The organism is Teichococcus vastitatis (assembly GCF_003604215.1).
In the GTDB taxonomy this organism is placed as follows: Bacteria; Pseudomonadota; Alphaproteobacteria; order Acetobacterales; family Acetobacteraceae; genus Pseudoroseomonas; species Pseudoroseomonas vastitatis.
The window spans coordinates 1-55,151 of the sequence record NZ_QXGS01000012.1 but is presented as its reverse complement, the minus strand read 5'-3'; the positions used below and the strand labels follow the sequence as shown (position 1 = coordinate 55,151).

Annotated in this window: 56 protein-coding genes (1 of these 56 running past the window's edge); 36 read left to right on the top strand and 20 right to left on the bottom strand. The window is 69.8% G+C overall.

The window, feature by feature from the left end; all coding sequences use genetic code 11:
* On the top strand, nt 1–2,487 hold the 3' portion of the coding sequence (locus D2K64_RS14905; protein WP_120009175.1) for a membrane-bound PQQ-dependent dehydrogenase, glucose/quinate/shikimate family. 99 nt of this gene lie to the left of the window's left edge; the window shows 2,487 of its 2,586 coding nt (coding positions 100–2,586); its start codon lies beyond the left edge, outside the window; its stop codon occupies nt 2,485–2,487.
* Here the strand turns inward: D2K64_RS14905 and D2K64_RS14900 are convergent.
* Together D2K64_RS14900 and D2K64_RS14895 are read right to left on the bottom strand one after the other, a co-directional pair.
* Nucleotides 2,484–3,185, bottom strand: a complete 702-nt coding sequence (locus D2K64_RS14900; RefSeq protein WP_120009174.1) for an endonuclease/exonuclease/phosphatase family protein — start codon at nt 3,183–3,185, stop codon at nt 2,484–2,486. The two genes, D2K64_RS14905 and D2K64_RS14900, sit on opposite strands and share 4 nt — an antisense overlap.
* A complete protein-coding gene (locus D2K64_RS14895) occupies nt 3,182–3,772 on the bottom strand; it encodes a hypothetical protein (RefSeq protein ID WP_120009173.1) in 591 nt (196 codons plus the stop codon). Before D2K64_RS14895 ends, D2K64_RS14900 begins: the two co-directional genes overlap by 4 nt.
* A 162-nt stretch (nt 3,773–3,934) precedes the next feature.
* Here D2K64_RS14895 and D2K64_RS14890 point away from each other — a divergent pair, with 162 nt between their 5' ends.
* Nucleotides 3,935–4,711, top strand: coding sequence for an SDR family oxidoreductase (locus D2K64_RS14890; protein WP_120009172.1), 777 nt, complete (start codon nt 3,935–3,937; stop codon nt 4,709–4,711).
* A gap of 25 nt (nt 4,712–4,736) precedes the next feature.
* On the opposite strand, the gene D2K64_RS14885 is transcribed toward D2K64_RS14890, so the two are convergent.
* The 3 genes from D2K64_RS14885 to D2K64_RS14875 form a co-directional block, all read right to left on the bottom strand.
* Complete coding sequence (locus D2K64_RS14885; protein ID WP_120009171.1) at nt 4,737–5,954, bottom strand: D-alanyl-D-alanine carboxypeptidase family protein; 1,218 nt, start codon at nt 5,952–5,954, stop codon at nt 4,737–4,739.
* Nucleotides 5,955–6,060: 106 nt separating this feature from the next.
* Nucleotides 6,061–6,402: a CcdB family protein gene (locus tag D2K64_RS14880; RefSeq protein ID WP_157985864.1), complete on the bottom strand. Its 342-nt coding sequence runs from the start codon at nt 6,400–6,402 to the stop codon at nt 6,061–6,063.
* Nucleotides 6,383–6,658, bottom strand: a complete 276-nt coding sequence (locus tag D2K64_RS14875; RefSeq protein WP_120009169.1) for a type II toxin-antitoxin system CcdA family antitoxin — start codon at nt 6,656–6,658, stop codon at nt 6,383–6,385. Before D2K64_RS14875 ends, D2K64_RS14880 begins: the two co-directional genes overlap by 20 nt.
* Nucleotides 6,659–6,883: 225 nt before the next feature.
* Here D2K64_RS14875 and mscL point away from each other — a divergent pair, with 225 nt between their 5' ends.
* The 10 genes from mscL (at nt 6,884) to D2K64_RS14835 (ending at nt 15,785) form a co-directional block, all read left to right on the top strand.
* The gene (mscL, locus tag D2K64_RS14870) at nt 6,884–7,336 is read left to right on the top strand and encodes a large-conductance mechanosensitive channel protein MscL (protein ID WP_120009168.1); all 453 of its coding nucleotides are present in this window, start codon (nt 6,884–6,886) and stop codon (nt 7,334–7,336) included.
* A gap of 26 nt (nt 7,337–7,362) precedes the next feature.
* Nucleotides 7,363–7,557, top strand: coding sequence for a hypothetical protein (locus tag D2K64_RS25525; protein WP_238384209.1), 195 nt, complete (start codon nt 7,363–7,365; stop codon nt 7,555–7,557).
* 72 nt (nt 7,558–7,629) lie between these two features.
* On the top strand, nt 7,630–7,776 hold the full coding sequence (locus D2K64_RS25520; protein WP_238384208.1) for a hypothetical protein: 147 nt from the start codon (nt 7,630–7,632) through the stop codon (nt 7,774–7,776).
* Between the two features lie 152 nt (nt 7,777–7,928).
* Entirely contained in the window at nt 7,929–8,381 is a 453-nt protein-coding gene (locus D2K64_RS25515; protein ID WP_238384207.1) for a substrate-binding periplasmic protein, read from the top strand.
* Complete coding sequence (locus D2K64_RS14860) at nt 8,378–9,118, top strand: SH3 domain-containing protein (protein ID WP_157985863.1); 741 nt, start codon at nt 8,378–8,380, stop codon at nt 9,116–9,118. Before D2K64_RS25515 ends, D2K64_RS14860 begins: the two co-directional genes overlap by 4 nt.
* 39 nt (nt 9,119–9,157) lie before the next feature.
* Nucleotides 9,158–9,616, top strand: a complete 459-nt coding sequence (locus D2K64_RS14855; RefSeq protein WP_238384206.1) for a DoxX family protein — start codon at nt 9,158–9,160, stop codon at nt 9,614–9,616.
* Nucleotides 9,617–9,790: 174 nt separating this feature from the next.
* Nucleotides 9,791–11,863, top strand: a complete 2,073-nt coding sequence (locus tag D2K64_RS14850) for a hydantoinase/oxoprolinase family protein (RefSeq protein ID WP_120009165.1) — start codon at nt 9,791–9,793, stop codon at nt 11,861–11,863.
* Entirely contained in the window at nt 11,860–13,512 is a 1,653-nt protein-coding gene (locus D2K64_RS14845) for a hydantoinase B/oxoprolinase family protein (protein WP_120009164.1), read from the top strand. Before D2K64_RS14850 ends, D2K64_RS14845 begins: the two co-directional genes overlap by 4 nt.
* 36 nt (nt 13,513–13,548) lie before the next feature.
* Complete coding sequence (locus D2K64_RS14840; RefSeq protein ID WP_120009163.1) at nt 13,549–15,078, top strand: ABC transporter substrate-binding protein; 1,530 nt, start codon at nt 13,549–13,551, stop codon at nt 15,076–15,078.
* 11 nt (nt 15,079–15,089) lie between these two features.
* On the top strand, nt 15,090–15,785 hold the full coding sequence (locus D2K64_RS14835) for an SDR family NAD(P)-dependent oxidoreductase (RefSeq protein WP_120009162.1): 696 nt from the start codon (nt 15,090–15,092) through the stop codon (nt 15,783–15,785).
* Nucleotides 15,786–15,802: 17 nt separating this feature from the next.
* On the opposite strand, the gene D2K64_RS14830 is transcribed toward D2K64_RS14835, so the two are convergent.
* The 7 genes from D2K64_RS14830 to D2K64_RS14800 form a co-directional block, all read right to left on the bottom strand.
* Nucleotides 15,803–16,441, bottom strand: a complete 639-nt coding sequence (locus D2K64_RS14830; RefSeq protein WP_157985862.1) for a YcbK family protein — start codon at nt 16,439–16,441, stop codon at nt 15,803–15,805.
* 154 nt (nt 16,442–16,595) lie between these two features.
* Complete coding sequence (locus D2K64_RS14825) at nt 16,596–17,735, bottom strand: ABC transporter substrate-binding protein (protein ID WP_120009160.1); 1,140 nt, start codon at nt 17,733–17,735, stop codon at nt 16,596–16,598.
* A gap of 116 nt (nt 17,736–17,851) precedes the next feature.
* Entirely contained in the window at nt 17,852–18,520 is a 669-nt protein-coding gene (locus tag D2K64_RS14820) for an RraA family protein (protein ID WP_120009159.1), read from the bottom strand.
* A 3-nt stretch (nt 18,521–18,523) separates the two neighbouring features.
* Nucleotides 18,524–19,309: an ABC transporter permease gene (locus D2K64_RS14815; RefSeq protein WP_120009158.1), complete on the bottom strand. Its 786-nt coding sequence runs from the start codon at nt 19,307–19,309 to the stop codon at nt 18,524–18,526.
* Nucleotides 19,306–20,142 (bottom strand): ABC transporter permease, encoded by an 837-nt coding sequence (locus tag D2K64_RS14810; RefSeq protein WP_120009157.1) that lies wholly within the window; start codon nt 20,140–20,142, stop codon nt 19,306–19,308. Before D2K64_RS14810 ends, D2K64_RS14815 begins: the two co-directional genes overlap by 4 nt.
* A complete protein-coding gene (locus tag D2K64_RS14805) occupies nt 20,139–21,269 on the bottom strand; it encodes an ABC transporter ATP-binding protein (RefSeq protein WP_238384205.1) in 1,131 nt (376 codons plus the stop codon). The genes D2K64_RS14810 and D2K64_RS14805 overlap by 4 nt, the downstream gene beginning before the upstream one ends.
* Nucleotides 21,221–22,396, bottom strand: coding sequence for an ABC transporter substrate-binding protein (locus D2K64_RS14800; RefSeq protein ID WP_238384204.1), 1,176 nt, complete (start codon nt 22,394–22,396; stop codon nt 21,221–21,223). The genes D2K64_RS14805 and D2K64_RS14800 overlap by 49 nt, the downstream gene beginning before the upstream one ends.
* Nucleotides 22,397–22,465: 69 nt before the next feature.
* Here D2K64_RS14800 and D2K64_RS14795 point away from each other — a divergent pair, with 69 nt between their 5' ends.
* On the top strand, nt 22,466–23,431 hold the full coding sequence (locus D2K64_RS14795; protein ID WP_120009155.1) for a 2-hydroxyacid dehydrogenase: 966 nt from the start codon (nt 22,466–22,468) through the stop codon (nt 23,429–23,431).
* On the opposite strand, the gene D2K64_RS14790 is transcribed toward D2K64_RS14795, so the two are convergent.
* The 5 genes from D2K64_RS14790 to D2K64_RS14765 all read right to left on the bottom strand — a co-directional run bounded on the left by D2K64_RS14790 (nt 23,388) and on the right by D2K64_RS14765 (nt 27,997).
* Nucleotides 23,388–24,164, bottom strand: coding sequence for a segregation and condensation protein A (locus D2K64_RS14790; RefSeq protein ID WP_120009154.1), 777 nt, complete (start codon nt 24,162–24,164; stop codon nt 23,388–23,390). The genes D2K64_RS14795 and D2K64_RS14790 overlap by 44 nt on opposite strands.
* A complete protein-coding gene (locus tag D2K64_RS14785; protein WP_120009153.1) occupies nt 24,161–24,718 on the bottom strand; it encodes a hypothetical protein in 558 nt (185 codons plus the stop codon). Before D2K64_RS14785 ends, D2K64_RS14790 begins: the two co-directional genes overlap by 4 nt.
* Nucleotides 24,715–25,716, bottom strand: a complete 1,002-nt coding sequence (locus D2K64_RS14780) for a site-specific integrase (RefSeq protein WP_120009206.1) — start codon at nt 25,714–25,716, stop codon at nt 24,715–24,717. The genes D2K64_RS14785 and D2K64_RS14780 overlap by 4 nt, the downstream gene beginning before the upstream one ends.
* Before the next feature lie 316 nt (nt 25,717–26,032).
* The gene (locus tag D2K64_RS14770) at nt 26,033–27,649 is read right to left on the bottom strand and encodes an ABC transporter substrate-binding protein (RefSeq protein ID WP_120009151.1); all 1,617 of its coding nucleotides are present in this window, start codon (nt 27,647–27,649) and stop codon (nt 26,033–26,035) included.
* 66 nt (nt 27,650–27,715) lie between these two features.
* Nucleotides 27,716–27,997 carry a hypothetical protein gene (locus D2K64_RS14765; protein WP_120009150.1) on the bottom strand — a complete coding sequence of 94 codons (282 nt, stop codon included), beginning with the start codon at nt 27,995–27,997 and terminating at the stop codon, nt 27,716–27,718.
* Between the two features lie 130 nt (nt 27,998–28,127).
* Here D2K64_RS14765 and D2K64_RS14760 point away from each other — a divergent pair, with 130 nt between their 5' ends.
* The 16 genes from D2K64_RS14760 (at nt 28,128) to D2K64_RS14690 (ending at nt 44,939) form a co-directional block, all read left to right on the top strand.
* Nucleotides 28,128–29,168 (top strand): branched-chain amino acid ABC transporter permease, encoded by a 1,041-nt coding sequence (locus tag D2K64_RS14760; RefSeq protein ID WP_120009149.1) that lies wholly within the window; start codon nt 28,128–28,130, stop codon nt 29,166–29,168.
* Nucleotides 29,165–31,039 (top strand): branched-chain amino acid ABC transporter ATP-binding protein/permease, encoded by a 1,875-nt coding sequence (locus D2K64_RS14755; protein ID WP_202910676.1) that lies wholly within the window; start codon nt 29,165–29,167, stop codon nt 31,037–31,039. Before D2K64_RS14760 ends, D2K64_RS14755 begins: the two co-directional genes overlap by 4 nt.
* Nucleotides 31,039–31,758, top strand: a complete 720-nt coding sequence (locus D2K64_RS14750) for an ABC transporter ATP-binding protein (protein ID WP_120009148.1) — start codon at nt 31,039–31,041, stop codon at nt 31,756–31,758. Before D2K64_RS14755 ends, D2K64_RS14750 begins: the two co-directional genes overlap by 1 nt.
* Before the next feature lie 121 nt (nt 31,759–31,879).
* The gene (locus D2K64_RS14745; RefSeq protein ID WP_120009147.1) at nt 31,880–32,821 is read left to right on the top strand and encodes a dihydrodipicolinate synthase family protein; all 942 of its coding nucleotides are present in this window, start codon (nt 31,880–31,882) and stop codon (nt 32,819–32,821) included.
* A gap of 116 nt (nt 32,822–32,937) precedes the next feature.
* Nucleotides 32,938–33,216, top strand: coding sequence for a hypothetical protein (locus D2K64_RS14740; protein WP_120009146.1), 279 nt, complete (start codon nt 32,938–32,940; stop codon nt 33,214–33,216).
* Between the two features lie 113 nt (nt 33,217–33,329).
* The gene (locus D2K64_RS14735) at nt 33,330–33,983 is read left to right on the top strand and encodes a DapH/DapD/GlmU-related protein (protein WP_120009145.1); all 654 of its coding nucleotides are present in this window, start codon (nt 33,330–33,332) and stop codon (nt 33,981–33,983) included.
* A gap of 65 nt (nt 33,984–34,048) precedes the next feature.
* Complete coding sequence (locus D2K64_RS14730; RefSeq protein WP_120009144.1) at nt 34,049–34,810, top strand: histidine phosphatase family protein; 762 nt, start codon at nt 34,049–34,051, stop codon at nt 34,808–34,810.
* Nucleotides 34,807–35,694 carry an NAD(P)H-hydrate dehydratase gene (locus tag D2K64_RS14725; RefSeq protein WP_120009143.1) on the top strand — a complete coding sequence of 296 codons (888 nt, stop codon included), beginning with the start codon at nt 34,807–34,809 and terminating at the stop codon, nt 35,692–35,694. The genes D2K64_RS14730 and D2K64_RS14725 overlap by 4 nt, the downstream gene beginning before the upstream one ends.
* A 101-nt stretch (nt 35,695–35,795) precedes the next feature.
* Entirely contained in the window at nt 35,796–36,665 is an 870-nt protein-coding gene (locus D2K64_RS14720) for a type 1 glutamine amidotransferase (protein ID WP_120009142.1), read from the top strand.
* Between the two features lie 163 nt (nt 36,666–36,828).
* Nucleotides 36,829–37,989 carry an isovaleryl-CoA dehydrogenase gene (locus D2K64_RS14715; RefSeq protein ID WP_120009141.1) on the top strand — a complete coding sequence of 387 codons (1,161 nt, stop codon included), beginning with the start codon at nt 36,829–36,831 and terminating at the stop codon, nt 37,987–37,989.
* 42 nt (nt 37,990–38,031) lie between these two features.
* A complete protein-coding gene (locus D2K64_RS14710) occupies nt 38,032–39,639 on the top strand; it encodes a carboxyl transferase domain-containing protein (protein ID WP_120009140.1) in 1,608 nt (535 codons plus the stop codon).
* Nucleotides 39,640–39,652: 13 nt separating this feature from the next.
* Nucleotides 39,653–39,808, top strand: a complete 156-nt coding sequence (locus tag D2K64_RS24440; RefSeq protein WP_157985861.1) for a hypothetical protein — start codon at nt 39,653–39,655, stop codon at nt 39,806–39,808.
* 8 nt (nt 39,809–39,816) lie between these two features.
* Complete coding sequence (locus tag D2K64_RS14705; RefSeq protein ID WP_120009139.1) at nt 39,817–41,823, top strand: acetyl/propionyl/methylcrotonyl-CoA carboxylase subunit alpha; 2,007 nt, start codon at nt 39,817–39,819, stop codon at nt 41,821–41,823.
* 503 nt (nt 41,824–42,326) lie between these two features.
* On the top strand, nt 42,327–43,169 hold the full coding sequence (locus tag D2K64_RS14700) for an ABC transporter permease (RefSeq protein ID WP_120009138.1): 843 nt from the start codon (nt 42,327–42,329) through the stop codon (nt 43,167–43,169).
* A gap of 3 nt (nt 43,170–43,172) precedes the next feature.
* Complete coding sequence (locus tag D2K64_RS14695) at nt 43,173–43,916, top strand: ABC transporter ATP-binding protein (RefSeq protein WP_120009137.1); 744 nt, start codon at nt 43,173–43,175, stop codon at nt 43,914–43,916.
* A 66-nt stretch (nt 43,917–43,982) separates the two neighbouring features.
* The gene (locus D2K64_RS14690; protein ID WP_120009136.1) at nt 43,983–44,939 is read left to right on the top strand and encodes an ABC transporter substrate-binding protein; all 957 of its coding nucleotides are present in this window, start codon (nt 43,983–43,985) and stop codon (nt 44,937–44,939) included.
* 234 nt (nt 44,940–45,173) lie between these two features.
* On the opposite strand, the gene D2K64_RS14685 is transcribed toward D2K64_RS14690, so the two are convergent.
* Entirely contained in the window at nt 45,174–46,223 is a 1,050-nt protein-coding gene (locus D2K64_RS14685; RefSeq protein ID WP_120009135.1) for a LacI family DNA-binding transcriptional regulator, read from the bottom strand.
* A gap of 163 nt (nt 46,224–46,386) precedes the next feature.
* On the opposite strand from D2K64_RS14685, the gene D2K64_RS14680 reads away from it, so the two are divergent.
* From D2K64_RS14680 to D2K64_RS14665, 4 genes are all read left to right on the top strand, one after another.
* On the top strand, nt 46,387–47,676 hold the full coding sequence (locus tag D2K64_RS14680) for an aconitase/3-isopropylmalate dehydratase large subunit family protein (protein ID WP_120009134.1): 1,290 nt from the start codon (nt 46,387–46,389) through the stop codon (nt 47,674–47,676).
* On the top strand, nt 47,673–48,206 hold the full coding sequence (locus tag D2K64_RS14675; protein ID WP_120009133.1) for a LeuD/DmdB family oxidoreductase small subunit: 534 nt from the start codon (nt 47,673–47,675) through the stop codon (nt 48,204–48,206). The genes D2K64_RS14680 and D2K64_RS14675 overlap by 4 nt, the downstream gene beginning before the upstream one ends.
* A complete protein-coding gene (locus D2K64_RS14670; protein ID WP_120009132.1) occupies nt 48,199–49,089 on the top strand; it encodes an isocitrate lyase/PEP mutase family protein in 891 nt (296 codons plus the stop codon). Before D2K64_RS14675 ends, D2K64_RS14670 begins: the two co-directional genes overlap by 8 nt.
* 66 nt (nt 49,090–49,155) lie before the next feature.
* Entirely contained in the window at nt 49,156–50,160 is a 1,005-nt protein-coding gene (locus tag D2K64_RS14665) for a Bug family tripartite tricarboxylate transporter substrate binding protein (protein ID WP_238384203.1), read from the top strand.
* A gap of 242 nt (nt 50,161–50,402) precedes the next feature.
* Here the strand turns inward: D2K64_RS14665 and D2K64_RS14660 are convergent, their stop codons facing one another.
* Nucleotides 50,403–50,969: a MarR family winged helix-turn-helix transcriptional regulator gene (locus D2K64_RS14660; protein ID WP_238384202.1), complete on the bottom strand. Its 567-nt coding sequence runs from the start codon at nt 50,967–50,969 to the stop codon at nt 50,403–50,405.
* 12 nt (nt 50,970–50,981) lie between these two features.
* Between D2K64_RS14660 and D2K64_RS14655 the strand changes: the two genes are divergently transcribed.
* On the top strand, nt 50,982–51,407 hold the full coding sequence (locus tag D2K64_RS14655; protein WP_120009131.1) for an organic hydroperoxide resistance protein: 426 nt from the start codon (nt 50,982–50,984) through the stop codon (nt 51,405–51,407).
* 132 nt (nt 51,408–51,539) lie between these two features.
* The gene (locus D2K64_RS14650) at nt 51,540–52,517 is read left to right on the top strand and encodes a S1C family serine protease (RefSeq protein WP_120009130.1); all 978 of its coding nucleotides are present in this window, start codon (nt 51,540–51,542) and stop codon (nt 52,515–52,517) included.
* A gap of 6 nt (nt 52,518–52,523) precedes the next feature.
* Here D2K64_RS14650 and D2K64_RS14645 read toward each other — a convergent pair whose 3' ends face one another.
* The gene (locus D2K64_RS14645; RefSeq protein ID WP_120009129.1) at nt 52,524–53,468 is read right to left on the bottom strand and encodes a LysR substrate-binding domain-containing protein; all 945 of its coding nucleotides are present in this window, start codon (nt 53,466–53,468) and stop codon (nt 52,524–52,526) included.
* A 118-nt stretch (nt 53,469–53,586) separates the two neighbouring features.
* Between D2K64_RS14645 and D2K64_RS14640 the strand changes: the two genes are divergently transcribed.
* Nucleotides 53,587–55,080: a catalase gene (locus D2K64_RS14640; RefSeq protein ID WP_120009128.1), complete on the top strand. Its 1,494-nt coding sequence runs from the start codon at nt 53,587–53,589 to the stop codon at nt 55,078–55,080.
* Nucleotides 55,081–55,151 lie beyond the last annotated feature (71 nt).

The following is a 55,151-nucleotide window of genomic DNA, read 5'->3' as shown; positions in this document are numbered from 1 at the left end:
GCCTGGCTGCTCGCCCTCGGCGGCTCCTGGTATTACCTGCTGGCGGGGCTGGCGATGCTGGCTACCGCCCTGCTGCTGTGGCGGCGCCATCCCGCGGCGCTCTGGCTGTTCGCGCTGCTCACCGCGGCCACCCTGGTCTGGTCGCTCTGGGAGGCCGGGCTCGACTGGTGGCCGCTGGCCGCCCGCGGCGACGTGCTGTTCGTGATCGGCGCCTTGCTGCTGACGCCTTGGGTGACGCGCAGCCTGCGCCGCCCGGGCGATGCCCGTCCGGCTGGGGCGCTGCGCGGCGGCGGGCTGGCCTTGTCGCTGGTGTTGCTGGCGGCGCTGGTGGTCGCCGGAACCGCGATGCTGCGCGATCCGCACCAGCTCGCGGGCAGCCTTCCTCCGGTGCGGGCCGCTCAGGGAGAGGCCCAAGGGAATGCATCAGGAGCCGCCCAGGGGGATGCCCGCCTGATGCAGGCGGCCGGCACCCCCGCCGTGCCACCCGGTGAGTGGCATGATTACGGCCGCACCGGCTTTGGCCAGCGCTTCTCGCCGCTGGCGCAGATCACCCCCGCCAATGCCGGCCAGCTGGAGGAAGTCTGGCGCTACAACACCGGTGATGTCCGCGGGCAGCCGGGCGATCCGGTGGAAACCACCTTCGAGGTGACGCCGCTGAAGATCGGCGACCGGCTGTACCTGTGCACGCCGCACCAGAGCGTCATTGCCCTGGATGCCGACACCGGACGCGAGGTCTGGCGCTACAACCCGCGCATCCAGAACGAGCTGGCCTTGCAGCACCTGACCTGCCGCGGCCTGTCCTATCATGACGGGGTGGGCTACGGCACCGCATCCTCGTTCCAGCCGGCCGGCACCGGTGCGCCGCAGCCGGCCCCGGCCCAGCCGCCGGCCCAGGTGCAGAGCACCGACCAGCGCTCGGCGCCGCCGCTGCGCCTGCCGGACGCGACGGAGGGCGCCCGCAGCGTCGCCGATTGCCCGCGCAAGCTGTTCATGCCCACCGCGGACGGGCGGCTGATCGCGCTGGACCCGGAAACCGGAGGCGTGTGCACCAGCTTCGGCGACAACGGGCAGATCAGCCTGTGGAACAACATGCCCAATGTGAAGGCGGGCGGATATTACTCGACCTCTCCCGTGGTGGTGACGCGGGACCGGGTGATCGTCGGCGGCACGGTGCTGGACAACGTGTCCACCGCCGAGCCCTCGGGTGTCATCCGGGCGTTCGACGTCAACACCGGGGCGCTGATGTGGAACTGGGATTCCGGCAATCCGGACCAGACCGCTCCGCTGCCGCCGGGCCAGACCTATACGCCGAACTCGCCCAACAGCTGGTCGATCTCGGCGGTGGATGAGGCGCTGGGCATGGTCTACGTGCCGCTCGGCAACCAGCCACCGGACCAGTGGGGCGCCAACCGGGCCCCCCATGTGGAGCGCTTCTCCTCCTCCGTGGTGGCGCTGGACCTCGGCACGGGGCAGGTGCGCTGGGTGTTCCAGACCGTGCATCACGACCTGTGGGATTACGACGTGCCGTCGCAGCCCAGCCTGATCGACCTGACGGTGAACAATCAGCGCGTGCCGGCCCTGGTGCAGCCCACCAAGCAGGGCGAGCTGTTCGTGCTGAACCGGGAAACCGGCCAGCCCATCCTGCCGGTGACCGAGGCGCCAGCGCCGCAGGGCGCCGTGGCGCCGGACCACACGGCACCGACGCAGCCGGTATCGCGGCTGTCCTACGACCCGCCGCCGCTGACCGGTGCGCAGATGTGGGGCGCCACCCTGTTCGACCAGCTGGCCTGCCGCATCGCGCTGAAGCGTCTGCGCTACGATGGCCGCTATACCCCGCCCTCGCTGCAAGGCTCGCTGGTCTATCCCGGCAATTTCGGCGTGTTCAACTGGGGCTCGGTGGCCGTGGACCCGCAGCGCCAGGTGGCGTTCACCACGCCGACATACTTGGCCTTCGTGTCCCGGCTGGTGCCGCGCCCCGACAACAGCAGCCTGGTGGTGCAGCAGGGTAGCCCGCCGGAAGGCAGCCTGCCGGCGCTGAACGAGAATTTCGGCGCGCCCTACGCGATCGAGCTCGGCCCATTCACCTCGGTGCTGGGGCTGCCCTGCCAGCAGCCGCCCTGGGGCTATGTGGCGGGGGCCGACCTCACCACCGGCGAGGTGGTGTGGCAGCACAAGAACGGCACCACGCGCGATGCTTCCCCCGTGCCGCTGCCGTTCCGCATGGGCGTGCCGAATCTCGGCGGGCCGATCATGACGGCGGGCGGTGTCGCCTTCCTGTCGGGCACCATCGACTATTACGTCCGTGCCTATGACGTCACGGACGGGCGTGAATTGTGGAAGGCGCGGCTGCCAGCCGGCGGACAGGCCACGCCGATGACCTATCAGGGTCAGGACGGGCGGCAATACTTGCTGGTGGTGGCGGGCGGCCACGGGTCGCTCGGCACCAAGGCGGGCGATGCGGTAATCGCCTACGCGCTGCCGCGCTAGGCGGCGGACAGGTCGAGCCGCGCCACCAGCGGCAGGTGATCAGAGGCGTGGCGGGCCGTCCTGGTGTGATGGACCGCCACCTCCCGCAGCAGGCCGGGCGGATCGACCAGGATCCGGTCCAGTGCCCAGGTTGGGCGAAAGGCCGGAAAGCTCGGCAGCGGTGGCGGCATGGCGAAGCGGCGGGCAAGAACGCCGAGCGCTGAGCCGCCTTCCCGCCGCTCGTTGAAATCGCCCAGCAGCAGGACGGGCATGGGGCGGCCATCGGCCTCGGCCGCCCGCAGCAGCAATTCGCCCTGGTGGCGCCGCGTCTGCGCGCCGAGGCTCAGATGGGCGGTGAGCACCCGCAGCGGCCCATGCCCGAAATCCAGCTCCGCCAGGATGCCGCCGCGCGGTTCCCAGCCGCCCAGCTGCAGGCCCACCGGACCGCGCAGCACCCGGACATCCGCCCGGGCCAGCAGCAGGTTGGAGCGCCAACCCTGGTGATCGGGCCGCTGCGCGATGGGCAGCAGCCGCAGCCCTGCGTCCCGCAGGATGCGCGCGGCATCCAGCATGGGCGCGCCGCGCCGCAGATAGTGCTGGGCTTCCTGCAGCACGACCAGATCGGCGCCCAGCTCGGCGATCACGGCGGCGATGCGGCCCGGGCGGAACAGCCCGGCCATGGCCCGGCCACGATGGATGTTCCAGGTGACGACCTTCACCGTGGCGCGCGGGCCACAACATCCGTCGCCGGCCAGCGCCAGCCGGCCAGCGCCGCCCCGCCCACCGCGCCGCCGGTGGTCAGCACCACATCGGTCCAGGTATCCGTCCAGTCGCCGATCAGCCCGGTTGCCGCCTCGAACAGCTCCCAGCCCGTCGCCAGCGCGAGGCCGAAGCCGGCACCGATCAGCGCCATCCGGCCCAGGCTGCGCGACCGCCCGTCCAGCTGCATCGCGGCGGCAAACACTAATCCGGCCATCACGCCGTTCACCAGATGCACCACCTCGTCATACGGACCCGGCTGGTAGAACCAGCCGAGGCCGTAGCCGGGCGTGGACAGCAGCGTCGCCAGCACGGGCGTGGCGTCCAGCCCGCGGGGCAGGGCGCGCAGGCGCCGGGGCAGCACCTCCATGCGCTCGCGCGGCGGCAGGATCAGGCCCAGGCATCCCGCCAGCGCTGCCAGCGTCCCCAGCGCAGCTCCGCCCTGCCCCAGCCATGCCAGCCAGCCGGCCATGCCGGCCAACGCCGCGAGGCACAGCCAGGTAAAGCCGTGATGGCATCCGAGGTCACGCCGGGTCAGCAAGGGCATGCGTCCGATTCCTTTTCGCGGAGGTGGAAGCCAGAGATGGACAAGCGCAACCTGCTGGCAAGAGCGCCATGCACCCTGGACGCCGCCGCGCCGGCACCATCAAATGGCTGAAACACCGATCCGGCGGCGAATGAGGCAGGCCGGGGCAGAAAAGGGACGTCCATGGACCTGCAATTGAGCGGCAAGACGGTGCTGATCACCGGCGGCTCCCGCGGCATCGGCCGCGCCTGTGCCGAGGCTTTCCTGGCGGAAGGCGCGGCGGTGGCCATCTGCGGCCGCTCGCGCGACAGCCTCGATGCCGCGCTGGCGGCGCTGCCCGGCGCCATCGGCATCCAGGCCGACCTGACCGACCCTGCCGAGGCGGCGCGCGCCGCGGCCGAGGCGGAAGCCGCGCTGGGCGGGGTGGAGGTGCTGGTCAACGCCGCCGGCGCCGCCCGCCGCACGCCGCCGGCTGAGCTGACCCCGGCCGCATGGCGCGCCGCCATGGATGCCAAGTACTTCAGCTACATCAACGTGATCGATCCGCTGGTGAAGCGCATGGCGGATCGCGGCCGGGGCGTGATCGTCAACGTCATCGGCGCCGGCGGCAAGGTCGCGGCGCCGACGCATCTGGCCGGCGGCGCGGCCAACGCGGCGCTGATGCTGGCCACCGCCGGGCTGGCCACTGCCTATGCCGGCCAGGGCCTGCGCATCCTCGGCGTCAATCCCGGCGCCACGGAAACCGACCGGGTGGCCGAAGGGCTCGCGGCGGAAGCGCGGCTCGCCGGCATCGACGCGGCGGAAGCGCGCCGGCGCAGCGTGGCCGCCATCCCGCTGGGCCGCATGGCACGGCCCGAGGAAGTCGCCGATGCCGTGCTGTTCCTGGCCTCGGCCCGGGCCAGCTACATCACCGGCGTCACGCTGGGCATGGATGGCGCGCGCTACCCCGTGGTGGTGTAGCGCCCTCTGTGACTGATGCCGCGCCTCAGCCGGATAGCCAGTGGCTGACCACCGCTGGCAGGCGCAACACCGGCCCGAGCCGGGCCACCTCGGCTCCGGCCAGCAGCGGCAGCTGCATCGGCGGCACGCCCTCGCCGCCGATCTCGATCTGACCGAGTGGCTGGCCCTTGGCCACCGGTGCCGCGACCGGTGCGGCGTAGCGCAGCTTCACCTGCAGTGTGCGGCGCCAGGATTGCGGCAGGGTCAGCACCACCTCGCGTTCGGCGACCAGCGGCACGGCCGGGCGCGCGCCCAGCCAGACGGGCGCTTCCTCGATGGCTTCGCCGGCGCGGAACAGCGACACGTTGGTGAAATTGGCGAAGCCCCATTCCAGCAGCCGCGCGCCCTCGTCGCCGCGCATCTTCATCGAGCTCATGCCATTGGCTACCAGAATCAGCCGCCGGTTGCCCCGCTTCGCCGTGCCGACCAAGCCGTAGCCCGCCGCCTCTGTGTGGCCGGTCTTCATGCCGTCGGCCCCGGACACACGGCCGAGCAGGGGGTCGCGGTTCTGCTGGCTGATGCCGTTCCATTGAAAGGAGGGAATGCCGAACAGGCCGTATTGTTCGGGAAAGTCGCTGATCAGCCGGCCCGCCAGCGTGGCGAGATCGCGGCAGGTGGTCAGGTGCTCGGGGTCCGGCCAGCCGGTCGCGTTGCGGAAGGTGCTGCTGGTCATGCCGAGGCGCTTCGCGTACTCGTTCATCAGCACGGCGAATTGTTCCTCGGTGCCGCTGATGCCCTCGGCCAACACGATGCACGCATCATTGCCGGACTGCACCACCACCCCGCGCAACAGGTCCTGCACCGTGACCTGGCTGCCCAGCGCCACGAACATCTTGGAGCCGCCCTTGCGCCAGGCGTTCTCGCTCACCGGCAGGGTCTGTTCGGGACGGAGCCTGTTCTGCTTCATCATGTCGAACACGACGTAGACGGTCATCAGCTTCGACATGGAGGAGGGACGCATCCGCTCATCCGCCCCCTTGTCGAGCAGCACCGCGCCGGTGGTGGCGTCGAGCAGGAGGACCTGCTTCGCCGGGGTATGGAGCGGCCCAACCGGGCTGCTGGCGGGGCTGTCCGGAACCAGCTCGGCGGCCCTGGCCGGCACGCGGCTGCGTGCCATGGCTGGCCCGACCAGCACGGGGCCGGCCAGGGCGGTCGAGGCCAGCAGCGCACCGGCCCCGCCCAGCAGATCACGGCGTAGCGGCATCAGGGTGTCTCCATCACCGGAAGAATGGCCCCGGATACGCTCCGCGTGTTTTCAACTCAAGCGTTTAACACCCGACCTTCATCGGAAATCCGAGCCACCGGGCGGCTCAGGCCTGGCTGAGAAACTCGTCCAGCGCACGGCCGAGCCGGGCGCGACTGTCCTCATCCGCCAGCGACGCCATCACCGGCCCCAGCCGGGCCGCCGGCACCGTGGCGAGGTTGAACACGTCCAGCACCACCGGCCGGCCCAGCACCGTGAAGCGTGGTGCCAGATGATGCTCTTCCACGGCGATGGCGCGGGCGCTGATCAGGGCCGCGACCAGCCGCGTCGGGGCATGCTCGTAGCGTCCGTTCTGCAATGCCACCACGAAAGGGATCGCGTCGCGTTGCCGGCCGGGATTGGTGAAGACGTCGAATTGCGGCACCGGGTCAGAGACCGGAGAACTCATCTGACAACAGGCCATGCCGGGCGTGGAACTCGCCGAAGGCTGCCACCACGCGATCCAGCGCCGCGTCCTCGGCGCGTCGGCGGGCCTCCTCGCGGGCGACGAATTCCTCCAGCAGCACTTCCAGCGTGCCGCTGAGATTGCCCGTGTAGCGCCGCGCCTGCTCAACCAACTCGTTGTTCAGGCTCAGGTTGATGGCCCGCTTGACCTGCGGCTTCCGCGCCGGAGCTGCGATCTGATTGGCCGTGCCGCGGCGCATGGGCGGTGTCTCCTGAGATGATCATGCGTATCGTATGCGCATGAAGGCCGCTGAACAAGCACCGCGATGATCCTGCGGGTGTGGAGCGTCGCCGCGCGAAAACGAGGACCCTCATGGCATCTTGATGATCACAGGATCATGATCGGCGCGAATGGCCGAGCTTCCCTTGGAAAGCCGTGAATCATGCACCTATGCTGAGCCGCAACATTGCTGCCGGAGTTGAGGATGTCCGCTTCGCTGAAAGACTGGACGCCAGGCTGGATCGCTCAGTTCAAAGCCTTCGTCACCCGTGGCAACGTCATCGACCTCGCAGTCGGCATCATCATCGGCGCGGCGTTCACCTCCATCGTGAATTCGCTGGTCGAGGACATCTTCAACCCGATGATCGGCCTGCTGATCGGCGGCGTGGATTTTTCCAACCTGTTCGTGGTGATCCGCGGCGAAAGGCTGCCGACGCTGGAAGCCACCAGGGCAGCCGGTAGCGTGGCGCTCGGCATTGGTTTGTTCATCAATGCCATCATCAAGTTCCTGATCGTTGCCTTCGCGGTGTTCTGGGTGGTTCGCATCCTCACCAGGATCAGCCTGCGCAAGGACGCGGAAGCGCCAAAGCCGCTGCCGACCACATCCGAGATCCTGCTGACCGAGATCCGCGACGAGCTGAAGCGCCGGCCTTCCTGAACCGGGGCCCCGGACCGGAGGCGGCCATGCCGCGCCGCGTGTTGCACCGTTCAGGGTGTGGCACTTTCCCTCTCCATCTGTTCTGCCTCCTGATCGTCCTGGCGCTGCTGCCGTGGCAGGCGCCGGCGCAGGGCAGCCCGCCGCCGGCCGGCCGTGAATGGGTGGTCGCGACGCGCAGCGCGCCGCCCTTCGCGATGAAGAATGGCAGCGGCGAATGGTAGGGCATCAGCATCGATCTCTGGCGTCGCGTCGCGGAGCAGCTCGGCCTGCGCTACAGGCCAGTGGAACGCGACATGGTGCAGTTGCTGATCGATGCCGTGGCGCGGGACAACGCCGCGACCGCATGGCTGCCGGTGCTGCACACCTTTCTGTCCTTCGGCTTCCTGCAGGGCGTCCTGGTGCTGCTGGGCAACGCCCCCGGCGTCGGCACCTTGATCTAGCTGTTCGAGCGGCATCACCACGAGGCCTATGGCGGCCCGCCGCTGCGCGGCTTCGTCGCCGGGGCTTGGTGGTTGGCGGTGGCCATGCGCGGGCCGGCGCGGCGCAGGATGGCCCCCGTTCGCTGCCCGGCCGCATCCTGGCGGTGGTGTGAATGGTGGTCTCGGTGGTGACCATCGCGGTGTTCATCGCGGGCATCGCCTCCTCCGTGACGATGCAGCGCCTGCAGGGGCTGGTGCGCAACGTGGCCGATCTGCGCAGCCTGCAGGTCGGTGCGGTGCAGGGCTCCTCGGCCATCGATTTCCTGGTGGCGCAGCGGGTCGCCCATGACACCTATTCCCGGACGGCCGAAGGCCTCCCTGCCCTGCGCCTGGGCCAGATCGGCGCTTTTGTGTATGATCGTCCCCTGCTCGGCTGGACCATCCGGCAGGAATTTGCGGAGCTTGAATTGCTGCCGATCACATTGGACAGCCAAAACTACGCCATCGCGCTGCCGCCCGGGAACAGCACGCATGTCGCGCTCGACGTGGCGCTCCTGGAAACGCTGCGGAGCGAATGGTGGCAGCAGACGCGTTTCCGCTCCCGCGGGCGCGATGCGCCGCCATGAGACGCTCAGGAACCGGCGGATGGCCGCTGGCCCCGGCTTTCGCCCTCGCATTGCTGGCCGCCGGCTGCGATGACCAGAAGAGCGGCGCGGACAACACCGTTCTCGATGCGGCCCGCACGGCCGCTGAAGCCGAGCTGCGTCGGCTCGGAGGTGAGCAGACCACCTTGCGCGGCGTGCAGCTCTACCGGCAGGCCCAGGGTGGAACGGCGGTGTGCGGCCAGGTCAACCTGCCTGAGCTCGGCGCGGCCTTCACGCTGTTCGTGTCGGTGGTCACGCCGGGAGATGGCGACAAGCCCGGTGTCGAGCAGTTTGTCGCCACCTCCGGTCCAAGCGCGTCGCGGGTCTTCGTGGAAACCGTGCTGCGCTGCTACGAGGAGGGTGGTCCGCCGCCGCAGCACCGCGCCGGCGCGCCGCCTCCCATGCCTCCGGTGCCGGATCGGCTGCCGGAGGAGAGCCGCACCCCGCCGCCGGGAATGGTACAGCCGCGCGTGGCGCCGCCACAGGCCGCCATGCCCCCGCCATCCGCCTCCGGCGATGCGCCCGCCGCGCTGCCCGGCCGCACCGTGATCATGCGGCAGAACGGCAATCTGCGCAGCCATCCGAACGGCGGAGGCGCGGTGATCCGCGTGGTTCCGGCCGGCACGCCGCTGCAGGTGTTCCTGGAAGCGCCGGGCGGCTGGCTGCAGGTCGGCGCCGGCGCCCCGGAAGGCTGGATGCACGGCAGCATGGCGCGCTGAGGCGCCGCGGTCCGCGACCGGGCAGACGGGCGGCGAGACTTGGCCGCCAAGCCGTGCGAGGATCGCGCCCGTCTTCAGCAACCGGAGCTTCGCTTGATGGATCTTTCTCCTGGCAGTCCTTGGGCTTACCGCGCCCTCGGTTTGCTGCGCATCGTCAGCGCCCTGATCTTTCTGGAACACGGCACGACGAAGCTGCTCGGCTTTCCGCCGGGCAGTTCACCGGCTGCCTTCAGCCTGTCGTGGTTCGCCGGCTTCATCGAGATCATCGGCGGCACGCTGCTGCTGCTGGGGCTGTGGGTGCGGCCGGCGGCGTTCATCACCTCCGGCACCATGGCGGTCGCCTACTGGCTCGTGCATGCGCCGCGCAGCTTTTTTCCGGTGAACAATGGCGGCGACGCGGCGATCCTCTACTGCTTCGTGTTTCTGTACTTCGTCGCCGCTGGCGGCGGCGCCTGGAGCCTGGATGAAGCGCGGGCCCGGAGGAGCGCGGCCCGCTAGGCAGCCGCGCGGCGGCAGCCGGAAATGATTGCTGCCGCAGAACGGCCCGCGCCCTGCTTGCCGGTGCTGTCCCAAATGGCGCCGGCCCGGCCGAAAAAGCCTCTTGCCCCTTTTGCCGGCACAGCCGGATACTTTGACCTCTCGGGCGTTCTTGGATGAGGGGATCAGTCGGGCATGGCGCGTTGGCGTGTGGGCGTGGATTCCGGCGGCACCTTCACCGATGTCTGCCTCTTCGATGAGGAAGACGGGCGCGTGGAGGTATGGAAGGTGTCCTCCACGCCCGATGATCCGTCGCGCGGCATCGCCCAGGGCGTCGAGGAAGGCATGCGCCGCGTGGCGCCTGACACGGGCGACCGGCCCGGTGCGCCCGTCGCGTATTTCGGCCATGGCACCACGGTTGCCACCAACGCCCTGATCCAGCATCGCGGCGTGCGCACCGGCCTCGTCACCACGGATGGCTTCCGCGACCTGCTGGAGATCGGTCGGCAGAAGCGACCCGACCTTTACGACATGCAGGCCGACAAGCCACCCGTGCTGGTGCCGCGCGAACTGCGCATGGAGGTGCCGGAACGGCTGCGGCACGATGGCGGGGTCGAGATCCCCCTGGACGAGGACCGGATGCGCGCGGCGGCGCGTGCGCTGCGCGAGGCAGGCGTCCAGGCCGTGGCGGTGTCCTTTCTGTACGGCTTTGTCCGGCCCGAGCATGAGCGGCGCGCCGTCGAGATCCTGCGCCAGGAAATGCCCGACGTCTTCATCAGCGCGGGCCATGAGATCGCCCCGGAATTCCGCGAATATGAGCGGCTCTCCACCGTGGTGCTGAACGCTTATCTCGGTCCGGTGATGCGGCGCTACATCGGGCTTCTGGCGCCGCGCCTCCGCGAACTCGGCATGATGGCAACGCCGCATCTGACGCAATCCAATGGCGGCGTGATCGGCTTTCCGACGGCCGCCGAGATGCCGGTGCGCACCGTGCTCTCGGGTCCTTCCACGGGCGTGGTCGGCGCGCAGGCGATCGGCGCGCTCGCGGGATTCGACAACATCATCACCTTCGACATGGGCGGCACCTCGACCGACGTGGCACTGCTGCAGGGAGGCGTCTGCAAGCTGACCTCGGAAGCGGTGGTGCATGGCTACCCGATCAAGGCGCCGATGCTCGACATCCATACGGTGGGCGCCGGCGGCGGCTCCATCGCCTATGTCGACGCGGGCGGGTTGCTGAAGGCCGGGCCGCGCTCCTGCGGCGCCGATCCGGGACCGGTCTGCTACAACAAGGGCAACACCGAGCCCGCGACCACCGATGCCAACGTGGTGCTGCAGACGCTGAACCCGACCCATCTGCTGGGCGGCCGCATGGAGATCCGGCAGGATCTGGCACGGGAAGCGATCGGCCGCCTGGCGCAGCAGCTCGGCCTGGGCGTCATGGAGACCGCGCAGGGCATCCTCTCGGTCGTCATTGCCAACATGGCGCGCGCCATTCGCGTCATCTCCGTGCAGCGCGGCCATGATCCGCGCGACTTCATCCTGATGGCCTTCGGCGGCGGCGGCCCGCTGCATGCCGCGCGCCTGGCCCGGGAACTGGACATCCAGCGCGTGCTGGTGCCGCGCAACCCCGGCATCCTGTGCGCCATGGGATTGTTGTTGACGGATCTGCGCGCCGACTTCGCCGCGACGCGCCTGCTGCCGGCGGTGGATGACGCGGTGCCGGAGGTGGCGGCAGCGTTCGAGGAACTCGCCGCGCGGGCCGCGGCCTGGTTCGAGGGCGAGCACATCGCGGCCGAGGCACGCCGGTTGACCCGCACCGCCGACATGCGCTACCGGGGGCAGAACTACGAACTCGCCGTGCCACTGCCGGATGGCCCCGTCACCGCCGCCACCCTGCGCGCGCTGGTCGAAGGTTTCGCCGAGGCCCACCGCCAGCGCTACGGCTTCGTGGCGGAGGGCGAGGCCGTGCAGATCGTCACCTTGCGGCTGGAAGCCACGGGCTTGGTGAAGAAGGCGACGCTGAAGGCCCATCCCGACGCGGGCCCGGACGCCGGCGCCGCCATCACCGGCCACCGCCCGGTGTGGTTCCCTGAAGCCGGCGATTTCGTGTCGACGCCGATCTACAGCCGTGACGCGCTGCAGCCCGGCAACCGCTTCGCGGGTCCCGCCATCGTGGAGCAGATGGACACCACCACCGTGGTGCCGCCCGGCATGAGCGCGGAAGTCGACCGCTACCTGAACCTGATTCTGGAGGTGACGGCATGAGGCAGGCCCCGCAGCGCGGCATGAGCATGGCGCTCGATCCCATCACCGTCGAGGTAATCGGCGCCGCCCTGTCGTCCATCGTCGAGGAAACCGGCGAGGCATTGATCCGCGCCAGCTATTCGACCAACATCAAGGAACGGCGCGATTGTTCCACCGCGCTGTTCAACACCGGGGGCGAGACGCTCTGCCAGGCGGAACACATCCCGATCCACCTGGGCAGCTTCATCGGCATCGTGCCGGAGATCATGAAGCACCACCGCGTCGAGGAGATGCGGCCAGGCGACGTGTTCGTCGGCAACGATGCCTATGCCGGAGGCGGCACCCACCTGCCGGACATCGTGCTGGCCGAGCCGATCTTCGTCGAGGGCCGCATTGTCGCCTGGACCGTGAACCTGGCGCATCATTCCGATTTCGCCGATCGTGGCCACGCGCATATCTACCAGGAAGGCCTGCGCATTCCCCCCGTCCGGCTGTATCGCGGGGGCGTCCTGCAATCCGACATCCAGAACCTGATCCTCCTGAACTGCCAGGTGCCGCATGAGCGCTTGTCGGATCTGCGGGCGCAGATGGCGGCGAATCGGGTCGGCGTGCAGCGCTTCCAGGCCTTGTGCGCGAAATACGGCACCGACACGGTGCTGGCGGCCGGCGCGGCGCTGCTCGACTATGCAGAGCGCAAGATGCGCGCGGGCATCGCCGCCATTCCCGACGGCCGCTGGTGCTTCGAGGACGTGTTCGACAGCCCGGAGATCGCCGGCACCCTACCCTTCTCGGTGGAGATCACCGTGCGAGGCGATGAGATGGCGCTGCAGTTCGACGCCCCCGATCAGGTGCGCGCCGGCATCAACATGACCTACACGGCGCTGCTGGCCACTGCGTATTATGCCGTAAAGTCGGTGGTGGACCCGTCCATCCTGCCCAATGCCGGGCTGGCGCGGCCTCTCACCGTCACCGGTCGGGAGGGCAGCATCGTCCATTGCCGCCACCCGGCGGCGGTGAATGGGCGGCTACAGGCCTGCCAGCGCGTGGCTGACATGGTGCTCGGCGCGTTGGCGCAGGCGGTGTCGGAGCGCGTCACCGCCTGCTCCAACTCCACCTGCACGGTGGCCAGTTTCATTGGCAGCCGCCGGTCGGACGGCTCGCTCTGGGTTTATCTGGAAACCATGGGTGGCGGGTCGGGCGCACGCTTCAACAAGGATGGGCTCGACGGCGTGCATGTGCACGGAACCAACACCTCGAACCTGCCGGCTGAGGCGCTGGAGATCGAATACCCGCTGACCCTGCTGCGCTACGAGCTGGTGCAGGATTCCGGCGGCGCCGGGGAACATCGCGGCGGCATGGCGCTGCGCCGGGTCTACCGGGCGGACGAGGATGTTCGCGTGCGCATCGACCTGTCGCGCCTGCATTCGCGCAGCTGGGGCCTGTTCGGCGGCCAGGGTGGCGCTCATGGCCGCGTGGAATGCGGCCCCGATGTCACCTTCGACGGACCCAATGCAGAGCTGAAGGCAGGGCAGTGGTTCGCCATCGTCAGCCCGGGCGCGGGTGGCTACGGTTCCCCGGGCCGGCGCAGTGTGGAGGCGGTGCGGCGCGACCTGATCCAGGGCAACATCAGCGCCGCGGCCGCCCGGGAGTTCTATCCGCAATCTGCCTGATGCCGTTTCGAGCAGGTGCAGCAAAGGAGAGTTCGCATGGCCATCAACGCCACCCGACGGTCCATCCTGGCCGGCGCCGCTGCCACCGGGCTGCTGCCCTTCCTCCGAGGCGCGGACGCCAGGGCGCAGCCTGCGGGCGTGCTGCGCTTCGGATTGTCCAGCTATCCGCCCAACATCCAGCCCTGGGCCAACAGCGGCACCGCCGCCGCGACGATCAAGCTGATGATCTATCGCGGCCTGATCTCCTACGGCACGGACGGGCAGCTGCATCCGGAGCTGGCGGAATCCTGGTCGCGCGAGAATGACCTGACCTGGGTGTTCCGGCTGCGCGACGCCAAATTCCAGAACGGCGACAAGGTCACCGCCGCCGATGTCAAATGGACGCTGGAGCAGGTGGCGTCGGAGAAATCCACCGCGCATCTGCGCACCGAAATCCGCAACATCGCGCGGATCGAGACGCCGGATGACCGCACCGTGCGGATGATCACCAGGGTGCCGCTGGTGACGCTGCCGAACTGGATGGCCAGCTATCACCTGCCGGTCATCTCGCGCCAATCCTCCGGCCGTGACTTCATCGGCGCCGGGCCGTTTGTGCTGAAGTCGCAGGAGCGCGGCTCCTCGCTGGAGCTAGAAGCCTTCGAAGGCTTCTACAAGCCCGGCCTGCCGAAGCTGAAGGCTATTCGCGTAGTGGCCTATGCCGATGAGAACCTGCGCGTCGCCGCGCTGCAATCCGGCGATGTGGACCTGATCGAGTACGTGCCCTGGCAATCCATGGCGGCGATCGGCGACAATCCGCAGCTGAAGCTTGATGCCGTCGACGGGCCGTTCATGTACCTGGTGTTCAACGGCAGCAAGCCGCCCTTCAACGATGCGCGGGTGCGTAAGGCGGTGGCCCATGCCGTCCGGCGCGAGGATCTGGTGAAGGCGGCCTTCTTCGGGCGCGGCTCGCCCATGGCGCATCTGCCGATCCCTGAAAACAACCCCTACTACAACCCCGATCTCAAGGATGGCTGGAACTACGATCCCGCCCTGGCGAAGAAGCTGCTGGCGGAGGCCGGGCACGGCAACGGCTTTGCCTGCAACCTGCTGTCCACGGCGCAATACGGCATGCACAAGGATTCCGCCGAGGTGGTGCAGCAGCACCTCGCCGCCATCGGCATCCAGGCGACGCTGAACCTCCCGGATTGGGCGACGCGCGTGGCCATTGGCAATCGCGGCCAATACGACCTCGCGATGATGGGCACGGCGGCGGACAGCAATGATCCCGACGGCTTGTCCAACATCCTCGATGGCAGCCTAGCGACGGCCTACATCCGCAGCTACGGCCTGCCGACGCCGCGCATCAGCGAGCTGTTCGCGGCCGGCCGCGCCGAGTTCGACGAAGCCAAGCGCAAGGCGATCTACCGCGAGCTGGAACAGGTCGCGATCGCGGAAGCGCCGATCGTCGGGCTGAGCTGGCGCAGCCAGGGCTACGCCATGCGGCAGGCGGTGAGCGGCTTCCGGAACCTTCCGGGCGCGCTGACCTTCTATTCGGGCCTCACCCTTGAAACCACCACGTTGAGCTGAGGAGGCGGGGCATGCTGCAGCCGCAGGGGCGCGTGGTGATGTTGTCCGGCGCCACGCGTGGAATAGGCCGCGCGATTCTGGGCCGGCTGCTGGACGCTGGCTGCACGGTCAGCGCCGGCGTGCGCGACCCGGCGCGGCTGCCCTCCCATCCGGCGCTGGGGCATCATGCTTACGACGCGTCCGAGCCTGGCGCGGCGGAAGCCTGGGCGGCCGCCACCCTGGCACGGCACGGGCGGATCGATGCGGTGGTCAACGCCGCCGGCATCAACACCCGCGGCACGCTGCTCGACCCGGACGAAACGGCCATGGATGCGGCCTGGACGGTGAACACCAAGGGGCCGCTGCGCGTGATCCGCGCCGCGTGGCCGCATCTGGTGGCGAGCGGCAGCGGCCGTGTCCTCAACATCGCCTCCCTGTCCGGCAAACGGGTCCGCAACGACAATCTGGCCTATGCCATGAGTAAGTTCGCGGTGATGGCGCTCACGCAGGAGGTGCGGCGGCTCGGCTTCGAGCACGGCATCCGTGCCAGCGCGCTGTGCCCTGGCTTCGTGGATACGGACATGACCGCGCATGTCAGCAACTGGCCACGCGAGAAGATGTCGCATCCAGATGACATCGCCGTGCTGGCGGAGGTGCTGCTGCACCTGCCGAACACCGCCAGCATCGCGGAGCTTCTGGTGAATTGCCGCCATGAGGACATGCTCTAGGTCATCATGGTGCCGGATCAGCGGCGGCGCATCGCCGCCCAGGCTTCGGCCATCCGGTCCACCCGCATCTGCGCGGCGGATTTGCGCGGTGCCGGCGGCGTGGCCCCCACGGCGATGGCGCGGCCCTCGCCGCCGCCCCAGTGGCGCACCGGGCCAGAATCCAGGTGAATGAAGCCTTGGTCCGGATACAGCCCCACACCGCCGCGGCCGAGCTTGAGCGCCGCTTCCCCAAAGGTCGCGAACTTCGCCGCTGGCATCATCAGATCCATCGCCGCCGCCCGAAGGTGCTGGCTGTCGCCGGCACCATGGACGGCGCGGTTGGTTTCCGGCGTACGGTACCCGGACAGCACGACGAATTCGGAAAACCGCTGCCGCCGCCCCATCTCCCACACGATGTCGACGGCGGAGGGATCGAATTCCCGCACTTTCCCGGTGCGGGTATCGGCCAGCACCTCAGACAATTCCGCCATCGCCACGGGATCGAAGTCGCGACCGTTGTGATAGATGCCCGAGAAGGTCGCGCCGTTGGCGGCGTGGCGCAGGCTCAGGCGGCGTGCACCGGGCGGGTCCGGCAATCGGCGCGCCGCCCAGCCGATGGCGGGGGCGACGATGGTGAAGGTCGCGGCAGCGGTGAGGAAAAGAGCTCGGCGGCGCATGAGCATCGTCTAAACGGCGTTTCAGTGAGACGAAACCCATCCTCGCGCGAATGCGATGGCAAAAGGCACATTTGCTAGTATCTTCGCGGAAAAGAGACTAAAGACGAACCAACAGAATGAATGCCTAAAGGAAAAAACGCCCTTTAGTTTCGAATCAGGCGCTTCTGGCTGCTGTGACCCAGTAGCCGGGCTGATACGCGACGGGAAGGAAGCGTTCATGGAACCGCCGGAAGGTCGCGTCGGGGTCCAGGTCAGCGAACAGCTCCGGGTGGATCCACTTGGCCAGGACCTGCACCGCCACGAATTGATAGGGGCTGTCATAGAACTGATGCCAGATGGCGTGCACGCGGCCCGTCTGCCGCACCGGCAGGCTGCTGTAGGCCGGCCGCCGCATCAGCGCCCGCAGCCGTTCGGCCGCTACCTTCGGATCGGCGCCGGGGCCGACGCCCACCCAGGCGCCGCCGGGCGCGTAGAGCTTCCAGTTGCTCCCCGTGGCGATCACCACATCCGGGTTGGCCGCGATCACCTGCTCCGGATTGATGATGCCGAAGGTGCCGGGGATCAGTTTCTCGGCGATGTTGTCGCCGCCCGCTACCTTGACCATGCGGCCGAAATTCTCGTCGCCGAAGGACATGCAGCAGCTCTCGTCATAGCCGGCGGCGCGCTCGATCATCACCTTGGGGCGCGGGCCGCCCAAACCGGCCAGCCGGGCGGTGACGCGGTCCACCTCCTGTCGGCGGAAGGCGGCCAGTTCCTCGGCCCGCTCCTCGCGGCCCATCACCTCGCCCATGATGTGGATGCTGCGCTCCGCGTTCTCGAAGGGCCGTTCCCGGAAGTCGATGAACAGCACGGGAACGTTCACGGCGGCAAGCTTGGCGATCAAACCCCCCTCCTCCGTGGCCACCTTGGATTCAAGGTTCATGATGATGACGTCGGGCCGCAGGGAAATGGCCTGCTCCACGTCGAAGGTGCCGTCCTTGACCCCGCCGAAGGTGGGAAGCTGATCGATCTCCGGCCAGCGGCGCTGATAAGCAGTGTAGCCATCGAAATCGGCCTTGCGGAAATCATCGCGCCAGCCGACCACCCGCCCGAACGGCGCTTCCCGGTCCAGCGCGGCGAGCAGATAGATCTGCCGCCCTTCCCCCAGGATGACCCGCCGGACCTCCCGCTTCACCTGCACCGTGCGCCCTGTGATGTCGGTGACGGGGCGGGTCTCCGCCGCCCCGGCGGAGAGGGGGCGGAGCAGAGGCGCCGCCAGGCTGGCGGCGATCAGGGCGCGGCGACGGATCGACATGCGGCAAGCTCCTTCACGGGGGCCGGAGCGCATCCGGCGCCGTCTTCTACGCAGAAATGATACGCATTCGCATCCCCCTAAAACATGACGTCCCGGTAATCCGGGACGTCACATCCTCAGCCGGCGAGGCCCGCCAGCACCTTCGCCGTGGCGCCGGAAATGTCACCAAGCTTGGCCCCGGCCGCCACCTTCTCCTGCGTGCCCATGCCCCGCTCCTGGCGGGCGATGGCGGCGCGCGCCTCGGCCTCGGCCTCGGCCGGCGGCAGCACCAGCACGCCGCTTTCGTCGCACAGGACGGCATCCCCCGGCATCACCACCACACCGCCGATGGCCACCGGCACGTTCATGCGGCCGCCAAGGTCGTAAATGCGCGTGGTGATCGGCGCCAAGCCGCGGCACCACAGCGGAAAGTCAGAGGCCTCGACCTCCTCGATGTCGGTGCAGGCACCGTCCACCACCCCGGCCTTGGCGCCGGCCGCCTTGGCCGCCACGGTGACGCCGCCGCCCCAGCAGGCGTGCCGGTCATCGCCCAGCCGGTCCACCACCAGGACGTCGCCAGGGCGCAGCAGGCCGAGCGCGTGGTGCAGCAGGGTGGAATCCGGCCCCGGAATCTGCAGCGTCACGGCCGTGCCGGCGACCCGGCGGCGCAGCAGGCCCTGGATCCTACGGTCGCAGAAGCCCCAGTGGCGCCAATGCCCCACGGTTGCCGTTTCGGTCTTTTCCAGCAGCTCGACCACCTCGCCGCTCAACGAGGCCGGCATGGTTTCCACAACATATTTGGGCATCGGTTACTTTCCCATGGCTCGGGTAAGGCCCAGCAGCCGCTCCACCAGGGCGACCATCAGGACGGCGAAAACGATCAGGCTCATCGCCAGCGCGGCGATCAGCGGGTCCGTGGTGCGCTCCGCGTAGCGGAACATCTCCACCGGCAGGGTGGTCAGGCGCGGTCCCACCAGGAACAGGCTGATCACCGTTTCGTCGAAGGACACCAGGAAGGTCAGCACCGCGGCGGCCACGGCGCCGGGGGCGGCGTTGGGCAGGGTGATCCGCAGCGCCGCCTGCAGCGGCGTGGCGCCGAGCGTCCAGGCCGCCGCCTCCAGCTCCTTCGGCACGGTGGCGAAGGCAGTGGTCATGATGCGCACGGCAAAGGGAATGGCGACGAGGCAGTGCCCCAGCACCAGTCCCGGCCAAGTCGCCGCCAGTCCGAGCGGCTGCAGCACCAGCAACAGGCCGAGGCCCAGCACCAGGGTCGGCAACAGCAGCGGCGCCGACAGCATCGCTTCCAGCATGCCGCGGCCGGGGAATTCCAGCCGGGCGATGGCATAGGCCGCCGGCCCGCCCAGCAGCAGCGCCAGCACCGAAACGATGGCCGCCAGCAGGGCGCTGGTGCCGAGCGCCGACATCAGCGTGCCGTTGGACAGCAGCGCCCGGTACCAGCGCAGCGAGAAGCCAGGCGGCGGAAAGGTCAGGAAGTCGCCGGCGCTGATGCTGATCAGCGCCACCAGAGCACCGGGCGCCAGCAACACCACGAAGCCCAGCGCTGCGAAGAGGCGCAGCCACCAACTCGGCCTCATGCGCGGCGTCCCGCCCCGCGGGTCGTCACGGCCCGCAGCAGCATCAGCAGGACCAGCGCGCCCAGCAGCAGCATGGCCAGGGCCGCGGCACCCGGCCAGTCGACGTATTCTAGCGCCAGGTCATAGATCTCGGTTGCCATCACGAACACCCGGCCACCACCCATCAGGCGTGGCGTGATGAATGACGACAGCCCGAGCACCAGGGTCAGCAGCCAGGCCGCCAGCAGGGCCGGCGCCGCCAGCGGCAGCGTCACGCGCAGGAAGGTGCGCGCCCGCCCGGCACCGAGGGTGGCGGCGGCTTCCTCGAGCCGCGGATCGAGCCGCCCGAGGCCGGCGATCAGCACCAGCACGGCATAGGGCATCAGGCTTTCCACCAACCCGATGCGCACGCCGGTCCAGTTGTTGATCAGCGGCAGCGGCGTGTCGCGCAGCCCGCTGCCCATCAGCATGGCATTGATCAGCCCCTGATCCCCCAGAATGGCCATCCAGCCCACCAGCCGCGCCGTGGCGGACACCAGAAGCGGCGCGATGCCGAGCAAGGCCAGCAGGCCCCGCCAACGTGGCGAAGCGGCACGCACCATCAGGGCCACCGGCAGCGCCAGCACGGTCGCCACGGCGGCCGAGCTGCCGGCCAGCAGCAGCGTGTTCCAGGCCAATTCGGCGGTAAAGGAATCGCCCAGCAGCTTGGCATAACTTTCGGTGGTCAGCGCCGCCTCCATGGCGCCGGTCTCGGTGGTGCGGTTGAGGCTGATGCGGAACAGCCCCGCCATCGGCCACAGAAACGCCACTGCCAGGACGGCCAGGGCCGGGGCGGCGAGCAGCCAGCCTGTCATGATGCGCGAAACACGGCGAGGTCAGCGGGCCGGAAGGCCAGCCGCAACGCATCGCCGGGGGCGAGGCCGTGCCAGCCCTCCTCGCCGTCGGCATGCATCTCGGCGGTGAGCGGTCCCGCGGCCGTGTCGGCCTCGAGCACCACGATCTCGCCGGTATAGACGCGGCGCAGCAGCTGCGCGTCGAGCGTGTTGTCATAGCCCGGCGGCGGCGCCTGGCCCGGGCGAAGCAGCCTGACGCGATGCGGCCGTAGAAAGGCTTCCGCCGGGCCGGGCGGAAGCGCGGTGGTGCTGCGCAACGCGGCGCCGCCGCAGCGCAGCACGCCGCCGCTTTCCAGCTGGCCCCGCAACCGTGCGGCGCGGCCGACGAAGGTGGCGACGAAGCGCGTTGCCGGCCGTTCGAAGATCTCTTCCGGCGCCGCCAGCTGCTCGATCCGGCCGGCGTTCATCACCGCCACCAAGTCGGCCATGGCCAGCGCCTCGGTCTGGTCATGGGTGACGAAGACGGTGGTGGTGCCGAGGCGCTGCTGCAGCGCGCGGATCTCGTCGCGCACGCCTTCGCGCAGCTTGGCGTCGAGGGCTGACAAGGGTTCGTCGAGCAGCAGCAGATCCGGCTCGATCGCCAGGGCGCGCGCCAGGGCGACCCGCTGCTGTTGGCCGCCCGACAATTGCCGCGGCTTGCGCGCGCCGAGCGCGCCGAGTCCCACCATCTCCAGCGCCGCCTGGGCGCGGCGTGCCCGCTCGGCACGGCTGATGCCGCGCATTTCCAGGCCGAAGGCGACGTTGCCGGAGGCCGACATGTGCGGGAACAGAGCATAGGATTGGAACACCACGCCCATCTGCCGCTGGTGCGGCGGCAGCGTCGTGACGTCGCGGCCGGCCACCTGGATGGTGCCGGAATCCGGCACTTCCAGCCCGGCGATTATGCGCAGCGTGGTGGTCTTGCCGCAGCCCGAGGGGCCGAGCAGCGCCAGCAAGGCGCCGCGCGGCAGGTCGAGCGAGATGCCGTCAACCGCCGCGGAGGGCGAGCCGGCGTAATGCCGCACCAGCCCGGCCAGCCGCAGATGTGCCACCGCCATCGTCATCGCGGCGCGGCCGAGATGACCTCGCGGCGCCAGCGTTGGTTCCACCCGTCGCGCAGCTTCTGCATTTCGCCCCAGTCGACGTCGATCACCTTGCTGCGGTATTCCGGGGCCAGCGCGGTGCGCCCCAGTGCTTCCGGCGTGACTCCCGCTTCGGTGTTCACCGGGCCATAGAACATGCGTTCCGTGAATGCCTTCTGAGCCGCGGCGGAGAGGGCGTGGTTGACGAACTCGACAGCCTTGCCGCGGTTCTTGGCGTTGGCCACGATGTTGATGGTGTTGATCTGAAACACCGTGCCTTCATCCGGCAGCACCACGCCGATGCGGTTCTTCGACTGGTCGCGGTACAGCTGCGCGCGGGCGTTCCAGCCCGTGGCGAATCGCAGCTGATCATTGAGGATCATGCTGTAGCCGTCGGGCTTCGGATCAAAGGTCTGCACATTGGCCGCGATCGATTTCAACGCCGGCAATGCCGCGCCGATGTTCTTCCAGTCGCCGCCATTGGCATTGGCCAGCATCGCCGTGACGGCCAGCCCCTGGATGTTCGGCGGCGCCGCGAGGCCGACCGCGCCGCGCTGCGAAGGATCGGCCATCGCCATCAGACTGGCCGGTGCCGGCTGCACCTTTTGCGTGTCGTACACCATCACCAGATGGTCAAAGGTCACCGCCGGGCCGCAAGAGCCACCGGCGCTGCGCGCCATGGGGGCGAGCTGCGCCAGAACCGGCAGCTCGGCCGGCCTGACCGGCTCCACCAGCCCTTCAGCGCAGGCCAGCGCGGCGGTGGTGACATCCATGATCACCACGTCGACCTGCGGATCGGCTTTCTGCGCGCGCAACGTCCCCAGCATCTGCGACGATGAGCCGCCCTCGAAGAACTGCACCTCGGCACCCTTTGCCGCGAAGGGCTTGACCACGGTGTCGGTGTAGTTCTCACGGAAGATGCCGGCATAGGACATCAGCGTCATGCTGTTCTGCGCGGAAGCGGGTGCTGCGACGGCCGCGAGCGCCGCGATGCCGAGCACCGCGCCTTGCCAAATGGTCATTGTGGAAGCCCCCTGTGTGTCAGGGCGGGCATCATGGCCAGGGTCACCGGCGACGGCAACGGAGAAAGCCCGCCCTGCGCGAAATCCGTGTGCTGCGCACGCAATGACTTGCGGAGGCGGCGGTTTGCCCACACCCTGAGTGCCCTGCGCGGCGTCCCGGCGCGCGTTTGTTCCAGTATTTGCAACCAGGATCCGCGACGGATGACCCGCAAGATTGTCGTGCTCGACCCCATCACTCCGCAGACGGCGGAGCGCATGCGCGAATTGCTGCCTGCCGGACTGACGCTGCAGCACGCCACCAGCCGCGACGCGGCGCATCTGCACGACATCGTCGCCGATGCGGATTACCTGGTGTCCGGCCAGGTGGCGGTGGGCCGGGAGCTGATGGCTGCCGCGAAGCAGGCGAAGCTGCTGCACAAATGGGGCGTCGGTGTCGATAATTTCGACCTGGAGGCGGCCAAGGCGCAGGGCATCACCGTAGCCCGCACCACTGCCAGCAATGCCAAGCCGGTGGCCGAGGCCGCGCTCGGCCTGACCATTGCGCTGCTGCGCAACCTGGCCTGGGGACATACCTCGCTGCGCGGCGGCGACTGGCGGCCGATGAGCCTGCCGAAGCCCAGCTGCAGCCTGTTCGGCAAAACCGTGGGCATCATCGGCTTCGGCGCCATCGGGCAGAACTTCGCCCGGCTGCTGCGGCCATTCGGCGGCCGCATCCTGTACAACAAGACGCGGCAACTCGAGGCGGCCGAGGAAGCGGAGCTGGGCGTCTCCTTCGCGTCGCTGCAGGAGATCCTGCGCGATGCCGACGTCGTCTCCCTGCACTGCCCGCTGACGCCGCAGACGCGGGGCATGATCAACCGCGAGGCGCTGCGCGGGATGAAGCCCACGGCGGTGCTGATCAACGTCGCGCGCGGCGGCGTGGTGGTGGAAAGCGATCTCGCGGAGGCGCTGAAGGCCAAGGAGATCCTCGGCGCCGCCATGGATGTCTACGAGGAAGAGCCGACACCGCCTTCCAACCCGCTGCTGGGGTTGGAGAACGCGATCTGCACGCCCCACATTGCCGCAATGGCGGCCGATAATTTCGCGCCGACCATCAACCAGATGTTCGGCAACATCGACCGCTTCAACCGGGGCGAGCCGGTTGCGGAGGCCGATTTCGTCTGCTGATCCCGGCCGGCGACAGCCGCAGCTCGGCGAAGGGCGCGCGCTGATCCAGCACCGCCTCGCCTTCCCGCGCCAGTTCCAGCCCGGCCAGGAAGGTGCTGGCGAGGGCGGCGCGGTCCTGCACCGGCAGCATCGCCGCCGGCGGCAGAAAGGCGGTGATCGGCGCGCCGTCGGGATGCACCGGCAGCAGGTGCCGCAGCCGCAGCAACGCGTCCGGCAGCCGCCAGAGCGGCGGAGGCGCCGGGCGCCAGGGCTCGCCCCGCGGGGGCTGTTGCAGCAGCTTGAGGCATGCGCGCAGCAGCTCGACAATGTCGGCCCGCGGCCCGGCGCGTTCTTCCAGCAATTCCGGGGCGCCGCGCGGCCAATGGTGGCGGAACAGCTGCGGACGGGCCTCCAGCCAGTGGCGCGCCGCCTCGGTGAAGGCGCGGTTCCGCAATTGCCGGCGAAAGGCGTCGATCTCCGCCTCGGCTTCGCGTGCTTCCGGACTGTCCTGCGGCAGCAGCAGCCGCGACTTCAGCAGCGCCAGCCACGCCGCCATCACCACCCAGTCCCCCAGGCGCTGCAGCGGGATGCGGCGGTCCAGCGTGGCGGCATCCAGCGCGGCGCCAAATTGTTCCGCCAGCTCCAGCACGGACAGCTTCAACAGGTCGACGCGCTGCCCGCGGGCCAGCTCGAGCAGGTGGTCGAGCGGGCCCTCATAGGCGCCGAGGCGCAGCTCGGGCGCGTCGCCGCTCATCCCGCTTCCTCGTAGATGGGACTCAGCTTGAAGCGCAGCGCCGGAAAGCGCTCCCGCATTCGCTGCAGCGCCGCCCAGGGACTCCAATCGGCCGACCAGAAGCGCAGGCGCAACGCATCCGGCGCGCTGCCGCGCGCGGGCTGCACATGCCGCAGCGGGCGGGGCGTGCCCCAGGCGCGCCACAGCCAGTCCCGCGCCTCCGCGTGATCCGGCCCCAGGGCCAGCACCTCGGCCGGCACCGGGATCAGGGCGTGCAGGTCGAGCGGACAGGCGCGGCTGCTGGCGGCCAGCGCCTCGACGCGGCCCTGCTGCGCGGCCACGGCGTCCCGCAGCTGGCCGGCCAGGATGCGGGCTCCTTCCAGGCTGATGCCGCGCTGCTGCGGCGGCGCCGCCAGCATCAGGTGCAGCCAATCCTCCTCCAGCGTCGGCAGATCGAGCCGCCAGGGCAGCAGCCCGGGGCCGGCGGCGGCGGCCCGGAAGGCCGCAACCGCCTCGGCCGGGCCCGCGGCCTCGAAATGATGGTACAGCCAGTCCGGGTCCGGTGCCGGCGTCACAGGTCCAGCAGCTTCACCGGGCTTTCCGTCACCAGCTTGGCGCGCCGGACATAGCCGCGCATGGTCTTCAGGTCGCGGTGCCGGGTGTGGTCCATGATCTGCTCGTCGCGCGCGCCCGCCATATAGGCCTCGGTGACGAAGCCCGCGCGCAGGCCGTGCGGCGACAGGCGCTCCCCGCTCGCGGCGGTGAGTCCGGCCTGGCCGGCGCGGCGGCGCAGGATCTGCCATACCGCTTCCGGCACCAGCCGCCCATGGTCAATGTTGCCCCATTGGTCGACGCGGCGGAACACCGGCCCGTAGCGCGTGTCGGAGGCGGTCAGCCAGGCTTCCAGCGCGCGGATCGGGCAGGTTTGCGGCCGCCGGCCCCGGGTGATGCCGAGTTCCACCCCTTCTCCCGCCGCATCCGTCTTGGAACGCGGCAGAGTGAGGCGAAGCCCGGTCTCCGTAAAGCGCAGATGCTCCCGGTCGATGCCCACCAGCTCCGAACGCCGCAGCGCACCGGCGAAACCCAGCAACAGCAGGGCGCGGTCGCGTAACCCGGCCAGGTCACCCGGGCAGGCGTTCACCAGCTTGCGCAGTTCCACCGAGGTCAGTGCCGTGGCCTGCCGCTTGCGGCTGCCATGGGCGCGACGGATACCCTGCAGTGTGGTGCGGATCGCCGGATGCGCCGCCGACCATGGATGCCCGTGCAATCTGTGCTGGCGGCCGATCGCGGCCAGCCGGCGTTCCAGCGCCGAGCGGCTATGGGTCTGCGCCATTCCCGCGAGATAGGCCGCGACGGCGGCCGGTTCGGCCGGCAGCGCGCCACATCCGGCCAGGCCGCACCATTCGGTAAAATGGCGCCAGTCGGTGGCATAGGCGCGCCGGGTTTCCGGTGCCAGCGACTGGCGGGCATAGGCTTCGGCGGCGGCAAGGGCAGTCTGTCCGGCATCCGTCAGCCTCGCCTCGGCCGTTTCCGGCGCGATGGCTGCGGGAGGGCGGTGTGCGGGCAGGGTCATGCGGCCGGCGGCCCGGGACGACGGAAGGCGGCTTGTGTCAAGCGCATGGCCGGGAATGTAGAACACGCGCAGGCGCGGGGCCAGTCATCCCGTAACACAGGATGGTTCCAGGTCCATGCTTCAGAAGCATGCGGTTCTGCTTGCTCGCTCCCGGAGCGGTCCGGGCATGGTCACGCACCGCCTGTTCGGGTCCACAGCACAGAGGCTCAAGGTGCCCGGCTTTCATCACCTCCCTGGTGCGGCGGGCCGGGACGACGTGCGGCCGTCCCGGCAAGAGGCGGCTGCGCGCACCACGGCGCGGCTGCCCACCGCCTGATCAGGGCGCCGGGCGCACCTCCGTGGCCAGCGTCATCTGATCCACCCGTCCGGTGAAAGCGAGATCCTTGCGGAAAGCCCAGGTCGAGCTTTCGAAATACAGCGGAATCTCGGGGAGGTCGCGCAGGGTAAGGCTCACCGCCTGCCGCAGCAGCGCCTCCCGCGCCGCGTCGTCCATGGTGCGCAGCGCCTGCTTCAGCACCGCGTCCAGCTCCGGATTCGAGTATCCGCCATAGTTGCGGCTGCCGAGCCCCTCCTCCCGGTTCGCCGTGGCCACCCAGTGCCGCAGGAAGGAGGAGGCTTCGCCGGTGGAGGAGCCCCAGCCGCCCAGGGTCAGGCTGAACTCGTTCTCCCGACGACGGGTGAAGAACACCGACACCGGCATGGTGTCCACCGTGGCACGGATGCCGACGCGGCTCAGATATTGCGCCAGGGTCTGCGCCACCTTGGCATCATTGACATAACGGTTGTTGCTGGCGTGCAGCACCAGCGGGAAGCCATCGGGGTAGCCGGCCTCGGCCAGCAGCCGGCGGGACAGCGCCGGATCGAAGCGGAGCTCCGGCGCCGGGTCGAGCGCGCCGGACATGCCGTCCGGCAGGAACTGGTAGGCCACCTCGGCGGCGCCTTCCATGACGCGCTCGACGATGGCCTTGCGGTCAATGGCGGCGGAGATCGCCTGTCGCACCCGCAGATCCTGCAGCGGATTGCGGCCGCCCTCATTGACCATCGGGCTTCTCGCGCGGGCCACGTCCGGCTGCAAATACATGATGCGGGTGGAGGGCGTGACCTGCTCGGTGAAGCGGCCATCGCGGCGGATGCGTTCCAGGTCGCGCGCCGCGGGGTTCTCGATCAGGTCGAAATCGCCCGCCAGCAGGCCGGCGACGCGTGGCCCCCCGGCGGTGACGGGCCGCAACTCGACGCGGGCCCAGTGGGGCTTGGGGCCCCAATAGCTCTCGTTCCGCCGCAGCATCAGCCGCTGGCCAGGCACGTAATCCTCCAGCGTGAACGGGCCGGTGCCGATCGCCGCCTGGCCGCCGTTGAAGTCGTTGATGGCGGGAAAGCTGCCGGCGACGCCGCAGCCATCCTCGGGCGTGAAACGCATCGGCCGGTCGCCCGCCACGCGGGATGACAGGATCGCGGTGTTGGACAGATCGGCAGGCAGCAGCGGGTTGGGCCCGCGGGTGGTCACCACCACGCGGTGCTCGCCTTCCAGCTCCACATTCTCCATGTTGCGCACGGGCTCGGCAAAGGCGCCGGGCGCTGCGGTCGGGTTGTTGAGGATGCGACAGAAGGTGAACAGCACGTCGCGTCCGGTGAACGGCGTCCCGTCCGAGAACCGCACATCCGGCCGCAGATCAAACACCCATTGCCGTTCGCCGCGGGCGCTCCAGCGCAGGGCGAGGCCGGGACCGGGCCGCTGCTGCGCGTCGGTCTGCACCAGCGTGTCGAAGATGTGCCGCGTGGCCGTGTAGTTGGAGGTGATCTCGTTGCTGAGCGGATCAAGCGCGGTGGTCTCGGCCGCGAGGCCGATGCGCAGGGTCTGCGCGCCGGACGATCCGGCCCAGCCGGCCACCAGTGCCGCCGCCAAACTCCATCGCGCCCATTCTTGCCGTGCCATGATCGCTCCTTGCCTCAGAATGCCGCACCATGCTGGCATGCCGCGTCAGGCGTGGAAACCCTGCATTCACGATCTGTAATCGTCCAACTTTTCGCCCGGTCGGGCCGGCGCCGCCATGAAAACCTTGCCTTGCCCCGCCCGCTGGCAGATCATGATTGCAACAAAAGGCGTCACCGCAAGACACAGGCGGCGCATCAGAACAGCGCACCAGGAGGAATCCTGATCCATGTGGATCTCCGTGGCCAGTTCCTTGCTGGCGTCGGGTCTCCGGACCGCCGCCTGTTCGACGGAGCCGCCCTCTCGCGCCCTGCCCTTTTCCAACATCAAGGTGCCGTCGCGCCGCGGCAAGCGATGTCCGCCGCGACACATCCCCGCCGACGATCCGCGCCAGGTTCCCGGCGACCTGATGATGAGAGTGGTCAACAAGGGCACGACACAGGCCCGACCCTGAGGGTCCAAGGCAGCGGGAGAACGCCGGATGGACAGTCCCACCGCCTTGATGCTGATGCAGGAGGGCCTCGTCGGCGGTGCCATCTACGGCCTGCTGGCCCTGGCGCTGGTGATCACCTTCACTGTCACGCGCATCATTCTCGTGCCGATCGGCGAGTTCGCCGCCTTCGGGGCACTGACCCTGTCGGCGCTGGAAGCCGGCAGCCGGCCCGCGACGCTGTGGCTGCTGGCGGCGCTGTCGGTGGGAGCGGCGGCGCTGCGGTTGTGGCGGGCCCGCCGTCCCGCCGGCCGGCGCGCGCTGTGGCGCGACCTGGCCGTGATGCTGCTGCCGGCGCTGCTGCTGGCCGGGCTGACCGAACTGGCGCTGGTGTTCGGCGCGACGCAGATCCTGCGCGCCCTGCTGGCGCTGCTCATCGTGGTGCCGATGGGTCCGCACCTCTACGACCTGGTCTACCGGCCGCTGGTGCAGGCCGGCGCGCCGGCGCTGCTGCTGGCCTCGGTTGCGCTGCATCTGGCGCTGATGGGCGCCGGCCTGGCGATGTTCGGCGCGGCGGCGCAGCGCACCACCCATCTGGCGGCGGCCAGCCTGTCGCTGGGGCCGGTGACGCTGGGCGGACAGACGGTGGTGGTGGCGCTGACGGTGCTGATGCTGGGCGCAGCATTGTTGCTGTTCTTTCAGCGCAGCCTGACCGGTAAGGCGTTGCGCGCCACGGCCGTGAATCCGCAGGGGGCGCGGCTGGTGGCGATCTCCCCGGCCTTGTGCGGCCATGTCGCCCTGACCCTGGCGGCGGCGATCGGCGCGCTGGCCGGCATCCTGGCTTCGGCAGGCACCGCCATCGCCTATGACACGGGCTTCGCCCTGGCGCTGAAGGGATTCCTGGCCGCCGTGATCGGCGGCCTTGGCTCCTATCCGCTGGCGGCGATCGGTGCACTCGGGATTGGGCTGGCGGAACGCTTTTCCCTCGCCCTCGGCGAGGCGGGTGAGGCGCTGATCTTCGCCGCGCTGCTGCCGGTGCTGCTGTGGCGGTCCTGGCAAGCCAATCCGGCGGCGGAGGAAAGCGAGGAATGAGCATCGCCCTGCCGCATCCGGCCGCTCTGCTGCGGGAACCGCCGCGGGAGGACCCGCCGCCGCCGCGCCAGCCGGCGCCCTCCGATGCCGTGCCGGCATCGTTGCGCTGGCTGCTTCCCTGGACGGTTCTGTTTCTCGCCATGCTGGTGCCGATGATGCCCGGCTTGTCCGCCGGCTGGATGCTGTTGCTGTGCCAAGCGGGGATCGCGGCGCTGGTGGTGCTGGGGCTCGTGGTGCTGACCGGCGCGGCCGGGCTGGGCGCCCTCGGCCAGGCCATGTTCGTCGGCATCGGTGCCTATGCCAGCGCGCTGGCGACGACCCGCTGGGGCCTGTCGCCCTGGCTCGGCCTGGGCGCGGCGCTGCTGTCGGCCGGAATGGCGGGGGCGCTGGTCGGCGCGGTGACGCTGCGGCTGCGGCGGCACTATCTGGCCATCGCCACCCTGGCCTGGAACGTCGCCTTCGTTTTCCTGCTGGGCCGGGTCGAAGGGCTCGGCCATCTGGAAAAGCTACCGCCGGTAGTGTTCCTGACACTGGATTTCGCCACACCCTGGCGCTTCTACGCCCTGGTGCTGGCGGCTCTGGTGGCTGCCGTGGCGATGACCTCGGGCCTGCTGCACGGCCGCATGGGCCGCGCGCTGCACGCGCTGCGCGGCGGGTCCCGGGCGGCCGAGGCGCTCGGCATCAACAGCTTCCACATCCGCATGTCGGCCTTCATCTACGCCGCCGTGCTGGCCGGCCTCGCCGGCTGGCTGCAGGCGCATCTCGATCGTGGCGTCAGCGCCGGCAGCTTCGGCGTGGATGCCAGCCTGAACTACCTGCTGATGGCGGTGGTCGGCGGCTCGGCACACATCGCCGGCGCGCTGCTCGGCGCGGCGCTGTGGACCGCGCTGCACGCGCCGGTGCAGCCATGGCTGCCGCCGCTGCTCGGGACAGGCGGCGATGTTGATCTGGTGCTATCCGGCGGTCTCCTTCTTCTGCTGCTGCATGTCGCGCCGGGCGGGTTGTGGCCGCTGCTGCGCCATCCGTTCCGCCGCTGGCTGGCGCCGCCCGAACCGGAAGCGGCGGTTCTTCCTCCGGGCGAGACCCTCCCGGCGCGGCCCCACCCACGTCCCGGTGCCGAACTGCTGCGGGCGACAGGGCTGCGCAAGCGCTTCGGCGGCGTCCTGGCGGTGGATGGCGTCGGCTTGACGGTGAAGGCGGGCGAGATCGTTGGCCTGATCGGCCCCAACGGCGCGGGCAAGAGCACCACCTTCGACCTCTTGTGCGGCGTGATCCCGCCCTGCGGCGGCGATGGGGTGCTGCTCGGCCAGCCGCTGCGCCGCGCCGCGCCGCGCCGGCTGGCGGCGGCGGGCCTCGCACGCTCCTTCCAGACGGTGCATCTGGTGCCGGGGCTGACGGTGTTCGAGAACGTGCTGCTTGGCACCCATCTGCGTGGCCGGGCGGGCGTGCTGCGCGGCATGCTCGGCCTCGACCAGCGCGAGGAGGCGGTGCTGCATGCCGAGGCTTGGCGGCAGATCGACCGCGTCGGCCTCACGCCCTATGCCCATCGCATCGCCTGCCAGTTGCCGCTCGGACGCCGGCGCCTGGTGGAGATCGCCCGCGCCTTGTGCCTCGACCCGGCGGTTCTGCTGCTGGACGAGCCGGCGGCTGGGCTCCGACCGCGCGACCGGGCCGAGCTGATGGACCTGCTCGACGATCTGCGCCGCGACGGGCTGGGCCTCGTGCTGGTGGAGCACGACATGGATTTCGTGATGCGGCTGACCGACCGCCTCGTGGTGATGAATTTCGGCACCGAGTTGGCGCAGGGTACGCCGCGCGAGATCCGCCGCAACCCGGCGGTGATCGAGGCTTACCTGGGAGGTGTTGCTTGATGCCGGCGCTGCTTGCCCTGGATCATCTGGACGTGACGCACGGCTCCCAGCGCGCGCTGCACGGTGTCAGCCTCGGCGTGCCGCAGGGGCGGATCGTCACCATCCTAGGCGAGAACGGAGCGGGCAAGAGCACGCTGCTGCACGCGGTGATCGGCGCCCTGCCCTGCTCTGGCAGCATCGTCTTCGATGGCCGGCCGATCGAGGGGTTCGACCTCGAAGCACGGGTGCGGCTCGGCCTGTCCCTGGTGCCGCAGCAGCGCGAGCTGTTCGGCGGCATGAGCGTGGAAGACAATCTGCGCCTCGGCCGCTTCCACCGGAGCGGCAGCAGCCAGCCCATGCTGCGCGAGGTGTTCGCCCTGTTCCCGCGCCTGCAGGAGCGGCGCCGCGGCCAGGCCGGCACGCTGTCAGGCGGCGAGCAGCAGATGCTGGCGATCGGCCGCGCGCTAATGGGCGAGCCGCGCCTGCTGATGCTGGATGAGCCGAGCCTCGGCCTGGCGCCGCAGGCGGTCAGCCAGATCCTGCGCGCCGTGGTGGCCCTGCGCGACAACGGCCTGTCGGTGCTGCTGGTGGAACAGAATGCCCGCGCCGCGCTGCGCATCGCCGACCACGGCGTCCTGCTCGAACATGGCCGGGTGGCGCTGGAAGGTTCGCCGGAGGATATCGCGGCTGACGGGCGCATCGTGGAAGCCTATCTCGGGCTGCGCGGCGCCACGGCCTGAGCCCGGCCGGACACCGGAGCGCGGCGGGTGCCTGGGTTCCGGGCCCTCGATCCGGCCACCCGGGTTTCCGCCGGCAACAAGGGTGGCTAGGATCGCATCCTGTTCAGCCGGAGAGAAACCCATGCCCCTCACGCCGGACGCCAAGGGCGTCTACCCGATCGCGCCGACCCCGTTCCACGCGGATGGCCGTATCGACTACGCCTCGATCGACAGCATGATCGACTTCTACCGCTCGGTCGGCAGCACCGGCATGACGGTGCTCGGCGTGATGGGCGAGGCGCCCAAGCTGGACGCCGCGGAAGCGCTGGAGATCGCCACGCGCTTCATCAACCGCACCGAGGGGCTGCCGGTGATCATCGGCGTTTCCGCGCCGGGCTTCGCCGCGATGGCCGGCCTGACGCGCGCGGTGATGGACAAGGGCGCGGCCGGCGTGATGATCGCGCCACCCAACACGCTGCGCACCGATGACCAGATCACCACCTATTATCGCCAGGCATCCGAGGCGATCGGCACCGACGTGCCGTTCGTGATCCAGGACTTCCCGCAAACCTTCAGCGTGGTGATGACGCCGGCGGTGATCCGCCGCATCGTGCAGGAGAACCCGGCCTGCGTGATGCTGAAGCACGAGGACTGGCCGGGATTGGAGAAGATCTCGACCCTGCGCGGCTTCCAGGCGGACGGTTCGATGCGGCCGATCTCCATCCTGTGCGGCAATGGCGGGCTGTTCCTGGATTTCGAGGTGGAGCGGGGCGCCGACGGCGCCATGACCGGCTACGCCTTCCCCGACATGCTGTGCGACGTGGTGCGGCTGCAGGCCGAGGGCCAGCGCGACGCCGCGCATGACCTGTTCGATGCCCACCTGCCGCTGCTGCGCTACGAGCAGCAGCAGGGAGCATTGGGTCTCGCCGTGCGGAAATACGTGATGGCCAAGCGCGGCATCATCGCCTCCGACGCGCAGCGCAAGCCGGGCGCCAGCCTCACCGCCAAGGCGAAGGCGGAGGTCGAGTACCTGCTGTCTCGCGTGGCCCGGCACGATCCCCGGGCGGCGCGCACGGTGCGCTGACACGGCCGATGTGCGGGATCCGTCTTAAGACATGTCTCTCAAGCGTGACTTCGTCTCCTCTTGCGAGACGATTTAACCGGCGGGTAGGTTTTGCCAGGAGAGACAAGGATCCCGCCATGAGCCAGACCGCCAACCTCGTTGATTTTCCCCGCTCCGACGAGGACCGGCTGCGCCTAGCGCTGCGCCGCCTGGACAGCGCATTGCGCGAGCAGAAGGCGGCGGTGGCCGCCTTCCGGGCCAGCGTGGCCGATATGCGGGAGGCCACCGCCAGCCTGTCCGGCGAGATGCAGCGCTACAACGCCGCGCTGGGCGAGACGGCCACCAAGGTGCACGCGGCCCGCGACGCTGCGCGGGCGCTGGAAAGCCGCGCCGACGAGATGCTGCGCCAGGGCTGAGACGCTTCTCCAGGAGCATTCCTTCACGGGTCCTGGTGCGGGGTTGCCACGGAAGCGTCATGAACGGAGGGGCGCCCGGCTGCTAAGTGGGACCGCCTTGCCGGAAACCCGCTATGTCCCAACTCCCGCCGCAGCCGAAATTCGCCGAAACCCGCATCCACCCCGCCGCCCGCCTGCGGGAAGCCCAGATCGGGCGATGCTGCGAAGTGCCGGAGGGGGCGGCGCTCGAATATTCCAGCCTCGGCGACTACAGCTATCTGGGTCCGGGCTGCATGGTGGCGGACGCCAGCATCGGCCGCTTCTGCGCCATCGCCGCCGCGGTCCGCATCGGCGCGCCGAACCATCCCATGGACCGCCCCTCGCTGCACCGCTTCACCTATTGCCCGGAATACTACGACGCCCGAGCGGAACGGGACGCCGCCTTCTTCGCCGCCCGGCGGGACGCCCGGGTGGTGATCGGGCATGATGTCTGGATCGGCCACGGCGTGACGGTGCTGCCCGGCGTCACCGTGGGCCACGGCGCCGTGCTGGCCGCCGGTGCCGTGGTGACGCGGGATGTGCCCCCCTACAGCATCGTGGGCGGCGTCCCGGCCCGGCTGCTGCGCGAGCGCTTCAACCGCGCCACGGCCGAGCGGCTGCAGCGCATCGCCTGGTGGAACTGGCCCTTCGAGACCATCCTGCAGCGCCTGGAGAGCTTCCAGGCGGGCGACATCGAGGCCTTCTGCGACCGGTGGGACCCCCGCCCCAACATGCCGGCCGAAGGCTGATGCCGCAGTAACGGCCCCTGCCGTGCGGCGTTCACCTCCCTGGCAAGGTGGCAAGGAGGTGGAGCATGACGCAGCGTTGGCCCGAGCGTCTCTGGATCGTCCGGCACGGCGAAAGCGCCGGCAATGTGGCGCGGGCGGCAGCGCAGGCGGCCCGGCAAGCCCGCATCGACATCGCCGAGCGCGATGTCGACGTGCCGCTCAGCCCATTGGGGGAAACCCAGTCCGCGGCGCTGGGCCGGTGGTTCGCGGGCATGCCGGAACAGGAACGGCCGGAAATCCTGATCACCTCGCCCTACCGGCGGGCCTGGCAGACTGCCGACCACATCCGGGCTGAGGGCGGCCTGGCGCCGGGCGCCGGCCACTTCGTGGTCGACGAGCGGCTGCGCGAGAAGGAATTCGGCGTGCTGGACCGGCTGACGCATTATGGCATCGCCGAGCATCATCCGGACCAGGTGGAGTTCCGCCGTTTCCTCGGCAAATTCTACCACCGTCCCCCTGGTGGCGAGAGCTGGTGCGATGTGATCCTGCGGCTCCGCAGCGCTTTCGACACCATCAGCCTGCACCATGGCGGCCGGCGGGTCCTCATCGTTGGGCACCAGGTGGTGGTGCTGTGCCTGCGCTACCTGCTGGAAGACCTCACGGAGGAGCAGATCCTCGCCATCGACCGCGAGGCCGACGTGGCGAATTGCGGCGTCACGGAATACGCCTTCGATCCTTCCCATGGTCTGGATGGAGGGCTGGCGTTGCGGCGCTACAACCACACCGCGCCGCTGGAGCGGGAGGGCACGCCCACCACCCGCGAGCCCCCCGGGGGAGCGCCCCGATGAGCGGCGCCACACCGCTGGATGCGGCATGGCTGCGCCGCCATCCGCTGCCGCAGCCGGGAAACGACGCGGACAAGAACAGCCGCGGCGCGGTGCTGGTGGCGGGCGGCTGCCGGGAAGTGCCGGGCGCGGTGCTGCTGGCCGGCACCGCCGCGCTGCGCGCCGGGGCGGGGCGGCTGCAACTGGCCAGCGCCGCGTCCGTCGCTGTTCCGCTGGCCCTGGCGGTTCCGGAGGCCCGGGTGATCGGCCTGCCGGAAACCGAGGAGGGCGCTGTGGCGGCCGCGGCCGCCGAGGTGCTGGCGCGGCGCGGCGGCGCCGCAGATGCGCTGCTCCTGGGCCCGGGCATGATGGGCGGCGAGCCGATTTCGGCCTTGCTGGCCTCCCTGCTTCCCCGCCTGGACGGCCCTGCCCTGGTGCTCGATGGCGCGGCGCTGGAGTCGCTGTCGCGGCAGCAGCAGGCGGTGCGCCGGCACGCCGGCCGCGTGGTGATCACGCCGCATGAAGGAGAGATGGCGCGGCTGCTGGAAACCGGCCGCGACACCGTGCGGGCCGATCCGCTCGGCGCAGCGCGCGAGGCCTCGGGCCGGTTGCAAGCAGTCACGGTGATGAAGGGCGGCTGCACCCACATCGTCACGCCGGAAGGGCAGGCCTGGCGTCATGATGCCGGCAATGCCGGGCTGGCCATGTCCGGCTCGGGCGACGTACTGGCGGGCGTGATCGCCGGATTGCTGGCCCGCGGCGCGCCGCCCCTGCAAGCCGCCCTGTGGGGCGTCTTTCTGCACAGCGAAGCCGGCCGCATCTTGCTGGAACGCCAGGGCGGCATCGGCTTCCTGGCGCGCGACCTGCCCGCGGAAATCCCGCGCGTCCTGGCCAGCATGGCAGGCTAGCGCATTCCGGCCCCGCGCCGCCCGCCCTTGTTGGAACGGCGGCCGGGCTCATCTGGTGGCCCAAGGGCGCCATTCCAACCGCGGGCGCCGCGGGAACATCGATGCCAGAACCATTCCGCTTCCTGGTCGCCGAAAGCGAGGCGCCGGAAGAACGCGAGGCCCGCCGGGCCAGTGCCGGCCAAAGCTCCGGCGAAACCTATGTGGAAACCCTGCAGCAGCTGGCGCCGGGGGCGCGCTGCGATCAGGTGAAGCCGGCCGAGGATGATGCGCCGGACCTGCGGCCCGAGGCGCTCGGCCGCTACGATGCCGTGTTTTTCTGCGGCGCGCCGCTGCATGTCCAGGAGGATACTCCGGAAACGCGCCGCGTCCTGGCCTTCACGCGGGCCGTGTTCGCCTCCGGTGCGCCGGCCTTCGGTTCCTGCGCCGGCTTGCAACTGGCCGTGGCGGCGGCGGGCGGCGAGGTCGGCCCGCGCGAGGGCGGACGCGAGGCCGGCTTCGCCCGGCGGATCACGCCCACCGCCGAGGGCCGGCGGCATCCGCTGCTAGCGGGGCGCCCGGCCGCTTTCGATGCGCCCGCCATCCATTCGGACGAGGTTCGGCGCCTGCCGCCGGGGGCCACGCTGCTCGCCTGCAGCGAGGGAACCGCGGTGCAGGCGGCGGAGATCCGCTTCGGGGCGGGGTTGTTCTGGGGCGTTCAATACCATCCCGAATTATCGCTGCGCGAAGTGGCGGAAGCGCTGCGCCGGCAGGCGGCGGGGCTGATCGAGGCCGGGCTGGCGCAGGACGAGGCGGCGCTGGAACAGCATGCCCGCCGGATCGAGGCGCTGGGCGCGGCCCCGTCGCGCCGGGACCTCGCCTGGGAGCTCGGCCTCGACCGGCAGGTCACTGACGCGATCCTGCGGCGCAGCGAGCTCCGCAACTTCATCCGCCATCTGGCCGAGCCGCGCCGGGCCCGCCGCGGCGGCGATTGAGGCGGGAGTCCAGCTCCACCCGCTCAGCTTCTCGCTGAGATCCGCCGGATCGCGCAGGGGGTGTCGCTGCCCCCGCGCCCCGTGCCAGGATGCGGCGGCGTGTCCCGGAGGGGACGGCCAAGAACCGGCGGGAAAGCCGGGCGGAGCAGCGGGAGGAGCGCGGATGATGACCGGCCTGCATTTGGGCCTGGGCGAGACGGCGGATGCGCTGCGCGAACAGGTCGCGGCCTTCGCCGCGGCCGAGATCGCGCCGCGCGCGGCGGAGGTGGATGCCAGCAACAGCTTCCCGATGGATCTGTGGCGCAAGTTCGGGGCGATGGGCCTGCTCGGCGTCACCGTCGAGGAGGAGCATGGCGGCGCCGGCATGGGCTATCTCGAGCATGTGGTGGCGATGGAGGAGATCAGCCGCGCCTCCGCCTCGGTCGCCCTGTCCTACGGCGCCCACTCCAACCTGTGCGTCAACCAGATCCGCCGCAATGGCCGTGAGGAGCAGAAGCGCCGCTACCTGCCCCGCCTGATCTCCGGCGAGCATGTCGGCGCCCTAGCGATGAGCGAGCCGGGCGCAGGCTCCGACGTGGTCGGCATGCGGCTGCGGGCGGAGAAGCGCGGTGATCGCTTCGTGCTGAACGGCACCAAGATGTGGATCACCAACGGGCCCGATGCCGACGTGCTGGTGGTTTATGCCAAGACCGATCCGGGAGCGGGTTCGCGCGGCATCACCGCCTTCCTGGTCGAGAAAGGATATCGCGGCTTCAGCACGGCGCAGAAGCTCGACAAGCTTGGCATGCGCGGCTCCAACACCTGCGAGTTGGTATTCCAGGATTGCGAGGTGCCCGAGGACAATGTCCTGGGCAACATCGGCGCCGGGGTAAAGGTGCTGATGAGCGGCCTCGACTACGAGCGGGCGGTGCTGGCGGCGGGGCCGGTCGGCATCATGCGCGCCTGCCTCGACGTGGTGCTGCCCTATGTCCGCGAGCGGCGGCAATTCGGCCGCCCGATCGGCGAGTTCCAGCTGATGCAGGGCAAGATTGCCGACATGTACACGGTGATGAGTGCCGCCCAATCCTATGTCTACACCGTGGCGCGGGCCTGCGATGCCGGGCGCGTGACGCGCAAGGACGCGGCCGGCGCCATCCTGTATGCGGCGGAAAAGGCCACCTGGATGGCGCTGGAGGCGATCCAGGCGCTGGGCGGCAACGGCTACATCAATGATTATCCGACCGGGCGCCTGCTGCGGGACGCGAAGCTGTACGAGATCGGCGCCGGCACATCCGAGATCCGCCGCATGTTGATCGGCCGCGAGCTGTTCCATGAAACGGCCTGATCCTGCGGTGCGGCCGCCATCCTCCCGGCGGAGTTCATCGTCATGCCAGTGATCGAAACCGCGCTCGACCTCCAGGCGCCCGATGCGCTGCGCAATGCCGGCGCGATGCGGGCCCTGGTGGAGGATCTGCGTTCCACCGCCGCGCGGGTGATGCTCGGCGGAGATGAGGCAGCACGGCAGCGCCACCTCGCGCGCGGCAAGTTGCTGCCGCGCGACCGCGTCGCCGCGCTGCTCGATCCGCTGTCGCCGTTCCTGGAGATCGGACAGCTCGCCGCGCAGGGGCTATATGGCGGCGAGGTGCCCGCGGCCGGGCTGATCGCCGGCATCGGCCGCGTCGCGGGGCGGGAATGCATGATCGTGGCCAATGATGCCACGGTGAAGGGCGGCACCTATTTCCCGCTGACTGTGCAGAAGCATTTGCGGGCGCAGGAGATCGCGCAGGAGAACCGGCTGCCCTGTCTGTACCTGGTGGATTCCGGCGGCGCCAACCTGCCCAACCAGGATGAGGTGTTTCCGGGCCGCGACCATTTCGGGCGCATCTTCTTCAACCAGGCCAACATGTCGGCGCAGGGCATCGCGCAGATCGCCGTGGTGATGGGCTCCTGCACGGCGGGCGGCGCCTACGTTCCGGCGATGTGCGACGAGAGCATCATCGTCCGCGGCCAGGGCACCATCTTCCTGGGCGGCCCGCCGCTGGTGAAGGCGGCGACGGGCGAGGTTGTTTCCGCCGAGGAGCTGGGCGGCGCGGATGTGCACAGCCGCATCTCCGGTGTGGTGGATCATTGCGCCGAGAATGACGCGCATGCGCTGGGCATCGCGCGCCGCATCGTGGCCGGGCTGGGCGGCACGCGGTTGGCACTGCCCCCGCCGCGCGCGCCGGTGCCGCCGCGCCATGCGGCGGAGGAGCTGTACGGCGTGGTGCCGGCCGACCGGCGCACGCCCTATGACGTGCGCGAGGTGATCGCGCGGCTGGTGGACAACAGCGAGCTGGACGAGTTCAAGGCGCTGTACGGCCCGACGCTGGTGTGCGGCTTCGCGCATCTCTGGGGCTACCCTGTCGGCATCCTGGCCAATAACGGCATCCTGTTCAGCGAGAGCGCGCAGAAGGGCGCGCACTTCATCGAGTTGTGCGCGCAGCGCAGCATCCCGTTGGTGTTTCTGCAGAACATCACCGGCTTCATGGTGGGCCGCAAATACGAGGCGGCCGGAATCGCCAAGGATGGCGCCAAGCTGGTCACCGCGGTGGCCACCGCCGCCGTGCCGAAATTCACCGTGATCATCGGCGGCTCCTTCGGCGCCGGAAATTACGGCATGTGCGGCCGCGCCTATTCGCCGCGCTTCCTGTGGATGTGGCCGAATGCGCGGATCGGCGTGATGGGTGGCGAACAAGCAGCCTCCGTGCTGGCCACGGTGCGGCGCGACAACATCGAGGCGCGCGGCGAGCAATGGACGACCGAGGCGGAGGAGGCCTTCAAGGCGCCGATCCGCGCGCAATACGAAGCGCAGGGTCATCCCTTTTATTCCAGTGCTCGGCTCTGGGATGACGGCGTGATCGATCCGGTCGAAACCCGTCGCGTGCTGGCGCTGGGCCTCGCCGCCAGCCGCAACGCGCCGATCCCGCCGACGCGCTTCGGCCTGTTCCGCATGTGAGAAGGGCCATTCCATGAGCAGCAGCATTCTGGTGACGGCGGATGCGCGCGGCGTCGTCCGGCCGCTTCCGCACCGGCCGCATGGTTGCGGCATTTCCGCCGGGGTCGGCGCGCGGAACGGCATCGCCATCGTTTCTGGCCGGCCGGCACCATCCTGGCCGCAACGGTGAGCTGCGCCATGTTCCGCAAGATCCTGATCGCCAATCGTGGAGAGATCGCCTGCCGTGTCATCGCCACGGCACGGCGGATGGGAATCAGCACCGTGGCGGTGTATTCCGAGGCGGACCAGAACGCACTGCACGTGGGGAAGGCCGACGAGGCCTGGCCGATCGGGCCCGCCCCGGCGCGGCAGAGCTACCTGTCGGTGGACGCCATCCTGGATGCCGCGCGCCGCTCCGGGGCCGAGGCCATCCATCCCGGTTACGGCTTCCTGTCGGAGAATGCGGAGTTCGCCGCCGCCTGCGAGGCGGCCGGCCTCGTCTTCATCGGCCCGCCCGCCGCGGCGATCCGGGCGATGGGCTCCAAGGCGGAATCGAAGATGCTGATGGAGCGCTCCGGCGTGCCGCTGGTGCCCGGCTACCACGGCGCGGCCCAAGATCTGCCGGTGCTGCGGGCGGCGGCGGAGCGCATCGGCTTTCCGGTGCTGGTCAAGGCATCCGCCGGCGGCGGCGGCAAGGGCATGCGGGTGGTGGAACGGCTGGAAGAACTGGCGGCGGCGCTCGATGGCGCGCGTCACGAGGCGCTCGCCTCCTTCGGCGATGGCAGGCTGCTGATCGAGAAGTACCTCCAGCGTCCGCGCCACATCGAGATCCAGGTCTTTGCCGACCAGCGGGGCGAGACGGTGTCGTTGTTTGAACGCGACTGTTCGATCCAGCGCCGGCACCAGAAGGTGATCGAGGAGGCGCCGGCACCGGGCATGGACCCGGCGCGCCGGCAGGCGATGGGCGGGGCCGCCATCGCCGCGGCGCGGGCGGTGGGTTATGTCGGCGCCGGCACGGTGGAGTTCATCGCCGAGGGCGACAAATTCTACTTCATGGAGATGAACACCCGGCTTCAGGTCGAGCATCCGGTGACCGAGATGGTCACCGGGCTGGATCTGGTGGAGTGGCAGCTGCGCGTGGCCGCCGGCGAGCCCCTGCCGCTGCCGCCCGGGGGCCTGAGGCTGCGGGGTCACGCCATCGAGGCGCGGATCTATGCCGAGCAGCCGGAGCGCGATTTCCAGCCCTCCACCGGCCAGCTGTCGCATCTGCGCCAGCCGCGAGAGGTGCCCGGACGGGTGCGCGTCGACACCGGCGTGCGGGAAGGCGATGCCATCACGCCGCATTACGACCCGATGATCGCTAAGCTGGTTGTCTGGGGCGAGGATCGTGCTGCGGCGGTGCGACAGCTCACATCGGCGCTCGCGGCCTATCAGGTGGTTGGGGTGCAGACCAATCTCCGGCTGCTGGCCGGCATCGCCGCGCATCCCGCCTTCGCGGCGGCTGAGCTGGACACCGGCTTCATCGCCCGGCACGCCGCGGCATTGCTGCCGCCCGATGCCGTGCCCGGCATCGCGGTCTGGGCCGCCGCCGCGCTGGCCTTGCTGCGCGACCAGCGGATCGCCCTGGCTGCTCAATCGGCAGACGGCGGCGCATCGCCCTGGTCGGTTCCGGATGGCTGGCGGCTGAACGCGGCCGCAGCGCAGGAGCTGGTGTTCCACCACGGTGACGGCCCGGCCATGTTGGTGAAAGCCTGGCCCCTGGCCGAGGCGGCGTTCCGGCTCGACCTGCCGGGCGGCACCGTCACGGCGGCGCTGCGGCAGAATGCGGCGGAGAATCGCCTCCTCCTGGACGGCGTTTCGCGGCGCCTGGAGCTGTTGCGCCAGGGCGACGCGGTAACGGTGATCCTGGATGGCCAGATCCATCGGCTGACATGGATCGACCCGCTGGCGCCGCCACGGAAATTGGCCCCGGCGCAGGGCCGGTTGCGGGCGCCGATCCCCGGCCGCGTGACGCGCCTGCTGGTGCAGGCGGGCGACCGGGTGGCACGGCACGCACCGCTGCTGGTGATGGAGGCCATGAAAACCGAGCTGACGCTGCGGGCCCCCGCCGCCGGCCTGGTGGAAACGATCCGCCATGGCGTGGACGAACTGGTCGAGGAAGGCACCGAACTGATCCGGCTGCGGCCGGACGACGAACTGCCGTAAGCGAGCCGGGGCAGCTACGCCCTCCCGGCTCATCTTCGCGAGGCGGAGGAAGCGGGCGCTCGCTTGGACCGGCTTTGATGGCGGTGCAGCCGGAGCAGCCTGGCCACGGGGCAGGGCCGGGTGGCATTGCCTCAGGAATACGGCCTCGCTCCTGCCTGTTCCACATTGTCGACAGTCCCGCCGGCATTGTGCCGGAGCGATCAATCCTCTCCAAAGAATACGAGGGCGAGAAGCCAGGAGGCCTCTGTGTGCGTGGTCAGTCATGACCAGCGGTGAGAGACAGATGATTTCACGAATTTAGATCGCTGTGCTTGACATAAAGCTAATATGAAGCGTGAATATGCAGATGCGCCGTCAGGAACCACTCTGCATGCTTCATCAGCAGCCTTTCTCTCCTTCCCGTCTCCCGCCTTGCGAGCCCTTCATGCGCCCTCCGCGCGCTGCCGGACTCCCACCTGAGGAGCTTCCCACGCATTCCACGTCATCTGAGCGGGTTTAGGGATATGTCCGCTTCCACCGCGATTGCTGATCGTGCCACGGCCGCCGCGCACCATCCCGCCCGAAGCCGGGTGTCGGCGCGCGTGCGGGGGGGGCGCTTCCGGCGGTTCCTGGTGCCGCTGCTGCTGGTGGTTCTGTGGCAGGCGGCGGCCCAGGCTGGGCTGGTGTCGTCCCGATTGCTGGCGCCGCCGCTTGATATCGCCGCCGCCGCCTGGACGCTGACCGCCTCAGGCGAACTGCCCTACCATCTGCTGGTGTCGCTCCAGCGCGTCGTGGCCGGACTGGCCATCGCGATAACGGCAGGGGTCGCGCTCGGGCTGATCGCCGGCCTGTCGAGGCTGGGCGAGGATGCGGTGGATGCCACCCTGCAGATGCTGCGCGCCCTGCCCTTCCTCGCGCTGGTGCCGCTGTTCATCCTGTGGTTCGGCATCGGCGAAACCACCAAGATCGCGCTGGTCGCGCTGGGCGCCACCTTTCCCATCTACCTGACGCTGTTCGGCGGCATCCGGGGCGTCGATCCGAAGCTGCTGGAGGCGGGCCGCATTCTCGGCCTCGGCCGCGCTGCGCAGATCCGCCACATTATCCTGCCAAGCGCGCTGCCGCAGGCGCTGGTCGGGCTGCGCTACGCCCTCGGCACCGCCTGGCTGAGCCTGGTGGTCGGCGAGCAGATCAACGCCACGGCCGGCATCGGCTTCCTGGTGATGGATGCGCGCGAATTCCTGCGCACCGACATCATCATGGTCGGCCTGCTGGTGTATGCCCTGCTGGGCCTGGGCGCCGACCAGCTGGTTCGCGCGCTGGAGCGTCGCGCCCTCGCCTGGCGCCCATCCCTGATCCGGGAGGCCTGATCCATGGCACCGTCGGTTGTTCGGCTGCGCGGCCTGACGCGCCGCTTCCAGGGTCCCGCCGCGCCACCCGTGCTGGACCGCATCGACCTCGGCATCGCGCCGGGCGAGTTCGTCGCCCTGCTGGGCCGCAGCGGCTCCGGCAAAACCACCCTGCTGCGCACCCTAGCCGGCCTTGACCCGGTGACCGAAGGCGAGGCGGTGCTGCCGCAGCGCCGCGCCGTGGTCTTTCAGGAGCCGCGGCTGCTGCCCTGGAAAAAGGTCTGGCACAACGTCGCGCTGGGATTGGCCGGCGAGGCCCGTGCCACGCGGGACAAGGCGCTGGAAGCGCTGCGCGAGGTGGAGTTGTCGCACCGGGCCGAGGCCTGGCCGCTCACCCTCTCGGGCGGCGAGGCGCAGCGGACCGGCCTGGCCCGTGCCCTGGTGCGGCAGCCCGAGCTGCTGCTGCTGGACGAGCCCTTCGCATCGCTGGACGCGCTGACGCGGCTGCGCATGCAGTCCCTGGTGGCCGAGCTGTGGCAGGCGCACCGGCCCGCCGTGCTGCTGGTGACGCATGATGTCGAGGAAGCGCTGCTGCTGGCCGACCGCGTGCTGGTGCTGGCGAATGGCCGCCTTGCCGAGGATCTGCCGGTTTCCCTGCCCCGCCCGCGCCGCCGGGCCGCCGAGGGCTTCGACATGCTGCGGGTGCGACTGCTCAACATCCTCGGGGTCGACGAGGACGGGCATGACGCCGCGGCGCGTGCCGCCTGAGCCGAGCATGGCTCGCCCCCGACACACGCCCCAGCCTTCCAACACCCCTGCCGGGAGTTCATCATCATGAGCCTCTCCACCAGCCGCCGCCGCCTCCTCGCGGCGGGCACCGTTCTGCTCGCCGCGCCCGGCATCGTCCGGGCCCAAGTGCCGGTGCTGCGCGTCGGCAACCAGAAGGGCGGGCTGCGCTCGCTGCTGGAAGCATCCGGCGCCGGCAAGGACCTGCCCTACCGCATCGAATGGAGCGAGTTCCCGGCCGCCGCGCCGCTGCTGGAGGCGCTGAATGCCGGCGCACTCGATGTGGGCTACCAGGGCGACCTCGCCTTTCTCAGCGCCTATGCGGCCGGGGCGCCGCTGCGCGCCGTAGGCGCCTCCCGCGCCGCGCCCGCCTGCCAGGCGATCCTGGTGCGCGACGGTGCGTACCGGCAGCTGGCCGACCTGAAGGGCAAGCGCATCGCCGGCAACCGCGGCGGCTGGGGTCATTACCTGATCCGCGCGGCGCTGAAGCGGGACAACATCCGGCCCGACGAGGTAACCATCAACTTCATGCCGCCGACTGATGCGCTACTGGCGTTCCGCTCCGGCGCGGTGGATGCCTGGGCCGTGTGGGAGCCCTACATCTCGGTGGAGGAGTTGCAGTTCGACGCCCGCCGGCTGCTCGATGCGCAGGGCTTGTCGCCCTCCGTCACCTTTGTGTCGGCCAGCGAGGCGGCGATCCGCGACAAGCGGCCGCAGCTCACGGATTTCTTGCGCCGCTTCGGCCAGGGATGGGAATGGGCCAACGGCCACATCCCCGACTATGCCCGCTACAATTCCACCCTGACCCGCATCCCGGAGGCGGCGCTGCGCAAGGCTTATGAACTGCAGGCCGCCGTGGCCGTGCCGATCGACGCGCCGCTGGTGCGGGAGATCCAGGACGCGGCCGATCATGCGGTGGAGTTCGGACTGATGCAGCGGCGGGTCGAGGTGGCCGGCGCGCTCGACCTCGGCTTCGTCACCCCGGCGGCTGCCAGCAGGGGCTGACGCCGGCCAAGCGGGGCCGGCCGGCCGTCAGGCCGGGCGAAGGGCCGTGCTCCGGACTCGCGACGCCGCGCGGTCACCGCATCGCTGGACGGGACGGAAGGCCGCTCATGGTATCTTGATCCCTGGCTGCACCCGCCGCGATGCCGCTCACCACCTGCCGGCGGGGGCAGGAAGACGATCGCGGAGGGCGGGCCGCAAAACGTGCCATGCGGAACAGCGCCAGGCCCGGAGAGTTCAATCTTCTGGTGCCGTCAGCCGCGCCGAATGGCGGCGCATCAGCGTGCCGCGCAGCAGAACCATCTCCTGAGGCAGCGCAGCCCCGCCGATGCGCGCCGTCAGCAGGTCCAGCCCCCGCGCCACCATGGCCTGCAGCGGCTGCGCCACAGTGGTCAGCCGGTAAGGCGGCCCGGCGGCAGCGGCGATGCCGTCGACGCCCACCACCGAAACATCCGTCGGCACCGAGAGTCCGGCTTCGCGCAGCCCGTCCATCACGCCCATGGCCAGGATGTCGCTGACCCCTAACACCGCATCCGGCCGCTCCTCCGTCGGCAGAGCGGCGATGGCCTGTCCCGCGGCGAAGCCCGCGGCATGACTGGCGCCGCCCTCGATGCGGCGGGGCGCCGCCAGGCCTGCGCTGGACACGAAGCCGCTGAACCCATCGGCACGATCCTGGCTGGTGGAGGTTCCCGGATTGCCGGTCACCACGGCCAGGCGGCGGTGGCCGGCAGCCAGCAGCAGGCGGGCCAGGACCTCGCCGGCGGCACGATTGTCGCAGGCGACGGCGTTCTCGTGCTGCCGGGGCACCCGGTTCACCATCACCACCGGCACGCCATTGCCGGCGCAGATGGCCGCGGCGCGGGACGACAATTCGGCCGAGGTGATCAGGCAGCCATCGACCCGGTACTGCGACAGCGCCTCCGCCGTCGCATCCTCGATCGGACCCTGCCCCACATGCAGCAGCAGCAAGCGGAACCCCCGCGCCGCGGCCTGGGCCACGGCTTCCCGCATTATTTCGGCGTAGATTGGGTTCTCGATCGGCCCCAGCACCAGCCCGATCAGCCCGCTGCGGCCGCCCACCAGGGTCCGGGCGAGGATGTTCGGCGTGTAGCCGGCCTCGGCCGCCAGCGCCGCGATCCGGGCGCGGACTTCCGGCGAGATGCGCGGGTCATCCCGCAAGGCCCGCGACACGGTGGAGGCCGCCACGCCGGCGCGCCGGGCCAAGCTGCCGATGGTGGAACGGCGCCCGGATGGCATGGCGGCGGGCGGCGGAGGCTCATGATCCATGCCGTCCGTTACCAGTCCGCCCGGTCTGCGCAAAGCCTTGCACCGAGGCCAGGCAGAAGAATGCAGCTTCCGGGTCGATCAAGGTATGCTATCGTTTGCGCAAATCGCCGGGCCAAGCCCGGATCACCAGGGGGAGCATCATGGAGTTGTTTGGGGCACTGCCGTGATCGGCGCCACCATCACCCAGAAGATCCTCGCCGCGCATGCCGAGGAGGGTTCAGCGCCGCCCGGCGCGATCATCACGGTGCGCCCCGACATCGTGATGCTGAACGATGTCTCGGGCCCGCTCGCCTTCGAGCAGTTCGAGGCCATGGGTGTCGCGCACCCCTTCGACCCCGACCGCATCATGCTGGTGGCCGACCATTTCGCCCCCGCACCCAACGTGGCCGCCGCCGGCGCCATCGCCCTGACGCGCGATTTCGCGCGGCGGCACGGCATCGCGCGCCACTACGATCCCGGCCGCGGCGGCATCGAGCACGCGCTGCTGGCGGAGTTGGGACTGATCGGCCATGGCGGCATCGTGTTCGGCGCAGACAGCCACACCTGCACCGCCGGGGCCTTCAACGCGCTGGGCATCGGCTTCGGCTCCACCGATCTGGCGGCCGCCATGGCCACCGGACGGCTGTGGATGCGGGTGCCCGACAGCATCCGGGTCGAGCTGACCGGCCGTCCCGGTCCCTTCGTCACCGGCAAGGACGTGATCCTGGAGCTGATCCGGCGCATCGGCTCGGACGGCGCGGCGGAAGCGGCGCTGGAGTTCGGCGGCCCTGGCGTCGCGGCCTTGGCCATGGACGAGCGGATGGCCGTGGCCAACATGGCGGTAGAGGCCGGCGCCGACATGTGCGTCTTCGAAGGTGATGCCGGCTCCGCCATCGACATGGCGAGGCGCGGGATGGCGGCGGCGGCGGCCATCGCTCCCGATGCCGGCGCCACCTATCGGGATCGCCTCGCCATCGACCTGGCCGCGCTGTCGCCGATGGTGGCGCGGCCGCCCTCCCCCGCCAATGGCGTGCCGGTCGGCGCCCTGCGCGGGCAGCGGGTGGACCAAGTCTATATCGGCAATTGCGCCAACGGGACCATGACAGATCTGCGCCAGGCGGCGGAGATGCTGCGCGGCCGCCGTATCGCCGAGGGCGTGCGCCTGGTGGTGGTGCCCGCCACCCAGGCGATCTGGCGCCAGGCCATGGCGGAAGGCCTGCTGGAGGTGATCGCCGCCGCCGGCGGTGCTGTCTCGACCCCCACCTGCGGCGCCTGCTTCGGTGGCCACATGGGCATCCTGGCGGCTGGCGAGACGGCCATCGCCACCACCAACCGCAACTACCGAGGGCGCATGGGCCATCCGGACAGCCAGGTTTTTCTGGCCAATGCCTGGGTCGCGGCCGCGGCCGCCGTGCGGGGCGAGATCCTGCCGCCGGGAGAACTCGATTCCATGGCGCCGGAGTCCGCAGCATGAACCTGCAGATCCAGGGGCGCGTCCACCGACTGGGTGACGAGGTGAACACCGATGTCATCCTGCCCGGCCGCTACCTGGCGCTGCGCAGGCCGGAGGAACTCGGCCGCCATTGCCTGGAAGGCATCGATCCGGGCTTCGCCGCGCGCATCCAGCCGGGCGACATCCTGACGGCGGGGCGCAATTTCGGCTGCGGCTCCTCGCGCGAGCACGCCGTAATCGCGCTGAAGGCCGCCGGCATCGCCGCCCTGGTGGTGCACAGCGCGGCGCGCATCTTCTTCCGCAACGCCATCAATCTCGGCTTGCCGGTGATCCTGTGCCCCGAGGCTGCGGCGGCGCTGCGCGAGGGAAGCCTGGCCAGCGTCACCCTGCCGGGTCCCTGGGTGGCGCAGGATGGCCAGCGCTGGCCGGGCGCGCCCCTGGGCGCCGAGGTGGAGGCCATTCTCGCCGCCGGGGGACTGGTGCCGCGCGTGCGGCAATCCCTCGCCGCGCCCATCCAGATTCCCGCAAAGGACCTTCCCGCACATGGCTGATCCCCGCCTGAGGGCCGCGCTGGCCGCCAAGCAATTCGTTGTGGCGCCCGGTATTTTCGACATGATCTCGGCGCGCATCGCCGACCGCATGGGCTTCACCGCGCTGTACGCCACGGGCTATGGCACGGTGGCCTCGCATCTCGGCATTCCCGATGCCGGCGTCGCCACCTTCACCGACATGGTCGGCCGAATGGGCCGCTTCGCGCAGGGCTGTTCCACGCCGCTGATCGCCGATGCCGATACCGGTTATGGCGGGCTGCTCAACGTCCGCCACACCGTGCGGGGCTATGAGGCCGCAGGCGTCACCGCGGTCCAGCTCGAGGATCAGGAAGTGCCGAAGAAATGCGGCCACACGCCCGGCCGACGCGTCATCCCCGCCGAGGAGATGGCGCTGAAGATCGAGGTCGCGGTGGAGGCGCGCAGGAGCGATGATTTCCTGATCATCGCCCGCACCGACGCACGCACCTCGCTCGGCCTGGACGAGGCGATCCGCCGTGGCCAGCTGTACCGCAAGGCCGGCGCCGACATCGTGTTCATCGAGAGTCCGGAAAGCGAGGACGAGATGCGCCGCATCGGCGACGAGATCGACGCGCCGCTGCTGGCCAACAACGTCGATGGCGGTGGCCGCACGCCCATCCTGTCGCGCGAGACGCTGGCTTCGCTGGGCTACAGCATCGCGATCTATCCGGCGCTGGGCTTCCTCACGATGGCCGCGGCGCTGGAGCGGTCCTATGCCCATCTGCTCCGGCAGGGCGACAGCAACAACCTGCCGGAAGGCGTGCTGTACGAGTTCGGCAAGATGAACGAGCTGATGGGCTTCCCGGAAGTGTGGGACTTCGACCGGCGCTGGGCCCGCCCCGATGCGCAACGAGCCGACGGCTAACCATCAGGGTGCATTCCGGGCAGGCGCGGCAACAGACCGCCCACCCGGCTCAAGGGGAGACGTTTCATGACACCAACCATCAAGCTGACCCGTCGCGGCTTCGCTGGCGTGGCGGCGGGGCTGCTGGCCGCGCCGGCCGTGGCGAACCGCGCCTTCGCGGCGGCTTCCGGCGCCTGGCCCGACCGGCCGGTGCGCATGGTCGTGCCGTTCGGCGCCGGCGGTGCCATCGACACCCTGGCCCGCGCCTTCGGGCAGCGCTTTCCGGAATTCGCCAACGGTCAGCCGCTGGTGATCGAGAACCGCTCCGGCGCGGGCGGCATGGTGGCTGGCGCCTTTGTCACCACCCAGCCCGCCGATGGCTATACCCTGATGATGGCCGATATCGGCGCCAACGCGCTGGGCAAGGTGCTGAATCCCAGGATCACCTATGATCCGATGACCGGGTTCACGCCGTTGATGCATCTGGTGAACCTGCATGCGGTGCTGGCGGCCAGCCCGGCGTTGAGGCCGCAGAGCGTCGCCGAGATCCTGGAGGAAGCCCGCCGCAGGCCGGACGGCCTGGTGTATTCCTCGGCCGGCGTGGGCAATGGCAGCCACCTGTTCATGGCCCTGCTGGAACGGCAGGCCAGGGTGAAGATGGTGCATGTGCCGTATCGCAGCGGCTCTGAAACGGTAACCGCGGTGATGCGGGGCGACGCGCAGCTCTGCTTCCCCACCTTGTCATCGGCGCTGTCGATGATCCGGGGCGGACAGCTGCGCCCCGTCGCGCTGGGCGCCGGCCCCTCGCCCATCCTGCCGCAATCGCCGCTGATGCGTGACACGCTGCCGGGATTCGACGTGGCCATCTGGTACGGCCTGGCGGCGCCGCCGGGCATGGAGGACGCGCTGGCGGATCGGGTCAATGCGGTGTTCGGCCAGATCGCCGCCCTGCCCGAGATCCGACGCGCGGTGGAGGAAACCCAGGCCGGCAGCATCGTGGGTGGCTCCCGGCAGGAGTTCGCCGCGTTCATCCAGCGCGAATATGAGCGCTGGACTCCGGTGATCCGCGAGGGCGGCATCAGCCTGGAGTGACCGGCGGCGCCGGTCATGGCGCCGCCTTGGTTCCCCCGTGCCGGTCCGGTGGCCGGCAAACCTGCCGCCGGATCGGCGGCAGGTCTGCTTCCAGGCGTGCAGCCGGTCAGGACATGGGGCCATCGTCCGGCGAGAACCGGCCGGCCGACGGCCAACGACGTGCAGGGCCGCGTCGGCGGAATCCCCGTGGCGGTGAAAGGTGCTGGTGGTGAGGCCGGATCGAGGCCGCCTTTGCGGAAGGCTCAGTCCTTCGCCCGGGTGGAACGCAGCCTGCCACTCACCGCGGTCAGGCTGTTGCGCAGCTTGGTGATTGCCTCCTCCGCCTCGCCGAGGGCGCAGAACAGCGTGCTCTTGAGTTCGGCGGCGTGGGACTGGAGGGCGGCACCCTTGGGGGTCAGCTGGATGCGCACCTGGCGCTCATCCTTGGCATCCCGCTGGCGCCGCACCAGCCCGGCCGCTTCCATGCGTTTCAGAAGCGGCGTCAGCGTGCCCGAGTCCAGATGGAGACGCGCGCCGATCTCCTTCACCGTGCGGCCTTGCTGTTCCCAGAGGATCAGCAGAACCAGGTATTGCGGGTAGGTCACGCCGAGCGGCTCCAGCAACGGCTTGTAGGCCGCGGCAAAGGCGTGGTTCGCCGCATACACGGCGAAGCAGAGATGATCTTCGAGCGGCAGGCAGGCTGGGTCTGAGGTCACGGGGCGTCCGGAATCGTGTTGCCTGATCCTAACAGAAGACGTGTTGTGGCCCAAAAAATTGTGCGCTATTGAATTGCCCGCATGCAAACGGGCAGCCATGCTGCCGATGCGCAACAGGAGACTTCCATGACCGTGGACGTGAAGTATCGTACCGAAGCCACCGCCACCGGAGGCCGCGATGGCCGCTCCCGCACGGCGGATGGCGCCCTGGATGTCAGCCTGAGCACACCGAAGGAACTGGGGGGTGCCGGCGGCGCCGGCAACAATCCGGAGCAGCTGTTCGCCGCCGGCTATGCCGCCTGCTTCCTCGGCGCCCTGAAGTTCGTCGCCGGCCAGGAGAAGGTCCGCGTGCCGGAGGATGCCACGGTCACCGCCCGGGTCGGGATCGGCCCGCGCGCCGCCGGCGGCTTCGGCATCACCGCCGACCTTACGGTCAGCCTGCCGGGGATCGAGCGCTCCCAGGCCGAGGCGCTGGTGCAGAAGGCGCATCAGGTCTGCCCCTACTCCAATGCGACCCGCAACAACGTCGATGTGGGGCTGACGGTCGCCTGACACGGGGCATGGTGGCCCGCTTCGCGGGCTTCCGGTGTTCTCCGTCGGCTCGGTTCGGTGATGCCGATTGCGGGGGAGCGGCGTTGTGCCTCAGCATCCGCAAAGCCGATCCGGGCAGCAAGGGAGCAGAACATGACGCAACGCGATGACGACACCGTTCCGGCCTCCCTGCGGCCGCAGCCGGCCGATTACCGCTTCGACCTGGACCGGGCGCTGCGCTCCGTGGTGGCATTGCGGGCCAGGATCCCCGCCAATGCCTTCACGGCCGAGGCGCTGGGCGACGAGCGGCTGGGCCATGCGGTGCTGATCCAGGCCGACGGTCTGTTGCTCACCATCGGCTACCTGATCACCGAGGCCGAGGAGATCTGGCTGACCACCTCGGAAGGCCGCGTGGTGCCCGGCTTCGTGGCCGGCTACGACCAGACCACCGGGTTCGGTCTGGTGCGCGCACTCGGGGATCTGGGCATTCCGCCGCTGCCCCTCGGCTCCTCCGGCGAAGCCCAGGTGGGAGATCCGGTGGTGTTCGCCGGCGCCGGCGGGCGGGCCGGCGCCCTGGCTGGCCGGATCGTCGCCCGGCAGGAATTCGTCGGCTATTGGGAATACATCCTGGACGACGCGCTCTACACCGCTCCCGCCCATCCCGTCTGGGGCGGTGCCGCGGTGATCGGGCCGCGCGGCGACCTGATCGGTATCGGCTCCATCCAGCTCGGGCATGATCCGGGAGATGGGCGCGTGCGGGTGCTCAACATGAGCGTGCCCACCGACCTGCTGAAGCCGATCCTGCCCGAGATGCTGACGCTGGGCCGGCCGAACCGCCCACCGCGCCCCTGGCTCGGGGTGTCGGCGGGTGCCGATGAGGGGCGTGTCGTGCTGGCCGGTGTCAGCCGCAAGGGACCGGCGGCGCGGGCCGGGCTGCGGGCCGGCGACGTGGTGCTGGCGGTGGGCCGCAACGTGGTATCGGACGAGGCTGGCTTCTTCCGGGCCGTCTGGTCGCTCGGCGACGCCGGGGTGGACGTGCCGCTGGTGCTGGAGCGCGATGGCGACCGCTTCGGCGTCAACGTGACCTCGGGAGACCGAAACAGCGTCCTGCGCTCGGCCCGCCTGCACTGAGCCGGCTCAGCCGCGGCCGGACGCCGCTTCGGAAGCGTCGCGGAGCGGCGACATCTGCCGCAGAAAGGCCGCGAGGGCTTGAAACCCGTCGCGCCGCGGATCGGTGCCGCGCCACACCAGGCCGATTCGCCGGCCGATCCCCGACTGGCCGAACCGGCGCAGGCCGATAAGGCCGGCGAGGTCGGTGCGCCCCTCCACCGCCAACTGCGGCAGCAGGGAGAAGCCTTCGCCCGCGGCGATCATGTGGCGCAGCATCTCTAGGCTGCTGGCGAAGCGCTCCTCACGGCCGTTGCGCGGCACCCGGCAGAGCGACAAGGCTTGGTCGCGCAGGCAGTGTCCTTCCTCCAGCAGCAGGAGGTCGTCCGTGGGCAGGTGCTCCAGCGACACCTCGGCGCTCCGTTGCAGGGGATGGCCCTGAGGGCAGGCCAGCAGGAAGGGCTCAAAGAACAACTCCAAGCTGGTCAGTGCGGCCGAAGGGGCCGGCAGGGCCAGCAGGGCCGCATCCAACTCGGCCTGCTCCAGCGCTTCGGTCAAGTCGGCGGTGCGGCCTTCATGCAGCCGCAGCACCAGCCCTGGAAATTGCCGGCGCACATCCTGCAGCAGGGCCGGCAGGTAATACGGGCCGAGCGTGGCGATGACGCCCAGGCGCAACTGGCCCTGCAGCGGCTCGGCCTGTTGCTGCGCCACGTCGAGCAACCCGCGTGCCTCGCGCAGCACCGCCCGCGCCTGATCGATCAGCGGAGCACCCTGCGACGTCACCTCTACTCGCCGCGGGAGCCGCTCGAACAGGACGACGCCCAGCATTGCCTCGAGCTTGCGGATCTGTTCGCTCAGCGTGGGCTGGCTGACGTGGCAGCGCTCGGCGGCGCGGCCGAAATGACGCAGCTCCGCCACGGTGACGGCGTATTCCAGATCGCGCAGCGACAACCCGGCCAAGCTTTGTGGTGGCACGACAGATCCTTAGACGAAGCCTATCGCAGCAACATAAAGGATCGAATTATCCAATCAACTGGCCGCTGGTAAAGGTCATGGCTCAGCCTGAGAAAGGAGCCTCAGAGTGCCCGATCCGATGTATCGTCCTGTTCTCACCACCACGGCCGGCGCTCCCGTCGCCGACAACCAGAACAGCCTCTCAGCCGGAGCACGGGGCCCGCTACTGTTGCAGGATTATCAGCTGATCGAGAAGCTGGCGCACCAGAACCGGGAGCGCGTCCCGGAGCGCGTGGTGCATGCCAAGGGATCGGGTGCCTACGGCACGCTGACCATCACCCATGACATCACGCGCTACAGCAGCGCCAAGGTGTTCAGGCCGGGCAGCCAGACGGAGCTGCTGCTGCGCTTCTCCACCGTGGCCGGGGAACGCGGCGCGGCCGATGCCGAGCGGGACGTGCGCGGCTTCGCTCTGAAGTTCTATACCGAGGACGGCAACTGGGACCTGGTGGGCAACAACACGCCGGTCTTCTTCGTGCGCGACCCGCTGAAATTTCCGGATTTCATTCGCACCCAGAAGCGCCACCCGGCTACCAACCTGCGGTCCCCCACCGCGATGTGGGATTTCTGGTCGCTGTCGCCCGAGAGCCTGCACCAGATCACCATCCTGTTCAGCGATCGCGGCCTGCCGCAGGGATACCGTTTCCTCAACGGCTATGGCAGCCATACCTTCTCCCTCTGGAACGATGCCGGCGAGCGCTACTGGGTGAAGTTCCACTTCAAGTCCATGCAAGGCATCAGGACTTGGACCAACCGAGAAGCGAACGAGATCATCGCCGAGGATCGCGAGAGTGCCCAGCGTGACCTGTTCGACGCCATCGAGCGGGGCGAATACCCGCGCTGGCGCATGTGCGTGCAGATCATGCCGGAGCTGGATGCGGAGAAGACCCCTTACAACCCGTTCGACATCACCAAGGTCTGGCCGCATGCCGATTATCCGATGATCGATGTGGGCGTGCTGGAGCTGAACCGCAACGCCGCTCACTACTTTGCCGAGATCGAGCAATCCTCTTTCTCGCCCTCTAATATCGTACCCGGCATCGGCTTCTCGCCGGACAAGATGCTGCAGGGCCGGATCTTCGCCTATGCCGATGCACATCGCTACCGCGTCGGCACCCATTACGAGATGCTGCCGGTGAACAAGCCCCGGGCGCAGGTCAACACCTACCACGCCGACGGCGCCATGCGCTTCGACGCGCCGCGCGGGACAGACCATTATTATGAGCCGAATTCCTTCGGAGGTCCGGTCGAGGCGCCCTCCGCCAAGGAGCCTCCGCTGCGGATCCATGGCGACGCGGACCACTACAACCACCGCGAGGGCAATGACGACCACACCCAGCCTGGCAACCTGTTTCGCCTGATGTCACCCGACCAGCAGCAGCAATTGTTCAACAACATCGCCGGCGCCATGCAGGGTGTGCCGCGCTTCATCATCGACCGGCAGCTGGAACATTTCCGTCGCGCCGATCCGGCCTATGGCGCCGGTGTCGAGGCGGCCATCGCGCGCATCCATACGGCTCCCGCCTCCGCCCCGACCACGGCGGCGGATGTGGGGCGGCAGGCGGCCGACTAGTGTCCTGATCGCGAAATTCCCAAGATCATGGGAATGGTGGTAGGAGGCAGCGATGGGCAAACCTGCGGTGT

Excerpts from the sequence above, each read along its gene's own strand:
- D2K64_RS14895 (WP_120009173.1), bottom strand. The coding sequence starts at position 3,772 with ATGCCCTTGCTGACCCGGCGTGACCTCGGATGCCATCACGGCTTTACC.
- D2K64_RS14890 (WP_120009172.1), top strand. The coding sequence starts at position 3,935 with ATGGACCTGCAATTGAGCGGCAAGACGGTGCTGATCACCGGCGGCTCC.
- D2K64_RS14885 (WP_120009171.1), bottom strand. The coding sequence starts at position 5,954 with ATGCCGCTACGCCGTGATCTGCTGGGCGGGGCCGGTGCGCTGCTGGCC.
- D2K64_RS14880 (WP_157985864.1), bottom strand. The coding sequence starts at position 6,402 with ATGAGTTCTCCGGTCTCTGACCCGGTGCCGCAATTCGACGTCTTCACC.
- D2K64_RS14875 (WP_120009169.1), bottom strand. The coding sequence starts at position 6,658 with ATGCGCCGCGGCACGGCCAATCAGATCGCAGCTCCGGCGCGGAAGCCG.
- mscL (WP_120009168.1), top strand. The coding sequence starts at position 6,884 with ATGTCCGCTTCGCTGAAAGACTGGACGCCAGGCTGGATCGCTCAGTTC.
- D2K64_RS25525 (WP_238384209.1), top strand. The coding sequence starts at position 7,363 with ATGCCGCGCCGCGTGTTGCACCGTTCAGGGTGTGGCACTTTCCCTCTC.
- D2K64_RS25520 (WP_238384208.1), top strand. The coding sequence starts at position 7,630 with ATGGTGCAGTTGCTGATCGATGCCGTGGCGCGGGACAACGCCGCGACC.
- D2K64_RS25515 (WP_238384207.1), top strand. The coding sequence starts at position 7,929 with ATGGTGGTCTCGGTGGTGACCATCGCGGTGTTCATCGCGGGCATCGCC.
- D2K64_RS14860 (WP_157985863.1), top strand. The coding sequence starts at position 8,378 with ATGAGACGCTCAGGAACCGGCGGATGGCCGCTGGCCCCGGCTTTCGCC.
- D2K64_RS14850 (WP_120009165.1), top strand. The coding sequence starts at position 9,791 with ATGGCGCGTTGGCGTGTGGGCGTGGATTCCGGCGGCACCTTCACCGAT.
- D2K64_RS14845 (WP_120009164.1), top strand. The coding sequence starts at position 11,860 with ATGAGGCAGGCCCCGCAGCGCGGCATGAGCATGGCGCTCGATCCCATC.
- D2K64_RS14840 (WP_120009163.1), top strand. The coding sequence starts at position 13,549 with ATGGCCATCAACGCCACCCGACGGTCCATCCTGGCCGGCGCCGCTGCC.
- D2K64_RS14835 (WP_120009162.1), top strand. The coding sequence starts at position 15,090 with ATGCTGCAGCCGCAGGGGCGCGTGGTGATGTTGTCCGGCGCCACGCGT.
- D2K64_RS14830 (WP_157985862.1), bottom strand. The coding sequence starts at position 16,441 with ATGCGCCGCCGAGCTCTTTTCCTCACCGCTGCCGCGACCTTCACCATC.
- D2K64_RS14825 (WP_120009160.1), bottom strand. The coding sequence starts at position 17,735 with ATGTCGATCCGTCGCCGCGCCCTGATCGCCGCCAGCCTGGCGGCGCCT.
- D2K64_RS14820 (WP_120009159.1), bottom strand. The coding sequence starts at position 18,520 with ATGCCCAAATATGTTGTGGAAACCATGCCGGCCTCGTTGAGCGGCGAG.
- D2K64_RS14815 (WP_120009158.1), bottom strand. The coding sequence starts at position 19,309 with ATGAGGCCGAGTTGGTGGCTGCGCCTCTTCGCAGCGCTGGGCTTCGTG.
- D2K64_RS14810 (WP_120009157.1), bottom strand. The coding sequence starts at position 20,142 with ATGACAGGCTGGCTGCTCGCCGCCCCGGCCCTGGCCGTCCTGGCAGTG.
- D2K64_RS14795 (WP_120009155.1), top strand. The coding sequence starts at position 22,466 with ATGACCCGCAAGATTGTCGTGCTCGACCCCATCACTCCGCAGACGGCG.
- D2K64_RS14790 (WP_120009154.1), bottom strand. The coding sequence starts at position 24,164 with ATGAGCGGCGACGCGCCCGAGCTGCGCCTCGGCGCCTATGAGGGCCCG.
- D2K64_RS14780 (WP_120009206.1), bottom strand. The coding sequence starts at position 25,716 with ATGACCCTGCCCGCACACCGCCCTCCCGCAGCCATCGCGCCGGAAACG.
- D2K64_RS14770 (WP_120009151.1), bottom strand. The coding sequence starts at position 27,649 with ATGGCACGGCAAGAATGGGCGCGATGGAGTTTGGCGGCGGCACTGGTG.
- D2K64_RS14760 (WP_120009149.1), top strand. The coding sequence starts at position 28,128 with ATGGACAGTCCCACCGCCTTGATGCTGATGCAGGAGGGCCTCGTCGGC.
- D2K64_RS14755 (WP_202910676.1), top strand. The coding sequence starts at position 29,165 with ATGAGCATCGCCCTGCCGCATCCGGCCGCTCTGCTGCGGGAACCGCCG.
- D2K64_RS14750 (WP_120009148.1), top strand. The coding sequence starts at position 31,039 with ATGCCGGCGCTGCTTGCCCTGGATCATCTGGACGTGACGCACGGCTCC.
- D2K64_RS14745 (WP_120009147.1), top strand. The coding sequence starts at position 31,880 with ATGCCCCTCACGCCGGACGCCAAGGGCGTCTACCCGATCGCGCCGACC.
- D2K64_RS14740 (WP_120009146.1), top strand. The coding sequence starts at position 32,938 with ATGAGCCAGACCGCCAACCTCGTTGATTTTCCCCGCTCCGACGAGGAC.
- D2K64_RS14735 (WP_120009145.1), top strand. The coding sequence starts at position 33,330 with ATGTCCCAACTCCCGCCGCAGCCGAAATTCGCCGAAACCCGCATCCAC.
- D2K64_RS14730 (WP_120009144.1), top strand. The coding sequence starts at position 34,049 with ATGACGCAGCGTTGGCCCGAGCGTCTCTGGATCGTCCGGCACGGCGAA.
- D2K64_RS14725 (WP_120009143.1), top strand. The coding sequence starts at position 34,807 with ATGAGCGGCGCCACACCGCTGGATGCGGCATGGCTGCGCCGCCATCCG.
- D2K64_RS14720 (WP_120009142.1), top strand. The coding sequence starts at position 35,796 with ATGCCAGAACCATTCCGCTTCCTGGTCGCCGAAAGCGAGGCGCCGGAA.
- D2K64_RS14715 (WP_120009141.1), top strand. The coding sequence starts at position 36,829 with ATGATGACCGGCCTGCATTTGGGCCTGGGCGAGACGGCGGATGCGCTG.
- D2K64_RS14710 (WP_120009140.1), top strand. The coding sequence starts at position 38,032 with ATGCCAGTGATCGAAACCGCGCTCGACCTCCAGGCGCCCGATGCGCTG.
- D2K64_RS24440 (WP_157985861.1), top strand. The coding sequence starts at position 39,653 with ATGAGCAGCAGCATTCTGGTGACGGCGGATGCGCGCGGCGTCGTCCGG.
- D2K64_RS14705 (WP_120009139.1), top strand. The coding sequence starts at position 39,817 with ATGTTCCGCAAGATCCTGATCGCCAATCGTGGAGAGATCGCCTGCCGT.
- D2K64_RS14700 (WP_120009138.1), top strand. The coding sequence starts at position 42,327 with ATGTCCGCTTCCACCGCGATTGCTGATCGTGCCACGGCCGCCGCGCAC.
- D2K64_RS14695 (WP_120009137.1), top strand. The coding sequence starts at position 43,173 with ATGGCACCGTCGGTTGTTCGGCTGCGCGGCCTGACGCGCCGCTTCCAG.
- D2K64_RS14690 (WP_120009136.1), top strand. The coding sequence starts at position 43,983 with ATGAGCCTCTCCACCAGCCGCCGCCGCCTCCTCGCGGCGGGCACCGTT.
- D2K64_RS14685 (WP_120009135.1), bottom strand. The coding sequence starts at position 46,223 with ATGGATCATGAGCCTCCGCCGCCCGCCGCCATGCCATCCGGGCGCCGT.
- D2K64_RS14675 (WP_120009133.1), top strand. The coding sequence starts at position 47,673 with ATGAACCTGCAGATCCAGGGGCGCGTCCACCGACTGGGTGACGAGGTG.
- D2K64_RS14670 (WP_120009132.1), top strand. The coding sequence starts at position 48,199 with ATGGCTGATCCCCGCCTGAGGGCCGCGCTGGCCGCCAAGCAATTCGTT.
- D2K64_RS14665 (WP_238384203.1), top strand. The coding sequence starts at position 49,156 with ATGACACCAACCATCAAGCTGACCCGTCGCGGCTTCGCTGGCGTGGCG.
- D2K64_RS14655 (WP_120009131.1), top strand. The coding sequence starts at position 50,982 with ATGACCGTGGACGTGAAGTATCGTACCGAAGCCACCGCCACCGGAGGC.
- D2K64_RS14650 (WP_120009130.1), top strand. The coding sequence starts at position 51,540 with ATGACGCAACGCGATGACGACACCGTTCCGGCCTCCCTGCGGCCGCAG.
- D2K64_RS14640 (WP_120009128.1), top strand. The coding sequence starts at position 53,587 with ATGTATCGTCCTGTTCTCACCACCACGGCCGGCGCTCCCGTCGCCGAC.